Genomic DNA, 57,671 nt, shown 5'->3' on the forward strand with positions numbered 1-57,671 from the left:
GATAGGTGTAGAAACCACTATCGCCATTTACACGTTGCAGGCCACCTTGCAGATTAAACTGGGGCAGTAAGCTTGCCCTTGCTGCATCATAGCTTGCTTGTGCTTCGTCTATACGCTTTCGCGAAAGCGATAACTCGGGATGTTCATCCAATGTATCATCAGTCTCTAACACCGAAATTTCGGTAGCTTCAAATTCATCAGCTACGGTGTACATCGTATCTGGTGTCAACCAAAGATTGAGTTTTTGTAATGCGATTAAATAATCTGTTTCTGCCTGCTGAAACCTGTTGGTTATCTGTAACGCTTGATTGCGCGCAGCAGCATATTCCAGTCTCGAAATGGCTTCGACTTCAAAATTGAGTTCTACAGATTGTGCAAATTGACCATAAATGCTGTCCAGTTCTCGATAAAGAACAAATTTCTTCTTTGCCTGAAAAGCTTCTGACCAGGCTTTTTTGACTTCCAGTTCTATCTGGATTTCAGATAGGTCAAAAGCTGTTTCGGCTAACTGGATGCGTTGTTGTTGCAAGCGTTTTTTGGCACCTATTCCCAATAGATCAATATTTTGTTGCCCGATACCTATCAAGGTATAAATGCCCTGACCATCTGCCACTTCTTCGCCACCTGTAAATACTTTAGTATTACCGAAGTCATAGGCATTGCCCGTGAGTGCGCTCTGTCTTTCTATTTCGAGTTGGCTCGTCTTGAGTGCTGGATAATTCTCTTTGGCAATTTCTACAGCCCGAGATAAGGTAATGGGTGTAATGCTATCCTGAACAATGAGGTCTGGCACAGGTGCTTGTGTTTGTTGCGCTTTCGCCAAAGCGGTACCACCTAACATAAAACCAAGTATTAAAATCGTGGTCAATGCTTGCGGATTAAACGAACCAATCTTGTTCTGGTCTTTGCGCTCACGTCGCTTTTCTATAAAGATATAGAGTACAGGAAGTACTATCAACGTGAGTAGGGTGGCCGTAAGCATCCCACCAATAACTACCGTAGCGAGCGGTTGTTGCACCTCTGCACCGGCTGATGTGGAAAATGCCATAGGTAAAAACCCAAAAATATCTGTGGTAGCCGTGAGCATAATGGGGCGAATACGTTCTTTAGTCCCTTGAAATATTCTATCCTTTATGCTTGTAACACCTTCTTCCTTTAAAGAATTAAATCGGTTAATAAGTACCAGCCCGTTAAGAACTGCGACACCAAATAGCACAATAAATCCTACACCTGCCGAAATACTAAATGGCATATCTCGAAGCCATAAAGCAAACACACCACCAATGGCCGCCAAGGGAATCGCGATGTAAATCATTAGCGATTGTGAAAAGGATTTTAAGGCAAAGTATAACAGTACAAATATCAAGAACAGGGCGATGGGCACAACAATTGTTAAACGATCCTTAGCGCTTTGTAGGTTTTCAAACTCTCCACCATAGGTAATATAATATCCTGATGGCAAGTCCAGTTCTTCATCTAACTTTTGTTGTATATCTTTTACAACAGACTCCACATCTCTGCCTCGTGCATTTACACCTACATAGGTTCTTCTATACGTATTGTCACGTGAGATTTGCATAGGTCCAGGCACGTATTCAATCTCTGCTATTTCAATAATGGGTACCTGGCTTCCATCCTTAAGATCGATGTACATCGTGCGCAGGTCATCAATACTTTTTCTATGGCTTTCATCAAATCGTACCACCAGATCAAATCGTTTCTCGCCTTCAAAAATGACGCCAGCGGTACCACCTGCAAAAGCAGTACTTATGTAATCATTTACTTTTTGAATATCCAGTCCATATTGCGCCATTTTATCTCGTCTGAACTTTACGGTCATTTGTGGTAGTCCAGCTGTACGTTCTGCACTCACATCGCCCGCGCCAGGAACGGTCTTTATAATAGCTGCCATTTCCTGAACCTTGTCTGATAACACCTCTAAATCTTCGCCATATAGCTTTACTGCAATATCCTCTCTTACGCCTTCTAAAAGCTCATTAAATCTTAATTCGACCGGTTGGGTAAATGATAAATTAACCCCGACGAGTTCATCATCCAGTTTATCCCTTATGGCTTCAATCAAACCTTCTTTAGTAGAAGCAGTTGTCCACTCGTCCATATCCTTATTAAGGATGATATACATATCTGCAATATCCATAGGCATAGGATCTGTAGGTATATCTGCCACACCCATACGTGCTGTTACCGTTTTAATTTCAGGAAAATTTTCTAATAGGATAGTTTCTATTTTCTTTGAAACTTCAATGGATTCTGTGAGCGAGCTTCCTGGTCTTATAAACGCCTGCATTGCTATATCTCCTTCATCGAGCTGCGGCACAAATTCTCCACCCATATTAGAAAATATAAATCCAGCAATAATAAGCAGAACAGCAGCAGATGATAACACGATAAGCTTAAGCCGTAGTGCGCCTTTTAATAATGGCTTATAAGCATTATGTATAGCACCAATAATTTTATCACTTATCTTTTCAAGCCAACGCTCAAATTTGCCAAACCAGCTTTTGGTGTTTTGAACTGGTTTCATAAAAAGCGCAGACATCATTGGGACATACGTAAGACACAGAATAATTGCACCTATCATAGCAAAACCAAAGGTGTATGCCATCGGTTTGAACATTTTACCCTCTACACCTGTAAGGAAAAGTATAGGTGTAAAAACTATAAGTATAATGATCTGCCCGAAAAAAGCAGAACCCATCATCGTGGTTCCGGCATCATAGGCTACTTTATCCATTACGCCTTGATTGAATTTTAGCTTTCCAGACCTAATCCGTTTTTGGATCTCATACACCGTTCCTTCTATAATAATCACGGCACCATCTATAATAATCCCAAAGTCTATAGCTCCCAAGCTCATTAAGTTTGCCCATACATTAAATTGCTTCATTAAGATAAAGGCAAAAAGCAAGGACAACGGTATGGTCGTGGCCGTTATGATGCCACCTCTTAAACTACCCAACAATAAAACAAGGGCAAATATCACGATTAGGGCACCTTCCAGTAAATTGGTTTTAACGGTATCGGTCGTTCTGGCAATTAGCTCACTACGATCAATGATAGGGGCGATAGTGAGACCTTCTGGCAGGGATTTTTCAATTTCTGCCATACGATTCTTAACATTTTGAATAACCGCATTAGGGTTTGAACCTTTTAGCATCATTATTATTCCTCCCACGGCTTCCTTACCGTCTTGCGTAAAAGCACCATAACGTACCTGATTCCCAAAATGGACGCGTGTTGCAACATCTCCAATAGTTACGGGAATGTTGCCCTCGTTAATAATCGAAATATCTTTAATGTCTTCCAAAGAGCGAATAAGACCTTCACCTCTTATGAAATTTGACATTTTATTTTTTTCTATGTAAGCACCGCCTGTATTCACATTGTTCCGAGCGAGAGCCTCATACACTTGTGAAATACTAATACCCAAACTATTCAACTTATCTGGGTTGACAGCGACCTCATACTGTTTAATACTGCCTCCATAAGAGTTGACCTCTACCACGCCTTCCAGTAATGTGAGTTGTCGTTTGATAACCCAATCTTGCACGGTGCGCAGTTCCATAGGCGAATACTTGTTTTCAAAACCCTCCTCTGGCTTTATAGTGTATTCATAGATCTGACCTAAACCAGTAGAGATGGGACCCATAGATGGACTTCCAAATTTTTCAGGGATAGATTCGCCCAGTTCGTTTAGTTTTTCCTGTACCAGCTGTCGAGGAAGATAGGTTCCCATATCGTCTTCAAAAACGATAGTAACTACGGAAAGGCCAAAGCGTGAGATAGATCTTATTTCTGTAACGCCTGGTAAATTACCCATAGATAGTTCTACGGGATAGGTTACGAACTGTTCAATATCTTCCGTTCCCAAATTGGGCGATTGTGTGATGACTTGCACTTGATTATTGGTAATATCTGGCACAGACCCAAGATTTACCGTTGCCATTGACCAGATACCGACACCTATAAGAGTCAATGTAAACAGACCGATTATAAATTTGTTATTGATTGAAAAATCAATGATTTTGTTAATCATAGATAAGGATGTTAATTCAGTTGAAATTCTTGTTGAGCACATTGAATAAAAAGCAATGCACAATGTTGACGAATCCAATAGATGGACACGTCAAAACAGGATATAGCTATCCTATGAAAACTGGATTATGCCCGAGGTGGCTGTAAAAGGGAAAGTGAAATATCCTTGCCCAAACTATCGAAGTGGATAAAATTTTCTAGCGAAACGATAGGCTCGATGGGTTCAAAAATAGCCAAACGGAAATCGATGGTATGTGAATGACAGCATTGGCACTGGCAGAATGGGGAACACAGTTCACAGTCTTGTCCGTGTTCGCCATCGAAATCCATTACAGAAACGACCTGTGTGCCTTCATCAACACTGCTGGCATCGCTACAAGGCACGAAATTGAGTGCCAGAAAGTAGATGGATAATATAATCGCAAAAAATTTCACCTTGCAAAGGTAAAAGAATTATAGTGCAATTGGGTTGCAAAGAATGGCTTTGAGCGTAGTTTTTTAAAAGGAACGATTTTCAAGACAGTATTTTTCAAAAAAGCACTAGACTTTCTTAAAGTAGTATCAAAGTATCAGACTTCATTAAGACAATCCAAAGATTAAAACATGCTTTTTTAAAGTGCCTATTTTCTAACTCCCCTAGTCTTAATTGTTGATAACTCTGCTTTCTTCCATTAAACCACCTATTTGCCCAAAATAAGAACAGTTCCATTTGGTATCAAATGAAACCAAATAAAACTAAGGGTTTATCAATACCATTATATTTGAACTATTTTAACATAAAAAACTGTATATCAATTATTTGTGAATAAAATCAATCGGTCAATCTTACTTTCCCTCCTCCTTATTTTTATCTTTATCCAAAGAATTCTTCAAAAGAAAACAAAAGCGCTTTTGTTCATTTCTAATCTTTAAAAAGAAATAAAATGGACAATTTTTTAATACTGGAACGGCTCGACCGTTTGGAAAGGCTATTGATCGCCAATAAAGAAGTGCTGACCTTCGATGAGACCTGTGACTATACCGGCATATCAAGAAGCTATCTGTACAAGCTTACCGCTGCGGGGCATATCCCGCACTCCAAGCCCAATGGAAAACTGATTTTCTTCGAAAGGAAAAAGATAGTGCGTTGGCTGCTGCAGAACCAACAGAAGCCTTTACCGGAAAGCAAAACGATCGGGGATTCGATTCCCTAGTCGAATTCCTCTTTAAATTATTTGTGGACTCACGATAATTTCATAGAAACCCTAAGATTTCAAAAATTTCAAAATATGAAAATAGTACCTTATATAAGGGTGGGCACGTCTTTCTATAAAATTGTAAAGTATCCTACCATTTCGGGACATTTCAACGAGCAGCTGGTTCCGTGGAACGAGCATATCATCAAGCAGGACCATGGCAAGGACTATCTGGGCAAGGTGCCCAAATATGACGGGTTCGCCTGTATTCCTTGCCATGTGAATTTTAAAAAGGAACACCATGGTTTCTACAATACCTATTCCCCTTTGACGCATGAACCGAAAGAGGGATGTATAATAAGGACACGGGGCTTTTTGAAGCATATCTTCGGAAATCAACTGGAGCTGGGACTGGACTATCTGAAACTCCTGTACCAAAGACCGGTGCAGGTGCTCCCCATCCTCTGTCTGGTATCCACCGAAAGAAACACCGGGAAAAGCACCTTTCTCAAATGGCTCAAGGAAATCTTTGGCAACAACCTGACCTATCTGACCAACGACAGCTTTGCAAGCCAGTTCAATGCGGACTGGGCCAACAAGTTGCTGATATGCGTCGACGAGGTACTGTTCAACAAGGAGGAACTCACCGAGCGAATCAAGTACCTGAGCACCACCAACCGGAACAAGCTTGAGGCCAAGGGCAAGGACAAACGGGAAGTGGAATTCTTCGGAAAATTTATTCTCTGCAGCAACAACGAGGACAGTTTTATCAAGATCGATGCCCATGAGACACGGTTCTGGGTGAGGAAGATCCCATCCCTTAAAAGGGAGGACACCGATTTCTTGGACCAACTGGCCCGGGAGGTGCCCGCTTTTTTGGATTTCCTTTCAAAAAGGGAATACAGTACCAAGCAAAGAACACGAATGTGGTTCACTCCAAAACAGGTGCATACACCAGCGCTGAAGAAACTGGTAAACAATAACCGGAACAGGGTGGAGAAGGAACTGGCCAGTCTACTGCTCAGTGCCATGGAAAAGTTCGAGATGGACTCCGTGGACCTTTGTCCCATCGATGCCCTGCACATGCTCAACCGCACAAGGGTCAAGACCGACCTGACCCAATTGAGGCGGTTGCTGAAAAATGATTGGAAACTGGACAACCAGCCCAATTCCAACAAGTACCAAAAGATCACCATCTGGAACAACGGTGAGATCAACACCGAGGACGCAAAAGGGAGGTACTTTACCATAAAAAAGAATTTTTTGGTCCAAAATTTTGATGATTTGATGACAGATTGATATAAGCCCAGTATTTATAAGGGTTTAGGCTGTCATCACTTTGTCATCATTCTGTCATCAAAATAAAAAATGATGACAGGTACTATGAAGAAAAAAACAAAAACGATGAAACGATGACAAAATGATGACGGGGAAACTACCAGTATTTAAAGGGCCTCCCAGAGGTTTGTCATCAAATCATCAAAAATCGATTAAAAACAGAACCATGAAAGAAAAAAGAATGGACTGCGAAAAAGCCCGCAACATTGACATCGTTTCCACGCTGGCCAAGTTGGGGCACTTTCCAGTCCGGAAAACGGAAAAAGAAGCTTGGTTCCTCAGCCCGTTCCGGATCGAGACCCAAGCCTCTTTCAAGGTATCATTGAAACAGAACTATTGGATAGACTTCGGAACCTTTGAGGGGGGAAGTACCATAGACCTGGTCATGAAAATGGAGAACTGTTCCGTAAAGGAGGCATTGGAACGATTGTCCGGGAACATGGACCATTTTTCTTTTCACCGGCGGCCGAATCCAACCAAAGCGGAACATAGAGTCAACCCGATTGAAATCATCGAGGAAAAGGAAATCGAGCACAGGGCCCTGCAAAACTATCTAAGCTCCAGAAGTATCTCGATCAAAACCGCAAGAATACTTTGCAAGGAAATCCATTATCGAATAGGAGGACGGACATACTTTGGCATCGGACTCCAAAACAGGTCTGGAGGCTGGGAACTGCGGAACAGCTATTGGAAAGGCTCCACCTCGCCAAAGGATGTTTCGATGATGGGGAACAAATCAAAGAAATTGGCGATTACAGAAGGCATGTTCGATATGCTCACCCTAATTGAGCTGATGGCGGATATCGTAAACAGCCATGACCTTCTGGTATTGAACACAACTGCCTTTGTAAAACGGATGATAAAAGAAATAGAGGATTATGAAAATGTAAAACTGTTTCTTGATAGGGACAAAACGGGATTGGGGATGACGGAACTGTTACTGGAAAAGTGCCCGAACAGTAGGGATATATCCTTCCTCTATGAAGGTTTTAAAGATATAAACGAATGGAAGGTAAAAAGCGCGAAGGATGAAGTTCGGAAACGAATTCAAGATGTGTCATTGTCATGACAAATCTTGCTTTTGCTCCCGTAGGTCGCAAAAGATGATGTGAAAATGAAGAAAGAGTTCGTACAGTTCCGGTGCTCGGTCTACGAGAAGAAACTGCTGAGGATCAAGGCCCGGAAGAGCGGTCTTTCCATCAGTGAGTACTGCCGCCGTGCCGCATTCGATGATAGGATAGTTGAAAGGATGACGGACGAACAGATAGAGGCCTATAAGCTATTGGTCAAATACCAACGGAACTTCAAGCTGATCACCAACATGTTCCGCAAGCGTAACCCTAGATTGGCCGAGGAAACGGCCCAGTTGGCCAAAGAGATACGACAACACTTTTTAAATTTCAAGAAATGATAGGCATGGGCAAATCCATATCGCACACATCGGCCTCCATGAGCTACGGGATGAACCAGGAGAAGGGATCGGAGATTATCCACAGCCAATATCTGGCCGGGGAGACCCCGAGGGAGATCACCGAGGAGTTCAAGGTCATCCAAGAACAGAATGAACTCTGCCGGAAGAACACGCTCAGCTTTGTGCTGAGCCCCACCATCGAGGACGGCAGGAAACTGGAAAGCGAACGACTCAAGGAAATGACCGAACGGTTCCTCAAGGAAATGAACCTCAAGCAGCACCAGGCCATTGCCTTTGTCCATAGGGACAAAGAGCACGTGCACGTCCACCTGTATGCCAACCGGATAAACTTTCAGGGGAAGGCCTATAACGACAGCTTCATCGGCAAGCGGAGCCAACAAGTGGCGGAAAGGGTGGCCAAACAAATGGACCTGACCACGGTAAGGGAAGTTCAGCAGGAAAAACTGTACCGGATGCAATATGTCCGATCGGAAATACAGAAGATCCATGAAAAGGTCATGGCCAAGGAACGGCCAAGGGATTTTGACCAGTATATCAAATCGATGGAGCAGAACAATGTAAAAGTCATCCCGAGCATCAACAGGCAGAACCAGTTGCAGGGCTTCCGTTTTGAGCATAAGGGAACGAACCTAAAGGGAAGCGAGGTGCACCGGTCCATGTCCATGGGCAGGATCGCCCGTCAAATGAACTTTGAAAGGAACATGGCACAGCGGATTGCCAAGGACAAGAGCATGCAGCTTTTGGGGAGGACAGTGAATGTCCCAAAAAGTTTGACCCAGACCATCATAAAAAAGACCATCAAACTGGCCATCAAAGTGGTCAGGGACACTGGAATAGGAATCTAAACAAAACAATATGGCAAAACTGGACGAGATAGCGGAACTGTTGACTGAGGAGATCAACGGATTTGAAAAGAGTATCGGCCGATTGGAAAAGGTTCATGAGGATTTCAAAAACCTTCCATTAAGGCCAGATACCAGCGAATTAAATGCTCTTCTAAAAGAGTATGGCAACAAACAAAAAAACGACATTAAGGAACAACAAAGACTGATGGAAAGGATTCTTCATAAAGTAGAGCGGTCCGTTCTCTTGCCCAGTTGGGCCATAAAACTTACTTGGGGGTTGTTGGTCACGGTCCTTTTGGTCCTTGGTTTTTCAATCTACAAGGTGTCAAGGATATCCAAGAAAGAACAGGTTGCATATGTAGAAGGTCAAGATGATGCAATTGAACACTACAGGACATTCTTTGAAGAAAGCCCAGAGGCAAAGGAACTATATCAAAAATGGCTGGAGGATAATGGCCAAAAGTAGGACAGCGCCCTATCCTATTTTTGCTTTACGCTTATCTTCCCAAACACTGCAAAAATAGGCCAGGATCCATGCGCTGAAGTTGTGAGTAAGGATTTGGGACTAGGAAGGGTTAAGGTTACAGTTTAACCAATTTCTGATTATAATTGTCTAGTATATTATTCGGCAGGGACTTCAGATATATTTGAGTAGTTGATAGTCGATTATGGCCAAGCATGGAAGAAATAGCTTGTAAGGGAACGTCCTGCAGCATAGCTTGGGTTGCAAAACTATGACGAGATACATATGAGGTCAACCGCTGCTCTATCTTGCATTTTTTTGCAATTTCTTTAAGCCCTTTATTATATCTCTTCCGTGCCCATAAGACGTCTTTATATTGAAGTTCAAATGTGGCTCTTTTAATGATTGGAAATATAAATTCAGACCTCTCTTTATCCTTAAGATAAAACGAGAGGATTTCCTTTAACTGAGGCGTGATGTTAATATCATAAGGCTTTGACGTTTTTTTTCTTTGGAATTTAATTCGGTTGTCAATGATATTTTGAACCCTTAAAAAAGCCAAGTCCATAAAGGAAATACCATAAAGCATGTAAGAGGCAAGGAAGTAATTTCTATAGTGAAACAGACTATCCGTTTCTTCCAGTTTTAAAAGCATAATTGATTTGATGCTTTTAATGTCAAGCGCTCTTTTTTCTGTAGGAGTAGTTTTAATCTTATAATGTGTAAAAGGATAAGCATCTCTAGAAACAACATCAGACTTAATGGCCTTGTTAAAGACCGCTTTGATTGTTCTCATATACGTCGATAGACTGTTAACAGAATTACCTTTGGAAAAGTGCCAGTTCTCAAATCTTTTGAGAAAATCATAATTGATTTCGTTGAATTTGATATCATTTCCATCAGCGAATTTCTCCAATACCTTAATTACCGCGTAGTATGTGTTTGCATTACCATAACGTTCAGCTGCTTTTAACTCATCGACAATATCCTCGCTAAACTTAAAAAATGAATCCAATGATGCGGTTTTTACAATCTTCTTCTTCAGCTGCAAAATGGATAAAAAGTTAAGCTCGTCCTTTTCGTTCAGGTCATTAATTATGTCGACCGCTCTGGTCTTTTCTTTTAAGAGTTGATTATTGAGTTTACTAACTGATGAAGTTCCTTTGAATGCTCTTTTAACTTTCTCGTTTTTATTATCCCAAAATTCCTTTTTTATTGATTGCCCTAAGCTTATGGAAGTTGTTTTTCGAAAATGGGTTAACCGTAAAATAATAGGATAGGAGTCATCTTTTTTCTTCCTACGCGTATCTAAAGAAAGTTTTATATTGGTATTCATCCTAATCAAAGGTAAAAAAAATTTGCACGCAATTTGCACGCAAATGGGTGATTTTATTTGAAATTAAATGAATACGAAATTATTTAAAATACTGAAAAACAATTTATTATGTATTTATTTGTATTGGATTGATATGGTAATCCTCTTGCTGGCAGGCAAGAGGCCACCGGTTCGAATCCGGTATTCTCCACCAAAAATGTAAAAGCACCTCAAACAGGGTGCTTTTTTTTGTGCTATAACTTTTCCTTCCCAGCTTTTATCCAAAAGTAAACTGCAAAAACAGTTGTAACTATTGGAATCATAAAACCATATTCATCTATCCAAAACACAGTGTTTTCATTGGAAATGGTCAATGGTGTACAAATTTTCTGAATATAAATATTGTGAACTGAATGATAAATGGCGGCTGGCCATAGGCTTTTGGATTTAAACGTGAAATAGGCCAAAATCACAGATATGCCCATGATCATTATAGTGAAAGTACCTGTGTGCATTAGAAGGTTTTCTCCCCTTCCGTAAATCAGATTGATCACTGGGTAATGCCAAACAGCCCAAATAACGCCACTCACAATAGTTAGGGCTTTAAAAGACATTACTTTTCGCAATTCGAATATGAGAAAGCCGCGCCAACCTATTTCCTCTCCCAAGGTAGAGCCTAAGTTTTTAATTACTCCAACTGTCAACAGTAAAATTCCCATCACAGCTATTACGATGGATTTATTGGATTTTGCTATGCCCAGTTCGTTGCTCCATTCCGCAATGGTTTCTGGGCTCATAAAATTTGCAAAACCAAAAAGCCAGAGCAAAACATAGGCAACGGAAATATAAAGTAGAGGGGTTAGGTATGCGAATTTTACATATTTTGGATTCTTAAGACTCCAAGGTAAACTGGAAATAGGGCGTTTTTTGATTTTTAGGGTAAGAAAGGCTGCTAAAGCGGGAGAAATCATTAATAAACCTATATAGATACTCGTGGGATTTAATTTTAGAATTGCATAATATACAATGGAACTAAATGCAATTAGAAGTAGTAAGAAGATGCCTATGGTACTCCACGCTTCTTTTTTCTGTGTTGTTGATTTCGTCATTTTATTTTTTTGATTGATTGTAATTTATGACGAGCTGGGCCAGGTTTTGTTACGGTTTTGTTCGATGGTAACATCAAACCTTATATTCGTTTATCATGAAATATCATCCCAAACTTTTCAGGTAGCACATCTGTTATTTTGATGGTTTTTTTAGTAAACGGATGCTCAAACTCCAAAGTGTGTGCGTGCAGGTACAGGCCCTTCCCTTTTAAAACCAACCCCTCTATCGCGTAATCTTTGTCTCCCAGAATAGGATGCCCCAAACCGTGAAGATGTTTTCGCAATTGATGCCTTCTGCCCGTTTTGGGACGTAATTCTACTAAATTCAATGTACCGAAACGTTCCGAGGGCACGGATTTCATTACATTATAATCCGATCGGGAGGGTTTTCCATCTATCTCCGTGGTAACTGCTCCATTGGATCTCATCTTTCCAATGGTAACGGCATAATAGGTTTTGGATATGAGTTTGTCTTCGAACATTTTGTTCAAGACACGGATGCTAATGCTCGTTTTGCCCACCAAAACAATACCCGTGGTGGCATAATCCAAACGGTGGACAGGTTGGGGAGTTACAGCTTCTGATAGCGAACTGGGTTGTAGGTTCTGCGGCAAAGCATTGGCGATGGTCCTGAACTTGTTGCCGCTCACTTCAATGCCAGCAGGTTTGTGTATAGCGGCCAGATGGTCATCCTCAAACAATACTTTAAGGGGAAGTATAAGTTGCCTTTTGGGTATATTTTTTTGAGGAATGGATAAAACAATGTGTTCTCCACCAGAAATTATGGTCGCGGTGGTGGCATGTATTCCATTTACCGATATATATCTTTTCTTTAAAGCCTTTTTAAGTGCAGATTTGGTGGGCAAAGCTTTAAAAATTCCCACACCATACTCCTGTAGCCGTTGGGGCTCCGTAATATGAGGAACGGTATGGTTTTCAATTTGGTTAATGATGCTTCTACTCTTTAGTGATGCCCTTGATTTTTAAATGGGTCATATAGATTTTACTCAATCCATTATTGCTTTCGTACATGTATTCTTGAAATTCCGATACGGAGTTGAATAACTTGGGAGATAGTTCGTTGCGACGACTAGTAAAATAGAGCGTTTGGTCTCCTTCGTGATAGAACGGGCAATATTCCATGTATTTGGTATTGATCGGAGCTCCAACATTTCTCGCTTTTTCCCAGTTTCCCCGATCATCTTTTACGGAAATATAGATATCCCCACTACCTAGACCATCCTCTTCGTTATATCGGGAAAAAAGAATAAAGTCCTCTTCTTTGGAAATAAAGGCATTGAATTCATACCCAGAAGTATTAATGTTTTTATCCAATAGTTGTGGTGTTGAGTAAGAACCATTTTCCCAACGTGAGAAGTAAATATCATCTTTTCCAAGTCCGTTCGGCGACTCCAAGGTAAAGTATAGATTGTTGTTTTTACTTAATGATGGATAAAATTCATTTAGGCCCGAATTTATGGGAGCGCCAATGTTTTTGGGCATGGACCATTCTTGGTCAGAACCACCTCGTTCCACATACCAGATGTCAAAATCTTTTTTTTCTTTGCTCAAGTCGTCCAATGGTCTATTGGAAACAAAGAATAATCGTTCTCCATCGTGAGACAAAAACGGTTCCAAATCCATATAAGAACTCGAAAAAGACATCAGTTCGGGCTCTGTCCATTCGTTTCCCTTTTTTTGGATAAAGGCGATTTGGGAAATATCTTGCAATGGGCTCTGAATAGTAAAAAATGCTTCGCTACCATTTTCTGAAATACATAAATCACGAACATTTAGGAATTTGTTCAGTGCGCTGTTAAATTGCGTAATGTCGTTTTGATCTTGTGCGATTGCCTGGTTCAAACAAAGTACCAGTAAAATTATCAATCTACTTTTTGCCATGGCTTAATAAATCATTTCACTGACCGTAAATGTACCATATTTTATACCATGGTTTAGCGTGTCCTCCTTTCCTGCAACAAACTTTATCAACCTTTTAATATCTGTTTTTTGTATTTGGCCCATGCTTTTTTGAACTTTACTTCAAAACAAAATCAACATGAAATTAGAAGGAAAAGTAGCGTACATTACTGGAGGAACCAAGGGTATCGGATATGGGATTGCCGAAAGCCTGTTGGAGCAGGGCATGAAAGTAGCGATTAGTGGACGAAGTCAAGAAAGTGCCGATGAAGCTGTAAAAAGGCTGAATAAATCGGATAGGGTATTGGGCTTGGTATCCGATGTTTCCAAATTGGGCGATGAGAAAAAGGCCGTTGCCGCTGTTCTCGATACATGGGGGCAGTTGGATGTGGTTATGGCGAACGCAGGAGTGGGTCATTTTGCACCGATCGATGAATTGGAGGACGATAAATGGCATCAAATGATAAATACTAACCTGAACGGGGTGTACCACACCTTAAAAGCATCCGTAGAGGCTTTAAAAACATCGGAAGGGTATTATATGACCTTGGCAAGCTTGGCGGGAACCAACTTTTTTGCCACCGCAGCGGGATACAATGCTACAAAATTTGGCGTGGTAGGATTTACCCAGGCCGCAATGCTCGATTTAAGACAATACAATATAAAGGTCACCACGATTATGCCGGGATCGGTGTCCAGTAATTTTAACAACAACGACCCATCGGATAAAGATGCGTGGAAGATACAGCCAGAGGATATCGGGAAATTGGTCGTTGATTTGTTGACCATGCATCCACGTACCTTGCCCAGTAAAATAGAAGTACGCCCCACGCGTCCCGATTTAAAATAATTAGACCGCCTTTTCGATCAGGGGAATAGTAGGGTTGCATATTTCCTGTATAAGTAAGAACAAGTATTTTTCAAAGGTTGCAAGAGTATCCGAATGTATTCGGGTATTCTTCTCCTCTGAAAACGGAAACAGGCCTTTGCCCAAGTGCTTAAAGGATATAATGCCGGCCTGTACTTCGCCAATATTGTGTTTTTTGGAAAACAGATAAGCATAGCATAGCAATTGGAATGCTTTGCTCTTGTCGTAATCGGTGATCAGTACGTTCCAATCTGTGACTTTTACATTTTTTGGCTCTACTTTACCGGTTTTGTAGTCGATAATGCGCACGGTTCCATCAAACTGATCTACACGGTCCAATGTTCCCTTTAGGGTGATCGGGAAATCTACCCCGGGAACTGTAATTATTTCTTCGTAACGTTCCTCGAGCGCCAATATTTTGATTTCGTGCCGTTTAAGTTGACGTAGCTCATCGTCCAAGAAATTGTGCAGATACTTGAGGATAACATTGTACACCAATAGAAACTTTCCTTTGGAAATATCGACCCCAGAGAGGTTTTGGGTGAAATGATGTTGCACCACTTCAGGCACTTTCTCTATTAAGGATTTAATATGTTCTTCGGTCAAAAATTGATTAATGAGCGGTTTGTATAGCTGCTCTAGGCTATCGTGAATAATGGTTCCAAAAGTGTTGGCCGCAATATTTTCTTCCACTTCATCCAAATCATTGATCTTAAGAATGTTCCTGGTATAAAAATCGATGGGATTTCGAATGTAATTGGTAAGCGAAGTGGGTGAAAAGCCTTTTTCTGTAAATGCCATAAGATCATCCATGAAACGGCTGTCCTTTTCCATTTGGATCAGTGGCTTTGCCTCAATGGATATTTTAGGGGTGGCAATAGTATGGGCTATGTGCGGTATAAGATTTTTATCGGTCAATAATTGGGAAATCAATCGGCTTTTTTCTCCACCTTCCAACACATCGGGTTCTGTATTGTAGGTAATGTAAATATTCTTGGCGCGTTGTATCAAACGGTAAAAGTGATAAACATAAATGGCATCTTTTTCCTTGTAAGTGGGCAGGCCATAATCACGTTTTACATCAAAAGGTATAAAGGAATTGTTTGACTTTCCCGAGGGAAGAATCCCTTCGTTCACAGAGGTGATAATGACAGTGTCAAAATCCAAGTTTCTGCTTTCCAACATTCCCATAATCTGAAACCCGGTTAAAGGTTGACCGATAAAATCCAAGGATTCCATATTGGCCAATTGCTTGAAAAGATTTTTAATGGACCTGAGTTCTCCCACAAAATCCACTTGGTCCAAATATTGTCCCAATTGATTGAAAAGAGTATAGAATCTGTACAAGTATTCCAGTTCTAATGCATTTTTCTCGTTTTGATAAATGTTTTTTAACCGCTCAATGAGCCCTAGACAATTGTTTATCCAATCAATCGGCGATATTTTTCCTGAATGAAAAATAAGGGTCAATAAATCTTCTGCCTTGGGATATTTTAAAAGTGCTTCCTTGTTTATATAGAGTAGGTTACCTTCTTTAATATCTTTGGATAGTTTTTGAGCAAAGTTGCCTTGGTCTTCACCGGATAGGGTAAGTGTGTACGGATTGGAGAGCAATTCCAAGACACGTTTAAAAAACCATCCTTGGTCGGAAACATTTAGATGTAATTCCAAATAGCTTATAAAAAAGGAATACAAAACTGTTTTGTCCAAAGGCATCCCCATGGTGATGTTTACCTCTGGGATGCTACTGGGAACAGCATTGAGCATAGGGTTTAGTAAAGTTTCGTCCGCAAGTACCAATGCAGTTTTGGTAAGGTCTATTTCCTTTGTTTCCCCTAACTTTTTTAATAACTGGCCCACATATTTGGTCTGGGATATGTTTTTGGGAACCCCGGTTATGTTAATATTTTTAGGTTTGAGAAAATTATTCTGAGAATCTATTTTTTGACCGTGTTTGTAGTACGGCCAATTATTTTGATAGTTCCGGATGAACAATCCGGCGTCGTGTATATTGTCGTTTAAAAAGTAGGCGTCTATATCCCAATAAATATGGGCATTCTCTTGAGCTAGACAATGTTGAATGATAGTTGATTCGGCGGCATTTAAGGCATTAAAGCCAATAAATATAATCGGGTTGGACCTTATTTTTCGGTTGCTTTCGTTTTTTAGGGCTTTTACGGCTTCTCTTTGGATAAGGCCTTGGTAACCTTTTTTTTGTTCTAATAAGGCGGTGTAGAAAGTATTGTAAATGGTTTCGAGGTTTTTCCACAGCTGTAGATAGTTCTCGATAAGCTCGGATTTATCCTTACTTGTGGACCAATGGTTAATTTCTTTGATGGCGGATAGATAGTTGAGTATATCCGAAGCGGGAATTAGGTAACCATCAATTTCGTTAAAATCTTGTAAGAGGGTCTGTCCCCAGTTTATAAAGGCTGAAAAATCATCGGAATCTTCTATGTTCGAGGATTTGTATACTTCGAACAGCAACAGCAATAAGTCAATATTGGAAGTTTGTTTTAGATCGCATAGCCCTCCTATAAATTCTTGAATGGAGATTATTTCTGGGCTAAAAATGTTTTTTTCGAGACGGTTGGATATATGTTTTTTTAGGAAAGTGCCCGATCGTTTACTGGGCAATACAAAAGTACAGTTTATAAAATTCAACTGTTTGTTTTGGAGGTCGTCCAGTACGTATTCAAGGAATGTTTGTTGCATGGACTAAAAATAAAAAAGGCCCCGCATTTGCGGAGCCTTTTTCTAGAAAACTTTGTTTCTGATTATTTTACCAAGTTGATTTCAACTCGTCTGTTTTGTGCTCTACCAGCTCTTGTGTTGTTGGTAGCGATTGGCTTAGCTTCACCGTAACCGATGGCAGTCAATCTATCAGCAGCGATACCTTTGTCGATCAAGAAATCTCTAACAGAGTTAGCTCTTTCTTCAGAAAGTTTTTGGTTCAATTTTTCGCTACCTACACTATCAGTATGACCTTCTACAGTAAACTTAGCATTAGGATACTCGTTCAAGATTTGGATAATGTCAACCATTACAGAAGTAGATTCTGCTTTAATAGAAGATTTACCAGTATCGAACAAGATAGTTCTAGCGTAGTCGTTCAACTGCTTTTGTACTTCTTCAGTTACTTCTGGGCAACCGTTGTTAGCAACAGTACCGGCGATTTCTGGACACTGATCATCTTTGTCAAGAACTCCATCTCCATCAGTATCAGGCCAAGGGCATCCGTCGTTTGCAGCAGGACCAGCTTCGTTAGGACACTTATCGTCTTTGTCAGCGATACCGTCACCGTCAGCATCAGGACAACCAGCTAGTGCAGGAAGACCAGGAGTGCTTGGACAAGCATCATCTTTATCGGCAACACCATCACCGTCAGAGTCAGGACATCCGTTCATTTCTTTAGATCCAGCTTCGTTAGGACATGCATCTTTAGCATCCTCGATACCATCACCGTCAGAATCAGGACATCCGTTGAAGGCTTCTAGACCAGCAACTTCTGGGCAAGCATCGTCTTTGTCGTAGATACCGTCACCATCAGTGTCAGTACCACCAAATTTGATGCTAAGACCTGCCATGTGTTGGAAGTGTGTAATCAAATAATCTTCGAAAGCATGCTTGTATTGTGTTTGAAGCGTTAAACCAAGGTTGTCAGAGAACCACAAGTTAACACCAACACCACCGTTTACAGTACCGGCACCGATTTCATCGATCCAAGTATAACCACCACCTATTTCAACGAAAGGATCAATGGTAGTGTTTTTAAGGATGTTGTACTTGATAGTACCATCGATAGCATAGTGAGAAAGCTCATCTACTTCGAAGTCTCCGATTTTCTCGATTCTGTTCAAGGAACCTCTGGCTCCAACAGAAAATCCATCACCAACATATTTGGATACACCTACATAAGATACAGAAGGCAAAATATTCCAGTGATCGGATACGTTAAAGTACTCATCGAACAACGTAGTACTGGAAAATGGATTGTTACTATCGTTAGTAGGATAAGCGTCTATTGCATTCACCCCTATGCTTACTTGCCAGGGATTATTTTCGTCTTGCGCTTGTATGCTGTTGATCCCTACAAATACAAGAGCAACAACCAATAATTTGCTAAGATGTTTCATGCTCAAAATTTTAAGTTTAAGTGTTTATCAGCAGCAAATGTAAGTTGTTAAGACTTATTAACAAAATCTAAATTTCTTTTTTTTTGACTCATTTGCCAGAAGATTTATTGCATTTCGTCGAATTTAGATGACCTTTAACGATTTTCCCACCTTGGAAAATGCTTTTATGGCATGGTCCAAATGTTCTTTTTCGTGAGCAGCCGATAGTTGTACGCGTATTCTTGCCTTGCCTTTGGGAACTACGGGATAGAAGAATCCAATAACATATATGCCCTCATCCAACAGCATGTCTGCCATATTCTGTGAGAGCTTGGCGTCGTAGAGCATAACTGGCACTATGGCGGAATCCCCGTCGATAATGTCAAAGCCGGCTTCCTTCATGCCTTTTTTAAAATATTCTGTGTTGCTCTGAAGTTTATCGCGCAATGTGGTGTCCTTGTCTAACATGTCAAAAACCTTAATGGAGGCTCCAACGATGGCAGGTGCCAGGGAATTGGAGAACAGATAGGGTCTGGAACGCTGGCGCAGGAGTTCAATGATTTCTTTTTTACCTGTGGTATAACCGCCCATGGCACCACCTAGTGCTTTGCCCAAAGTACCTGTTATAATATCAATTCGGTCCATAACGCCTTTTTCTTCCAAGGTACCCCGACCTGTTTCACCAATGAACCCAGCGGCGTGGCATTCATCTATCATTACCATGGCATCATATTTATCGGCGAGGTCGCAAATTTTATCCAATGGGGCCACTAGACCGTCCATGGAGAAAACCCCATCGGTGACTATAATTTTAAAGCGGGCTCCATCTGCTTTGCTCTGTTTTAGTTGTACCTCTAGATCGGCCATATCATTATTGGCGTATCGATATCTTTTTGCCTTGCATAAACGAACACCGTCTATAATGGAGGCATGGTTCAAGGAATCGGAGATAATGGCATCCTCAGCCGTGAGCAGGGGTTCAAAAACACCTCCATTGGCATCAAAAGCGGCGGCATATAATATGGTATCCTCGGTACCGTAGAAATCGGCAATTTTCTGTTCCAATTCTTTGTGGATGTCCTGTGTTCCGCAAATAAATCGTACCGAGGACATTCCAAAGCCGTGGGTGTCCATCGCATCTTTGGCGGCTTGGATCACATCTGGGTGGGAGGATAGCCCCAAATAGTTGTTCGCACAAAAATTAATGACCTCTTCACCAGTGGAAATTTTTATGACAGCACCTTGAGGTGATGTTATGATGCGTTCTTTTTTAAAAAGGCCAGCTTCTTTGATTTCTTCCAGCTCTTTGGTCAAATGTTCTTTAATTTTTCCGTACATATCTTTATTTAGCTTTATACAAAAATAGGGTCTATTTCTTGGTCAATATAAACAATAACAGATTCTTTGATGTTATAGCCCATATCTCTCAACACATCTGCGTAGTTGGCAATCTGCTCTTTGTGTTTGGGAGTTGGTTTGCCGGTTTTGTAGTCGATTACGTAGGCATTATTGCCATCCAGTACAATTCTGTCCGGGCGTAATGATCGACCATCTGTGGTTAGAATTTCCTGTTCGTTTAAAATTTGATGGTTTTCCAGGAACAGCTCTTTTAACTTTGGGTGGTTGACCACCGCCATTATTTTTTGTTTGATGTCGACAGTTGCTCCTTTGGGAAAATGCCCCTCGATTTCCAGCTGTTCCAAAATCGGGTCAATATCTTTTGCTGTTTCGATTTTGCTTAGAACAAAGTGTATCACATTTCCCATTTCTATGGCTTCCAAACGCTCATCGTCCCACATGCGGCCAGATTTGGTGGAAATGGCAAAGCCGGTATCTTCTTTGGGCCGCGTAAGGTATGGGATATAGTTTTCGGTTGACTCTAAAGTCGAAGAAGATTCATTGTTTACAGGAAATGTACCAATGGCAAAAACACCTTTCTCGGATTCAGATAGGTTTTTTTGCTGAACATACCATTGAAAAAGATCTGGATAGGAGGATGCATCTTCGATAGTAACAATTTCTTTTTTGCCCGATTCTGTAATTACGAACAATCCTTTTACGGGGCGGGTAAGGGCCACATAAAGGACATTCATTGCATCCAACAAGGACTTTTGTTCTACTTCCAAATACTTTGCTTGTGTTACCGGGTTGTACTCCAGCATATCGCTTTTGGTGTTCAAAAGAAACTCATTCAGGCCTATCTTGTCTTCTTGAGGAGTGGCGGCAACCCACGACTTTTTGTCCCTTTTGATCAATGCCGCACTGGCAAATGGAAAAATCACAAAAGGAAATTCTAGTCCTTTGGCTTTGTGGATGGTCATTATTTTTACAGCATCCACTCCATCTGGAGCAGCTATGGACAGGGATTCTTTTTTTACTTCCCAATAATTAAGGAAGGCATACACGCTGGGTCCTTCCCTTTTTTCAAGATCGAGCACTTCGTCCATTAAAAAAGAAATGTGCGCAACGGAACCTTGGTAAAGCTCAAAATGTACAATTGCGGTTTCCAATATGGTGAGTACGGGTTGTCCTTTTAAATCAACAAGGTTAAAACTATATTGGGATGCCAAGAATACCGCTATATTTTCCAAATGTCCGGAAATAAACTCGTGGGCACTATATTGATCAGGGGATAGATACCTTAATATATGGTATGCTGCTTCTCGGTCTTTTAGGTTTTCAAAAATTCGAAGAACGGATATCAAAAACCTCACTTTTTCATTATTGGCCAATAATAGAGCATCCGAAGAAATAATAGGGATTTTGTGTTGCGCCAAATGATCCGCTAACAACATGCCCTTTTTGTTATCGCGGACCAGCACACAGATGTCGGAATAAGCATATTCTTCCGAAATAATGTGTTGAATATATTTTAAGGTCTCATTACAATAAACGTGATCTTTGTCCTTCTCGTCCTTGTCCAAAAAGCTTATTTGAACGTAGCCACCGAGCTTGTTGTTCGTTTTTTGATGAGAGTCGTTCAAAAAGAGGTTTCGATAATCTTCATTGGCAAGCACAGGAGCCATTTCTGTAAAAAAGCTATTGTTAAAGTTGACGATCTCGTCAAAACTGCGCCAATTCGTATCCAACGAACGCACACTTGGTTCCACAACAAATGGGTGCGATTTTCCATTGATCAGGTTCAGGAACTGTTCCGCCCTGCCGCCTCGCCAGCGATAAATGGCCTGTTTTACATCGCCCACCAAAAAAAGGGATCCCCGTTCTTGTTTTTCATCCTCACTTTCCAGGGCATTGCCAATTAACGGCACCAAATTTTCCCATTGCATTTTGGAGGTATCCTGGAACTCATCTATAAAATAATGGCGGTATTTTTCGCCCATCCGCTCATAAATAAAAGGTACAGGTTGGTTTTTGATTTCTTTGGAGAGAATTGCGTTCAAAGACGAAATTGGCACAATGTCACGATCTAGTTCTATGTTCTTGATTTCCTTGGCGATTTCGTTCAGGACCGTCATGGGCACTATGTTGCCATAAATGTTTTGGAGAAAACTGCGCCGATAGATGAGTTGTTTTAGTTCCAAATAATGTTGTAAAACAATAATGGCCAAATTGGTGACATCCCTTTTGTCGTTTGCTTTGAGTAATTTTCCTTCAACCAGATTGGGCTCCAAGCTTTTACTGGTATATATTTTACCGGGATTAAATTCACCCTGGGTTATTCTTTTAAAATGATTGGGCAAGGTTTGTCTGGGAAAATCAGAAGGATCAAACCCTTGATTATCGATCTCGTGCAGCACATTTTGAGCGAGCTGTTTTACTTTTTCCTCGATGGCCTTGCTCTCAGTTGCTATCCGTTTTTGGATTTCCTTAAAATCATTGATCGATTTTTCACGCAATGGTTCCACATGTTCGGCATGGTTTTCTTGAAACAGCAGCTTTCCAATTTCTATTAAATCGTAGGTAATGTCCCAACTTTTATCATCATCAATTTTTTCGAGCGAAAAGGAAATCAAGACCTCTGTAAGGTTCTCGTCGTTCCCGGCGCGCTCTAATAATCTGCCAACAGCTTCTTCCAATAGGACGTCCGTGTTGAGTTCCACTTCAAAATTTTGTGATAGATGAAGGTCTCTTGCAAAGGTCTTTATGATCTTATGGTTAAACTTATCTATCGTGGAAATCTCAAAAAAAGAGTAGTTGTGGAGAATACGCTTTAAAATGAGTTGCGACCTTTGCCGTAATTGTTGTTCGGACAGTGAAAGTTCGTTGCAAATGGCCCAGAACAGACCGTTCTGTTTTTCTGGTACAACATCTTGTCCGAAAGCAAAAAGGTTGTCCAAAATCCTGGATTTCATTTCGTCAACTGCCTTATTGGTAAAGGTAATGGCCAAGATTTGACGGAATTTTATGGCGGAATCGTTGGAAAGCAATAATTTTAGGTAGGTTTTGGCAAGGGCATATGTTTTGCCCGAACCTGCAGATGCACTGTATATTTTAAAATTGGAGCCGTCCAAGTGTATTTTTCTTGCAAAATAAGGATTCCCAGCTTGATGTTAACATGGTTTTAGCGGAATATAAATGTTAAAACTTGTATTTTTACCTAAATAAAGTAATAACCTAAAAAAACAGAATATTATGGCTTTTGAACTACCTAAGTTACCGTATGCATACGATGCATTGGAACCCCATATAGATGCAAGGACCATGGAAATCCACCATACCAAGCACCACAATGGCTACACCACTAAGTTGAATGCTGCCATCGAAGGAACAGATATGGACGGAAAAGGAATCGAGGACATTTTGTCCAATTTGGACATGTCCAATGCCGCGGTCAGAAACAATGGTGGCGGATTTTTTAACCACAGTCTTTTTTGGGAAGTAATGTCCCCAAACGGTGGAGGAGCTCCATCTGGAGAATTGGCTTCTGCCATAGATGATGCTTTTGGTTCTTTCGATGCTTTTAAAGAAAAATTCTCGGCCGCTGCCGCTACCCAATTTGGGTCGGGCTGGGCTTGGTTGTGTGTGCACAAAGGTGGCAAGTTGGAAGTTTGCTCAACTCCAAACCAAGATAATCCGCTAATGCCCGGAGTAACTTGCGAAGCACAACCAATTTTAGGATTGGACGTTTGGGAGCATGCATATTATTTGAACTATCAGAACAAGCGACCAGAATACATCGATGCATTTTTTAATGTAATCAATTGGGATAAGGTTGCAGAAAATTACGCTGCCAACAAGTAAGAGCATAATTTTATTATTGAAAAAGCCGTTCCATTGGAGCGGCTTTTTTTATTATAACTTAATGGTAAGCCATTCCTTTCTTTGCTCAAGCATTTTTTTTGATGGTTGTTGCTCTTTATCCTCCATCAAACTAAATATATAATCCGGACTTGGGGTCAAAACCATTTCTGTAGTTTTTTCCTCTCCGTACCTCGCGAATGTTACCAGTAAAGGCTCTCCTATACTGAAATGGTCGAGGTAATCCTCAAAAGATTGGTCTTCGGTAAAGGGTTTATCATTTATACTAAGAACTACATCCCCATTGTCTAGACCGGCTTGGTAGGCAGGACTGCCAATTTTTGTGTTTCTGAGAATCTTATAGCCGGATCTATCGGGCAACATGGAAACATATGCACCAAAATAGGGATAGGTTTCGGGTTGCTCCAATACAACGCCAACGTACTCCATAAGTTTTTTATAGTCGGGCATTTCACTTTTATAGATGTAATTATTGAAGAAATCGTCACCAAAAGTATTTCCTGCGTATTTTTTTAAGGCATCATGTAGGTTTTGAATGGTATATGGAATTTCGGGTTTGCCATATTTTTTCCAGATCGACTTCATATAATCATCCAAGTTCAATCCTTTTTCGCGTAGAGATAGATCTAATGCCAAACCCAAAACACTACCGTAGGAGTAGTAAGAAATAAACATGTTTTCGCGGTTTACCGGATCTACGGAGGTGGCTGCGTCCACAAAAGGGGCTTGGAAGCTCATTTCAATGGGGTTGAAAAATTGCCGTGCGGGAGAGTTCCAAACATAATTGAACGTTCCGGCCAAACCTTCCACATATACTGCGGGCGTTATTAAACCGGCTCTACAAAGAATCAAGTTGGTATAATAACTGGTAAACCCTTCAGCAAACCAAAGTGCACCGCTCATATTGGCTTCTTCAAAGTTAAAAGGTTCCAAAGCTTTAGGACGTATACGCTCCACGTTCCAAGCGTGAAAAAATTCGTGGGATACTGTTCCAATGTTGTGCTCCATTCCACCGTTCGCCAAACTGCGCGTGCTTGTTAAAATGGTAGAGTTCCTATGCTCCATGCCATCACCAGAGGCATTTGGGATATAGCAGGCCAAAAAGGTATAGCTTCCATAATCAAAATCGGGCAATTCGTCATAAACTTCTTTCTCCGCCAAGACTATTTTCTTTATCTTTTCAAAATACTCATCGGCTTCTTCTTCCGTGCCATTGTGATGCAATGCAAGACTGATGGTCTTTCCATCCAATTTAAACGAGCGAAGCATATAATTGCTGATTTCCGCAGGGCTGTCCATAAAATAATAAAGGTCTGGTGCCGAGTAGGTAGTTCCCGAAACCAATGGAAGTTGCGTAGCGACCTTCCAACCTAAGTCTTCTCGGACATTAAAAGTTACCTCGATGCGTCGGTCCTCCAATGTTGGGGCAAACATAAAAGTCGCAGGGATATTCAGGTGCGCATGTGTTTCGTCCACTTGGGAGTAAGTGCCGCCCCCTCTATTGGCAAACAAAACGTATTTTATGTTGATGGTTCCGTCGTGTCCGCTAACTTTCCAAGCATAGGGGTTAGGTCTGGTAACCGTCAAAGCGTTTCCTTTACCGTCCGTGGCTTTAAAGCCATATACGTTTTTGGCAAATTCATGTAGGGCATACCTCCCGGGAGAAGTCCTGCTCATCCGGAACTCAACGGTGTCCGAAGTTAGATCGGGAAAAGAGGCTTCAATAATTGCTTCATGATGTTCGGCGTTCTCGAAAGAAATTTGATAGGTATTGGTCTGTGCGTTTAGTAATAGAACCGAGAATAGCAATAAAAAAGAAAGTGTAATTTTCATTTTTGGTAAAGGTTTAAGATTGACTAAGATACAGTTTAATCAACGTAAGTACTACATTTGTGGAGTGGCTAATTTTTCCCAATAATTTTATATGGATCATCATATCAAAAGAAGACCAGCATTACAATTATTCAGTAAATCGACAGAAGCATGAAAACAGAATTTTACACATTGGGAACCTTTGAATTTCCTGCCGATGCCATAGTAATTAAAGGAAAGTTGGAAGCAGAGGGGATTCCTGTTTTTTTGAGGGACGAAGCTACCATTAATTCTGACCCTCTGATAAGTGCCGCTCTGGGCGGGGTTAAGCTTCAGGTATATTCGAGCGATAGGGAACGGGCCAAGGAAATTTTTGATGATATCCGGAGTTACGCTACCGATAGGTTGGGAAACCCAGTGGTCTGTCCCAATTGTAAAGCTGCCAAATCAGAAATTTATTACTCTAGAAGCAATGTTTTCTATAAGCTGTTTCCATTTTTTGAACCCAGAAAGTACCAATGCATGCAGTGCAACTTTATTACGAGGCCTTCTCGCTGAGCATTGGTGAATGGAATTATTCTAAGCGTTTATAAATTAGGCCTCTGCCAACAGTAGCTTCCAAATTGTAATGATCTTCTAGATAAGCATCTATGTAGGTGTTGTATTCGACCAATTTCTTGTCGAATATCTTTTTTCCTTTTCTGGCAACCAAAGTTTTAGGCCGGACAACCTCCATAATATATCGGAGTTCTTGCATTCCTGTGTTTCTGGGATTTTCCATAAACGGAAACATTTCTTCGCGGGTTATATTACTTGGGTGGGTCGCTGCTTTTGTGGGGGGTTCCGTATTCAACAGCCAATACCCTATGTGATATTCCGTAAAAAAAATGTTCTCGGCATCCAATTTATGATCATTTATGTATTGGGGTACTTCTATACCTTCACCATTAAAAAATGTGCCCTTTTCTATTTTGTTGGAAATAATATTCCCATACTCCAAATACGATTCCATTGGGATTAAGATCAGCAAGATGGCAATTAGGGGCCTATATTTTTTTTGAATGGTTGGAAGTTTGGAGAAGGCAATGCCTAAAAGGATCAAAATAAAGGGATATAATTGGATCAAATAATGCCCGTTCACTTTTCCAGCCTGAACAAAGGACAATAAAATGGACAGGGTAATTACCATTAAAAGTTGGAGTTTTGTATCCTTCCAATCTATTATTTTAAGAACTGAAAGGGTTATTAAAATTCCCAAAACCACCAATACAAACGGCAATGTTTTTAAGGTAGAATGTAGTTTTCCTCCAGAATAGGCCAATGGTGCCTCAATTATAGATTGCCAGCACACATGAATTTCGTTCTGGAAATAATAGGGCAATATTGTAAGAATACCGATAAGCACCGCCCCAATCACCATACATGATAATTGCCGGATCCGTAGGGACAATTGTTTTGTTTTTTGTCCCTCCCATATTAAAAACAATCCCAAAAATAAGGCAGGATACACCATGTTCAACTTGGATAGTACGGAAAGGGAAATTAGGCTCCCGATGGCCAGATAGGAAACCCAACTCTCTTTGCGAAAAAGAAGATAAACACCCATTACAAAGAACAGAATACTGATATGTTCGGACATTACACCTTGAAGACTACCGAACAAGCTTTGAAAAAAAACACAGAAAACCGCTGTCCAAAAAGCAACTTTTCTAGAAGTAATGTTTGTCGCTATACCGTAGGTGAACAAGGCTGTAAGGGCAACAAGTAAGGAACCAAACAAGCGTATTGCGATAAAGCTCTTGCCAAAAAGCTTTATGATCAGGGCAAAGTATAAAAATGTAATGGGAGGTTTAAGGTCCCAAAGACGGGTGTACGGCAAATGACCATCGACCCACGATTGGCCCATTAAGATAAAAGTACTCTCGTCGCGATCTATATAATCCCTAAAAAAGAAGGGGAACCGAATACATATGGCCAATAGCGCCAAAATAAATAAGACAGTTTTCCAGTCTAAGCTATGATACCTTAAAGAAGCATTTTTTTGAAACACGATGGAGTTGAGCAGTTGGGCCATTGGTTATCTTCTGTGCAATATATATAAATTTGGATGGTTTGATAGTTTCTTTGCATTTGAAAAATTATTGAAAAGTAATTTGTAACATAATTTGATTTGTAACTACATATAATTGGAAAGTAGAACAGATCATGTTTTTGGAGCTACAGGCCCTCTTGGCCCCGAAATATTTGTTTTTTATTCTTGAACACCTTGGGCCTGTCCGATTGCGTTCGAAACTTACGAAGCATTTCCCAAAAAGAATGAAACGTTATGGTAAACGCTGCGAGATCTCGTAAAAATGCAGAGTCCATATTACCTTCCGCTGGATAACTTTGATCCTACCAAAATATCGATTCAAAGTAGTATCTTAACACCTATAACCAACTTTAAATTTTAATACCATGGAAAATTGGTTTGCAGCTTTGACTGTGTTTGAGAAAGTCTATTGGATTGTTGCCATTGCTGGTTCGGCAATCCTTTTGGTCCTTGTAATAATAACCTTGATCGGAGGCGATGTAGATGATCTGGGGGATGTGGATACAGACATTGAGGCGGATACTGGAATTGATTTTCAATTTCTATCCTTTAAAAACTTAATGGGCTTCTTTACCATTTTCGGTTGGTCTGGAATTGCCTGTATTGATAATGGGGTGTCCACCGGACTCACAGTCTTCATTTCTGTGGTGTGCGGATTATTAATGATGCTTGCCATGGCTTCCCTATTCTACTATTTGGCAAAATTGCAGAGCAGTGGCACGCTAAAACTCTCCAATGCGGTAAATCAAATAGGAGAAGTGTACCTAACCATTGGAGCTAATCGAACTCGAATCGGCAAAGTTTCCGTAAATGTTCAGGGGACACTGCGCGAACTACAAGCTTTGACCGATGAAGACCAAGACCTGGTACAGGGCAATGTGGTAAAAGTACATGAGGTAACAGACACTGGGATTTTGATCGTTAATCTTTTAAATAAATAAAACTACTATGCTAACACTACCATTACAAATGGGCGGAGGGGCTACCTTACTGGCCATAGGCTTCGCCATCCTCTTTTTCTTTATTATTATAATCTCTTTTATAAGGCGTTATAAAAGATGTCCATCTGACCGTATTCTTGTAGTCTACGGAAAAGTAGGTACAGGTAATTCTGCAAAATGTATTCATGGTGGGGCCGCATTTGTATGGCCGGTAATCCAAGACTATGAATTCTTGGATTTAACACCAATTTCTATCGAAGTTGATCTTACCAATGCACTAAGTCGACAAAATATCCGGGTTAATGTACCTTCTCGGTTTACTATTGGTATTTCTACAGAGCCGGGAATTATGCAAAATGCTGCTGAACGGCTTTTAGGACTTGGTATGCAAGAAGTTCAGGAATTGGCCAAGGAAATCATATTTGGTCAATTGCGATTGGTCGTTGCTTCCATGGATATTGAAGAAATCAATGCCGACAGGGATAAATTTCTGACCAATATTTCTCAAAGTGTTGAATCGGAACTGAAGAAGGTTGGGTTAAAACTGATCAACGTTAATATCACCGATATTGTAGACGAATCTGGCTACATTGAAGCGTTGGGTAAAGAAGCCGCCGCACATGCCATAAATGCGGCAAGGAAATCCGTAGCAGAAAAGAACAGGGATGGTTCTATTGGTGAGGCCAATGCCAAACAAGATGAGCGTACCCAGGTAGCTGCTGCCAATGCCAAAGCGGTAGAAGGGGAAAACGTTGCTAAAATTGATGTTGCCAATTCAGATTCCTTACGAAGACAGCGCGAAGCAGAAGCGGAACGCACAGCGATCGCAGCAGAAAAGGTACAGGCGGCAAAAGCATTGGAAGAGTCTTATGCGGCAGAGAAAGATGCGGAAATGGCTAGGGCAGAGCGCGAAAGAAGCTCCCAAATGGCAGATATTGTCGTACCAGCACAAATAGACAAACAAAAGGTAGAAATTGAAGCGGAAGCTGAGGCCGAAATGATTCGTAGAAGAGCAAAAGGAGAGGCAGATGCAATACTTTTTAAAGCCCAGGCAGAGGCCAAGGGTATATTTGAGGTACTTACCAAACAAGCAGAAGGTCTGGACAAAATCGTTCAGGCAGCAGGAGACAACCCAAAGGATGCAGTACTTTTATTAATTGCGGACAAACTTCCGGAACTTGTTGAAAAACAAGCCGAGGCCATTAAAAATATCAAGATAGATAAGGTCACTGTTTGGGATTCTGGCAATAGTGAAGACGGTAAGAATTCTACGGCAAACTTTATTTCAGGCATGTACAAATCTGTACCGCCTTTACAAGAAATGTTCAACATGGCAGGGATGGAATTGCCAGAATATTTAAAAGGAAAAGATAAGGTTGCCGGGAAAAACTCTAAAGAGGACTTGGACAAGCCGGAATCTTCAGAAAGTGCATAAAACAGACAAACCATTTAAAGAGACCATTTTTATATGGTCTCTTTTTGTTTTATGCAGCTACTACCTGCAGATAAGCTTGTTTTAATTTTTCCATTACGATTTTGAGTTCTTCCTCGTTTAGATGTCCATACCCAAAACGAATGGCACAGGTAGCCTTATTTTGATAGAGGATGGTTTTTGGTACAAATAAATCCAGTTTTTCAGCTTCTTCGGCAAGCTTAATTAAGGATATCGGAGTTTTAAAGCGCAACCACACAGCTAATCCTCCAGAAGGTGTTCGCCAGTCAAGGATATTGGCAAAGTGCTGCTTTAATAAAGCGCTTAAAGTATCTCTACGTTGCTTGTAAGTGACTATATTTTTTTTCTTGAGCCGGTATATTTCGCCTTCGGATATCAATTCGGAAAGCATTTGTTCCTGTATTAAATCTCCTTGGGCATCCAATAATTGAAGGTAGTTTTTGGCTTCGGTTATCACCTGTTCTGGCGCAACAACAAACCCAGTATGAAAACTCGGAAATAAAGACTGACCTAGTTTGCCCAAATAAATAACGTTTCCATCCGCATCTGAACTTGCCATCGGCAACATGGAACTTCCTTCAAATTGAAAATCATGATCATAATCGTCCTCAATTACAGCAAAACCATGAATTTTGGCCAATTCTAACAATTGCAACCTTCTTTTGGTGCTTAAGGTTATTGTTGTGGGATAGTCCCTGTTGGAGCAAACATAGATGCAACGAATGTTCTCATGTAAATAATGTTCCATTATATGACCAATATCCAAGCCTTCATCATCTACGGGCACTGTTTTTATTTTTGCCCCTGCTTGCTGAAATATCATGTTGGCCACATAATTGCTCAGTTGACCTACCAGTACCAAATCGCCCGGATTAATTAGCACCTGCGAAACAATATATAAGCTCATTTCCGTGCTTCGTGTATTTAATAAATGGGTTGGCTCAATATGAAATCCTCGAGTGGCATTTAAGTAATTACACAGTTGCGTGCTAAAAATGGAAGGGGCAAAAGCACTTGTTCTGTTCCATTTGTTGATCAACGGTTTTCGTTTCATTGCCGCACTGTACCACCTGGAAAATTGATGCACCGGATGCAGTCTTAAATCGGGCTTACCATCGCTTAAAGCATATTTAGCGGTAGTCTCTTCTTTTGTTGAAGAAAGATTAAAGGATTGTTGGAACGGGAACCCGGGGGCTTTTGGATATTCGTATGCCCGATTGATGTGCTGTGTGCTTGCCTTGATTTTTACCTTGGAATTTTCCGGGACCACGACAAAGGTTCCTCTATTGGGTATAATGTTTACCCATCCCTGCGAAGCTAATTCATCGTAAATGGCCACAGCCGTATTCCGATGAACGCCCAATAACTCACTTAACCCTCGTGTCCCAGGTAACTTGCTGCCTTTTTCTAAATAGCCTCTTTGTATCGCGTTCATAATTTGTTGGGCCACTTGCACATATACAGGCTGAACCAAGGATTTATCTATCGATACCAGCTGATTCAATAATTCAAAAACCGGACTATTCATTGTTTTAAAACTGGACTAGTTTAATCGTCCGGAAAGTTAGGACTTTTGCAGCATTAATTGAACAACTTTCAACCGGTTATAAATTCCAATTATGAAGAAATCAATTTTATTTTCTGCGATTTTACTTACGGGTGTTTCTCAGGTAAAAGCACAGCAAGATGATGCTGTTGTAAAAGTAGATTCGTTGAGCGAAGTTGTAGTGACCGCAAATCGTATCGATCTTCCTTTTAAAGAAAATTCAAGAACCATAAACATAGTTACCTCTAGTGATATAAAGAACAGTGCTGCAGTTAATGTTGCGGATTTATTACAACAAGTCGCGGGCGTAGATATTAGGAGGCGCGGTACCGGGGGTAGCCAAGCCGACTTGTACATAAGAGGAGGCGGCTTTGACCAGACCTTATTATTGATTGATGGTGTAAAAATGGACGATGCACAAACCGGTCACCATACCATGAATGCTGCATTACCATTGGAGGTAATAGAAAGAATTGAAATTATAAAAGGACCTGCGGCACGCGTTTTTGGTCAAAATGCATTTGCAGGCGCAATAAATATCATTACCAAAAAGAATTTGAACAATTCGGTGTCCTTAAATGTAGAGGCAGGTTCTTTTGGACAATTGAATGGTAGCGTAACGGCTGGCGTGGAAAAGGAAAACTCATCCCATATTATACATGTGGGCAGGATAACGTCCGAAGGTTATAGAAATAACTCGGATTATGATAATGGCAATTACTATTTAAAAAGTATTTTCAATAAAAATGCCCAACCTATAGAAATGACGGCTACATTTATGGAGCGTAATTTTGGGGCCGAGAATTTTTACACCACCAATCCTACCTTTAATGAGTATGAAGAAACTCAAAACAGCCTATTGGCGTTTTCTACCACTTTTAACAATAACAAGCTTAAAATACAACCAAGAATTTACTGGAAACGTAATCAAGATTTATTTTTATTGAGAAGAAACGAACCGAGTTTTTATAGGAACATGCATATTTCCAATAAAATTGGAGTGGAAACCAATGCATCCTACCTCTCTAAACTGGGAATTACAGGTTTTGGGGTAGAGTTTTCCAAAATTTATTTAAGAAGTAACAACCTTGGTAATAGAGATCGTTTTATGTCCAATGTGTTTTTAGAGCACCGCTTTAGTGTTGCGGACAATAAGCTGGATATTACACCAGGTGTGGCACTCACCTACTTTTCAGATTTTAAGTTTAAAGGATTTCCCGGATTGGATATAGGGTATAGCCTAACAAACAATTTTAAAGTATATGGTAACATAGGTTATACTTACCGCGTTCCTACCTATACCGATTTGTTCTATAACGACCCTGTTACTAGTGGAAACGCAGATTTGGAACCAGAGGAAGCTTTTGCACAAGAATTAGGCTTAAAGTATACCACAATCAAGTTTAACGCTAGTGTCGCTGTTTTTAACAGAGATGCGGATAATCTTATAGATTATATCAGAAACGATATTTCTGAAGACGTATTTACAGCTACTAATATTACAGAGGTAAATACCAAAGGTCTGGAGTTGGATGCCGCCTATAATTTTATGTTCAAAGATTTTGTTCAGACACTGAATGTAGGCTACGCTTTTTTGGATGATAATATTCTGGATCAGAATGAAGCATTATCGCGATATTCTTTGAACACTTTAAAACATCAATACACCACACGCCTAAGTACGCAATTGTTCAAGAATGTACGTCAGAATATAGTTTATAAGTACGCAGAACGTACTACGGGACAAACCTATAATGTTTGGGATGCCTCTTTGGCCGTTAAAGTAAATCAGGCTGAGCTTACCATAACGGCTAGCAATATTTTCGATGCAGATTACATAGAGTCGGGTTTTGTGCCCATGCCGCCGATCAACGTGCTTTTCGGTCTGCGTTATAGTTTTAGATAGGCACTCCAATTTGTGTTGTAATATCGCACATGAGTAGGATGGAATGTAGTAGGAACAAAGGTCGCCCCCGAAAGCGTGGTCAAGTATTGAAGCTAAAGCGAGGCATGGGAAAAACAATTTCAAAAAGTTGGATTGGAGGCCATTCAAATCCTTTTCTTAATTTAGTGGTTTCAAATTCATTGAAATCTTGAAGCTGAATCTTGAACAGATACCTCGGGAAAAAACCCTTTCCAAGAAAGAGTTTGTCCAAAAATATTTCAAGCCCCAGAAGCCAGTAGTCATTGAGCGCTTTATTGAGGATTGGCCTGCATATTCCAAATGGAGCTTGGACTATGTAAAAGAGGTGGCAGGGGACAAGGAAGTGCCATTGTACGATGATCGCCCAGTAAAACACGACGAAGGATTCAATGAGCCGCACGCTAAAATGAAGATGTCCGATTATGTAGATTTACTAAAAAGTGGTCCAACAAAATACCGAATTTTTCTTTGGAACGTGCTCAAAGAAGTTCCGGTACTTCAAAAAGACTTTTACTACCCGGATTTTGGATTGCGTTTAATGAAAGGGTTGCCCATGCTATTTTTTGGCGGGGAGGATTCACATACCTTTATGCATTATGACATAGATCTTGCCAATATCTTTCACTTTCATTTTGAAGGGAAAAAGCAGTGCATTCTTTTTTCGCAATCCGAGACCAAATACCTCTATAAAATCCCGCATTCCTTGATTACCAGGGAGGATATTGATTTTGCCGATCCGGATTTAGAAAAATGGCCCGCCCTGCAACATGCAAAAGGGCACACAACAGAGTTGGAACATGGTAATGTCCTTTACATCCCGGAAGGATATTGGCATCATATGAAATATATAACGCCCGGATTTTCAATGAGCTTGAGGGCGGTTGCCAGAAAACCCAGGAATTTTGGCCAAGCGGTCTACAATATTTTTGTAATGAGGCATTTTGATAACCTTATGCGAAAATTCAAAGGACAAAAATGGATAGACTGGAAGAACGAGAAGGCCGTGGAGCGAACACAAAAGCTATTGCTCCAAAAATAATAGCTACTTGATCAGCTCGTTGGTTTTTTCGTAGACCAAATGGCTCTCCCATCCACGGTAGAGTAAATAATCTGCCAATTTCTTCTTTTTTTTAAAGCTATTGGTTTCCTTGATTTGGTCTAATCTTTTTCTGGCCAGCTCATCCAAGGTCCTTAAATAATCTTCATCGGAGATTTCGGCCAGGGCGCTCTTTATGTTGTAGGCAGAAATGTCCCTATACTTTAACTCATTTTTTATGCGGTTTGCCCCCCACTTTTTAATATTGAACTTTCCACGTGCAAATGCCTTTGCAAAACGTTCCTCGTTCAAAAAGTTTTCCTGTATCAAATGCCCAATAATTTGATCTATGGCCTCAGGGATCATGTTCATATTTTTTAGTTTTTCCGTTACCTCTTTGTGGCATCGTTCCTGGTAGACACAGTAGCGTTCCATTTTTTGGGTTGCTTCTTGGATGGAGTAAAACTTCTGTCCGGAAAATTGTGATCTCATAGATTGCCTATTTGGAAACAACAATGTCCTTATCCGAAAAAGTAAGGATGGTTTTTCCATTTGTTGTGGTCCTTTCTGGATTGCCCTCGGTTGCCATATAATCTGCCTCGGGCAATACGAGCTTTATTTTCCAATCGCCACGAGTCTGTTGAATCTTGATTTTGCTGCCAGAGTACCAAATCGAAACAGTATTGTCCCCTACTTTTACATTTTCCAAAGATGCTTCGCCCCATTCCGTTGGCATCTGTGGTTCAATAACAATAGTTTTTTTATGCGCCATAGGTTGAATTCCAAAAAATTGATTTACAATGGGAACAGCAAAGGCATAAATATTCCAAGCTTGGGTCATCATTCCGTAATCCGGGGAAACTTCGTAGATACTTCCCGGTAGCGCATAGCTAAAAGTGCGGGACATTCTCTGTAAATAGTCCAAAGCTCGATCTGGACGGCCATAATTGTTCTCGGCAATGGCCTGTACCCCTGTTGGGAGTGTCATTACCGCACCGGTATAGGAAAATACCTTGCTGCCTTCAAAGGAACCATCGTCCTCGCCTGCGCTTTCATCACGATCGATTCCTGTTACAAAAACTCCAAATGGATTAGTAAATTTTGTGGCATTGTCCAAGGCCAAAATCGCTTTGGTGGAATCTGCAATTCCCATTTCCATGGGAGTGTTCACCACCCAGTTATGATAAAGCACAAAAGGCCTGGGTGTATCGGAAGGGTTGCTCAAAATTTGTTGTTTGGTGGCCTCCAGCTCTTCAATGGCCCAAGGTTTGTTCAAAGTGTCCGCCCTTACCAAGGCATCTTCTATTAAATGAAGGGCTTGGTCATCGGTTCCAATAAAATCCGCATAAGAATTAAACGTCTCCGACCAAAACTGTTCGTTGATCTTTGTCTTTAGCTCATCTTCCAAATTTTGATATTTTTTGGCCAATTCCGAATTGCCCAATTCTTCGGCTATCAGGGCAGCATCGGCAAAAGCTCGTTGGGTGTAAGAGGCAACATCGATCATTTCACTGTCAAGTCCATGGATTTCCATCATTCCAAAGCCATCGGGAAAAAGGTTGTTGTTGTCGTCGTTTTCTTCCAATAGCCAATTCAACCCCTTTTTTATGGTCGGAAAATACCTGGTCAAAAATTCTTTGTCGCCGTTCCATTTGTATATTTCCCATATCAACGATGTGAACTGGGGAGTTTCATTAATATTGCCTTTATTAAAAACTACTCCGTTGGTGGACATTTCATGAAGAATCCTACCGTTGGTGTTAACGGCCATGGAAACACTGTCCAAAAGTTCTATGGTCTGTTCAACTACTTTATCCTGTCCAATGGCCATGTAGCCTTTTAGGGCATATTCGCTATCGACCCCAAAATACCAGGGGTAATCCGGTATACCGGCCCCAATCCCTGTTCCTATTTCTGGAATTGTGCGCACCAACCAATCACAATTGTACTTTAACCACTTAAAGGTTTCTTGTAAGTGTTTGTCAGGAATAGTCAGCTTGGACTGATTTGCAAGCGCTTCGTAGCGGGATTTCTTTTCTTGAAACAAGTCTTTGCGTTGGCTCAGTATGGTTTTGTATTGATCTAGTGCAATTTCTTCGGAAGTATAAGAGCCAGCTACGGCAAAGTTGATAACCTGCTCGGATTTAGAAGGTACTTGAACGGTATAGGTTAAAGAATGGGAAGTACCGTTGGGTTGTTTTGCACTTTTGATTTCCTGTGTTGCAATTGGGGCTTGGTCCGACCCAAAAACATTGTGCCATGGATTTAAACTGTCTTTTACCAACCAGTGATTTTCTTTTAAAACCCCATAGTCTTTGGTGTCCAACATTTTGGATTGTTCCCCTAGCCATGTGGGTCTTAAATTGGTATGCCCAGTGAATTTTAATTGTCCTTCTATATTTTTGGAACTATTGTTTTTTATGATGAACTGTATCGAAATGCCTTGAATGTTATCGGGCACAAACTGAACTCGCTCAATTACTAGGGTATCGTCTTCAAGTTCAAAAATGTGTTTGTTGGCAAAGGGGTAGTTCACAAATTCCGAAGCCTTGTTGAGTAAATATGTGTTTGCGTTCACAGTTAGTTCTGCATCAAAGCCATCCATAAGTTTAATGGGGTGGTTCCATATTCCACCCATTTCGCCCTTTATGTGCCAACCCAAAGGCGGGAAGGTGCCATCTTGATGTCCGACCATGTAAACTCTGTTCCCGGCCGTAACAAAAGGAGAGGACAAATATTCGCTGTTCCCCGAAATACTGGGGGTCTCTTTCAATATGTCGGAAAGTAACGGTTCAGATTTTGGGGTACAGGCCAAAATCAATAAGGAGCAAAGCAAGGGGATTCTAATTTTCATAATAATTGTGCTTGTCTTTCAAAAATAAAGCTTTGAACGGAAATGTATAAAAGCAAAAAAGCGACCCCAAAAATATGGAGTCGCTTTGTATTATGCTCGTATTGTTTTACCGTCTTTATCCTTAAAACGATATTCGAGATACGTGTAAGCATCCCTTGGTTGGATCTTTATCCATTTTTTATAGGTTTTGAACCATTTGGAACGGATAGATGGGAACCCTTTGGTAAGGTAAGCTGCAATAAACGGATGGATATTAAGAACAATTCCATTGTTTTTTTGCTTTTGTTTTAGAATTCTTTCCAAGTCCGCTTGGATCTTATCGATCAACACAATGGGAGCTTCTACTTCGGCTCCCGCCAGGTTCGGGTTTTCCTCGCTGGTTTTTATATTCATTTCCGGACGCACTCTTTGTCGTGTAATTTGAACAAGTCCAAATTTACTCGGGGGCAAAATTTTGTGTTTGGCCCTATCGTCCTTCATTTCTTCCCTAAGGTGATCGTACAGTTTTCTGCGGTGATCGCCTTTGGTCATATCAATAAAATCCACAACGATGATTCCACCCATGTCCCGCAATCGTAATTGTCTTGCAATTTCGGTAGCGGCCAATAGGTTTACCTCTAATGCTGTATCCTCTTGGTTTTTTGCCTTGTTGGAGCGGTTACCACTGTTTACGTCTATAACGTGCAGCGCTTCGGTATGCTCAATTACAAGATAAGCCCCTCGGCTCATGGATGCAGTTCGGCCAAACGAGGTTTTTATTTGGCGTTCAATACCAAATTTTTCAAAAATGGGTGCCGAACCGGTATATTGCTTTACAATGGATTCTTTTTCTGGTGCGATTTCGTGCACATAATCCTTGATTTGGTTGTAAAGCGTTTCATCATCAACATGGATTCCGGTAAAGGAATCGTTGAATACATCCCTAAGGATGGAGGAGGCCCTGTTCAATTCCACCAATACTTTGGATGGATGGGGCGCTCTTTGCAATTTCTTGCACATTGCTACCCATTTGGATAACAAGTTCTGGAGATCTTTGTCCAGTTCTGCAACCTTTTTGCCTTCTGCTACGGTACGGATAATTACACCAAATCCTTTGGGTTTTATACTTTTTACAAGTCTAATAAGTCGGTCCTTTTCTTCTTTGCTCGCTATCTTTTGGGATACCGAAACTCTATCTGAAAAAGGCACCATTACCAAGTATCGCCCAGCGATAGAAAGCTCGGAGCTTATTCTTGGTCCCTTGGTGGAGATGGGTTCTTTTACAATTTGTACGAGTAGCGACTGATTGGCTTTTAATACATCGTTGATGCTGCCATTCTTGTCAATATCTTTTTCAAATGGAAAATCTTTTAGGGTGTAGTCCTTTAACTTCCCTGTTTTAGCTTTTTTGATAAATTTCAACATGGAAGACAGTTGCGGTCCGAGGTCATGGTAGTGCAGGAACGCATCTTTTTCATAACCTACGTTAACGAAAGCCGCATTAAGGCCCGTTACGGGTTTTCTAATCTTGGCTAGGAAGATATCCCCTACGGAAAAGTTGTTGTTGTCTTCTTCTTTGTGTAATTCTACTAATTTTCCATCCTTTAATAAGGCAAAATCGACTGCTTCCGGCGTAGATCTTACTATTAATTCTCTATTCACCTGAATCGATTTTAATTTATCCCACATGAATTTTGGGACAAATGATTAAACAATATATGGAATCGGTTATTTTTCGAACCGATTGAAATTCGTTTTTGGAATCTCTATGTCAAAGAACGTAATTGGGTAAAACGAAAAAGTAGTTGAAACAACTACTTTTTCTTGTGTCGGTTAGCTCTTCTGCGCTTCTTGCGCTTGTGCGTGGCTACCTTATGTCTTTTTCTTTTTTTTCCACTCGGCATATGGCTCTTGCTTTTGAGTTGTTAATTATATTATTTTACTTGTACATTGGTCTTTACGCCCTCCACAAATACTTTGGCCGGCTTAAAAGCAGGAATATTGTGTGCAGGAATTTTTATGGTAGTGTTCTTGGAAATGTTCCTACCTGTTTTTTCCGCTCTGGTCTTGATGATAAAGCTACCAAAACCTCTTAAATAAACATTGTCTCCATTCTCTAAAGATGATTTAACCTCCTCCATAAAGGATTCAACTGTCGCTTGCACGTCTCCTTTTTCAATACCTAGTTTTTCTGAGATCCTAGTTACAATATCTGCTTTCGTCATTTCGTCTTATTAATTTTCTAATTTTTTTCGGCTTGCAAATATAAACATTATAATTAATCTTTCCCTTTAACCCTTTAATTTTAAGTATATAAACTGATACATTTGACCTTTATTACTTTCTTTGATGAGTTTTGCCCAAAAAATCCTGAATTGGTACCATGAAAATCAGAGAGATCTGCCATGGAGAAGAACACGTGACCCATATAAGGTTTGGTTATCGGAAATTATACTCCAACAGACTCGCGTTGTGCAAGGTATGCCCTATTATTTGCGATTTGTTGATGCTTTCCCAACGGTTCAAGATCTTGCCAAAGCACCAGAAGAACAAGTGTTGAAACTATGGCAGGGGCTAGGATACTATTCCCGAGCGCGAAACCTGCATGCCACAGCAAAAATAGTAGCGAACAATTTTGATGGCCAATTTCCCAATACATATAAAGAGTTAAAAACGTTAAAAGGGGTTGGCGATTACACCGCAAGTGCCATTGCATCTTTTTGTTTTGATGCTCCGGAACCGGTTGTGGACGGAAATGTATATCGTGTATTGTCCCGATATTTTGGAGTAGATATACCTATTAATAGTACCAAGGGCATCAGATATTTTAAGGAATTGGCCCGAGAGGTAATGGATTCAGGGAACATTAGGGATTACAATCAAGGTATAATGGAATTTGGAGCCGTACAATGCGCCCCCAAAAAACCCTACTGTTTATTGTGCCCCTTGCAGGAAAGTTGTGTAGCTGTCAAAGATGGAAAAGTGAGTGAGCTACCTCTAAAACTGAACAAGACCAAGGTAAAGAACCGCTATTTTAATTATGTAATTCCCATCGATCCGGAAAATAATACCATCTTGGAGCAAAGAACAGGAAAGGGTATTTGGCAAAATCTGTATCAGTTTCCCCTTGTAGAGTCCGATAAGAACCTTAAGGCGGAGGAACTAAAACTTTTGATCCGAGGTAATGGCCAATTGCCGGAATATGAGTCCTTATCCTTATATAATAATGAAACCATTGTGCACAAATTGTCCCATCAACATTTGTACACAAAATTTTGGATCCTAAAAACTTCCTATATCTTAGAGGAGGGAACGCCCTGGAAAAAGATAGGCGGGTTTCCTGTGCCAGTTTTAATAGCTGATTTCATCAAGACATTTAAAATTTAGTACTTTTGATTAATTAAAGAAATATGAGCGGAACATTAAACAAAGTAATGCTGATCGGGCATTTGGGGGACGAAGTCAAAGTACACTACTTTGAAGGAGGCAATTGTATCGGCAGATTTCCCTTGGCCACCAACGAGACCTATACCAACAGGCAAACGGGCGAAAGGGTTACCAATACGGATTGGCACAACATTGTGGTACGGAACAAGGCTGCTGAAATTTGTGAAAAATACCTGAGCAAAGGCGATAAAGTATATGTAGAGGGCCGTTTAAAAAACAGACAATGGCAGGGTGAGGACGGAAATACCCGATACACTACCGAAGTACACGTACAGGATTTTACCTTTTTAACGACCAAAAAGGAAAGCCTGTCCGCCGGACAAGGAGGAACGGTGAATGCACAGACATCCCCGTCGTCTTCGAACTACCAAGAACCATCCAAGCAGGAAAGACCTTCGGCGCCTATTCAAAATTCAGAAGAAGAGGATGACGACCTACCATTCTAAGAACTAAAGATTAAAAAAGCAATATTAAATTGGATCCCGAGCCCCATAGTTTGGCAATTTATCTTACCACTTTTAGTGGAATCTTCACCTTAAAAATTGTTGTGCTGGTACTGCTATTGGCATGCTCCGCATTAATTTCGGCCGCAGAAGTGGCACTTTTTGGTCTCTCGCAGACCAATTTGAACGAAATGCAGGAAAACGATTCCCAACGAGGCAAACTTGTTGTACAATTGTTGGACAAGCCCAAAAAGTTGCTGGCCACCATACTGATCACCAACAATGCCATCAATATTGGAATTGTTCTACTATTTAGTTCCATTGGCGATACCATTTTTGAAGAAATCGAAGGAACCTTGCGCTTTTTATTGGAAGTGGTAGTGGCCACTTTCTTAATATTAATGTTCGGTGAGATCCTGCCCAAAATCTACGCGAACCGCAATCGTGTTCAGTTTTCCCATTTTATGGCCATTCCACTAAAAGGACTCAATTATATATTTACCCCTTTAAGTTCCCCAATGCGGTCGATTACATTATACATGGAAGATAAGTTGGGAAAGAAAAAATCCAATTTAAGCATTAATCACCTATCGCAAGCGCTCGAACTGGCCTCCGAGGGGGATACCACCAAAGAAGAACAGAAAATATTGGAAGGCATCGTAACGTTTGGCAATACCGACACCAAGCAGGTAATGCGACCGCGGATAGATATTTTTGCCGTCAACGAGAAAATGAAATTCCCGGAGGTAATCGAGGAGATAAAGAAAAACGGCTATTCTAGAATTCCGGTATTTTCGGAAAATATGGACAATGTTTTGGGTGTACTTTACGTGAAAGACCTTTTGCCTTATATCGATAGAAAAACCTTTAACTGGATGTCCTTGATACGAGAGCCTTACTTTGTCCCGGAAAACAAAAAATTGGACGATTTGTTGCTAGAGTTTCAGGAAAAAAAGAACCATTTGGCCGTGGTCGTGGACGAATATGGCGGCACCTCTGGAATTGTTACCTTGGAAGATATAATAGAGGAGATCGTTGGGGATATTAGTGATGAGTTCGACGACGAAGATCTGGTATTCTCCAAATTGGACGATCATAATTATGTTTTCGATGGCAAAACGGCCTTAAAGGATTTCTATCGGGTCGTAAAAATTGAAGAAGAAGAGGAGTTCGAGAGCAAGAAAGGAGAATCCGAGACCATAGCGGGATTTGTGTTGGAAATATCGGGCAGTTTTCCCAAGATCGGAGAAAAAGTTATGTTCAAGGACTACCGCTTTATTGTGGAGAGCATGGACAAGAAAAGATTAAAACGAATAAAAGTTACATTGCCACATGAAACATAAAATTTTAATTTTAGTTATGGTAACCTCCCTATTTTTAAGTTGTAAGGATGATGTGTTGCCAAAGCCCAAGGCCATGTTGCATTTGGATTATCCAACCGCCCAATACACAATTACCGATGCCGACTGTGTATACACCTTTAATAAGAACACACTTTCCAATATAAAAGAAAACAAGGATTGTTCTTTGGTTCTGGACTATCCTATTATGAACGGGTCTATATATTTAACGTACAAGCCTGTGCGGGGTAACCTGGATACCTTATTGGTAGATGCACAAAAATTGTCGTACGAACATGTGGTCAAGGCCGACAATATTGTTGAGCAACCTTTTATCAATGCCGAGAAAAAGGTCTATGGGATGTTTTACGAAGTAAGCGGTAATGCCGCATCGCAATCCCAGTTTTATGTAACGGACAGTATTAACCACTTTGTAACCGGATCCCTGTATTTTTACGCAAAACCCAATTACGATTCCATTTTACCGGCCGCTATATATCTGCAGAACGATATCAGGAAAATTATGGAAAGTCTGGAATGGAAAAACTGATTATTGCACAGTATCCTTGGCAAGCAGTGCCTGCGCGCGCTCAATGCTGCCATTGATCTTGTCCTTCACCACTTTTACCTTTTCCTCTTCTTCGTCCAGCCACTGTTGCTTTTCTTCGGAAAGCTCTTTTCCTTCCAATATTTCTTCGTGGTCAAACCTGTCTCCAAAATCCTTCATCCAGTCCATCATGGCCCTATTGGCTTCTTGTAGATCCTTCATGGCTACTTCGTAATTCTGTCCCATTTCGGTGGAATCCACTTTTGGCTTTATTTCGCCAACAAGCTTTCCTATGGTGCTCATCTTAGGCATTACCTCGTCATGGATGGCCATTACCTTTTTCATTTGGGAGGACTCTTCCGTCGATTTTTTTTCCTCTTTACAGGAAAAACTCAAGAATAGGACAGAGCAAATTAAAATGGCTTGGAATTTTTTCATTGTGTACAAATTTTGCACAAAAATAACCATACCACAAACACTATCATACAATTCGCAATCATTAAATCCGGCAAGATGATTTTTGTCATAAAAAACAATAGGGACTACGAATATATTTGCTTTCAAATTCATGTTTTTGCGAAGAATTGTTTCCATATTCAATTTTAGAACAGTTTATACGGGCTTGTTCATCAGCTTAATACTGATGAGCAATCTTCGTTTTTCGTCCATGTATGTGTATTACAGTTTGGATAGGGAAGGTTTTGTAGAACAACTTTGCGAAAACAAGGATGTGCCCGAATTGAACTGTGATGGAAAATGTGTTTTGGCACAAATGCTCAACGCACAAACCGAAGACGACGAGCCCTTTCCACAAATTGGTTGGGAGGAGGTTTTGGTGTTTTATATGGAATTGCCTAAAGTTTTTCTTTTCCGTAGTGATGAAAACGGTCTAAACGTATTTTTTCACAAGGATCACTACACATATAGTTTTACCGATACCCCATTAGAACCACCAAGGGTTTAAGGTTTTTTTCTGAAAATGGTCTGTAGCCTGGACCATGCATGTTAAATCTTAAACAATAATCAAAATGAATAAAAGTATACTGGCAAAACTATGTGTTTTGCTTATGGGTACCGGTGTGCTGTACGCGCAACAGTCTACCGAACAAGATACCTTGACCAAAGAGCCGGTGCAATTGGACGAAGTACTGGTAGAAGGAAAGAGAAAGACAGACCCTGTTTTTTCTACCTTTAAAAGTGAGCCGGCGCGAAAAATTGTGCAATCCAAAAATGTAGCCGATCTATTCAAGGACATTAATGGCTTTGGGTTGATCAAACGGGGGAATTATGCAATAGACCCATCGTTTCGTGCTTCCCAATACGAGCAATTGAATGTCCAGTTCAATGGCGGTACCAAAGTTATGCATGCCTGCCCCAACCGAATGGATCCCATAACCACCCATGTAATTCCCGAGGAGATTGAACGCGTAGAAGTTGTAAAAGGGCCGTATACCTTTAGGTATGGTCCAACTTTTGGTGGAATTGTAAACTTGGTGACCCAAGAGGTGGAAAAGCAAGCAAAAGGTTACCATGGTACCGTTAATTTTGGTGGCGAGAACAATGGAAACGCCCTTACAAGTTTCGCTAATTTAAAATATGTTGGAGAGCAGTTCGATGTAAACCTGAACTTTGGGTATCGTGATTTTGGAAATTACGAAGATGGGGATGGCAACGAAATACCATCATCATTCAGAAGTACGGATTATGGAGTGCAAGTAGGCTTTAATCCAACGGAAAACCAAAGATTGCAAGTTGGTTTTAGACAATCCTTCGGAAGGGATGTGCTGCATGCCGGTCTGCCCATGGATACCGAAATAGACGATAGCAACGTACTTTCGGTAGATTATAAATTGGACAATATTTCCGATGGATTAAAAACCTTGAACGCTAAGGTGTACCGTTCCAAGGTAGATCATGTAATGACCAACGAACTGAGACCTAGCTTTATGATGACAGAGGCAGTTTCGGAAGTGGATGCGACTACAATTGGTGGCAGGGTCGAATTGGAATGGCGCCCCGGTTCAGATATAAAGCTCTACACGGGATTGGATGCATTCTCCGTAGGAAGAACGGGTGAAAGAACCCGTTTGGTGAAAAGGAACATGATGACGGGAGATCCACTGCCCGCTCCCATGGAGTTTGTGGATGGTGTTTGGCAAGATTCCCAAATAGATGATTACGGATTGTTCGTAGAGGCAAAATATCCGTTATCCACCAAGCTTTTGCTCAACGTCGGGGCAAGGTACGATATGGTTTGTTCCAAATCCGATGACCCTTCCGATGATTTTATCGCAGAATATCCCGATTTGGATACTCGAACCGAGCACAATATAAGTACAACAGCCTCCTTCAAATATATGGTGTCTTCGGATGTCTTGTTAGAGTTGGCATTTGGTAGAGGTATGCGATCGGCGAACATGATCGAGAGGTATATCAACCACTTTACTGTGGGGCAGGACCCATTCGAATATGTGGGAAATCCCAATCTGGATGCCGAGGTAAATAATCAATTTGAGCTGGGGATCAAAGCAAAAACAGACTTTGAGAATTACTTTTTTAACCGTTTGGACTATGGAGCATCGGTTTATTATTCCATTTACGACAACTATATTGTTCCGGTAATTGACCCAACTTTGGACAAAAAATATATGCCAATGGCAGAACCGACCGAAGTTAAACGGTTCGTGAATTTGGACGATGCATACAAAACAGGATTCGAAGTTTATGGAGAGTTGGCATTTTTGGAGGACTTTAGCTTTAAAACAGAGTTGTCCTATGTTTATGCAAAAAACAAGGATTTGAATGAATCCCTGCCGTTGACCCCACCTCTAGTGACACGTTTTAACTTTAATTTTGAAAAAGAGAGAATATGGGCCAAGGCCACTTATACCCTTACTTCGGAACAGTCGGACATTGCACTGTCTTTTGGAGAGCAGGTTACAGATGGTTATGGTGTTGTGGATTTGAGCTTTGGTGCAAGACCATTCAAACATTTTACAGTGGGTGTAGCTGCATCCAACATTTTTGATGCGACCTACAATAACCACTTGAACTTTTCTTTTGTGAATCAAGCTGATTTTGGTCGAGTGCCCATTAACGACCCAGGAAGAAATCTATCCGCATTTGTTCAATATAAATTTTAAGAGCAAAAGTGCTATCGATTAAAAAAGGCGTCCTGATGAGGGGCGCTTTTTTTATTGTATTCCTAGAAATAAGAACTCATAATTGCAAAGTTTTGATTACGTAATTTTCGAAAGTCTTTGTAATTACTCCATCTTTTCTAAAAGATAATCTTCTTTCTCAATTGATTACCGACTATCCGTAAAAGACAAAAATTCTTATTCATGTTTATAAAATAGAAAAGGGCGAGGAAGTCCTCACCCTTTTCGTCCCAAATCTTACCATAAACTTAACCTACTTATGCTATGGCACGACTAAAATACTGGTATTGTGTAAAATAACAAAGGGTTTTAAAAAATATTTTGCTTTTGGAAGTAAAAATAAAATGTGCAGTTCATCGATAAAATTGTTAAAACCTTGGTAGTCAAACATAAAGAAGCCGGAGCATGCTCCGGCTTCTTTCCCCAAATCTTACCATGAACTTAACCTACTTATGCTATGGTCCTCCAAATGTAAGTCAAGAGTTGATTTTGAACCCAAGCTTTTAGATGAAACCCTCTTTAATTGGTTGAAATGTTCAACAGAGCTCGATTATTGATAAATGTCAAGAAAACAAAGGAGAGAGTGAAATATGGGCAAAGTTGCAGAAAATAAAAAAGGTGGATAAACTCCACCTTTTTTGTTTCATTTATAAAGTATTTCATTTGAAAACATTGAGAGCCCATTCCATTGAAGAGGTTGAAGTTTTTTGAACTCCCAAAATGTAAAGAACAACCACAAATACTATGGTTGTGATGATAAAATAAATCATCTAGCGTGTTTAAAAGAAACCCAAATCTCTTTTTCTTGGAAATTGTTGGTGGGATTTGTCCTGTTTTTGATCAAAAGGTCGGTTAAAACACAATTGTTTTTCTTGTTAATATCGTACCACGCCAAACTTTGAATTTCATGGAAGTTCTTTACCTCTGGTTTTGGCATTTCTTCGTAATATTTATCCAAAGAATCCTTTCGCACCTCAATAGGTAATTTAAATCCATGCTTTTCCAGATAAAATTTAGATAAGCTGGATGTATTGGGCATACCATATTTGCCTACAACTTTTTGATAAAATTGTTCCATATCCCATACCTTAAGGATTAGAAGAATTTCTTTGAACTTTTTATCCTCTCCCAGTTTTACCTTGGCGGCTATCTTTTCTACAGAAAATCCCAGAAAATGATATTGGCCTGCCATCCCATTAACTGTGCAATAGTCATAGGGTGTCAGACCAGAATCTATAGAATTGTGCATATTTAATTCTATGTAAGTAGAATCTTTAAACACATCTGAGAACGATTTACATAAAACACTTTCATCGATAACCATTGTCTGAGCGATTAAGCACGATAAAACTAAATACCACGAAATTGAATTCATATATAAATTTAATAACAATCATCAGTACCCGACCAATCTTCTTTATATTGTCTCGGTGTTCCTAACCAACCCAAAGGGGCATTTCTTGTTGCCTGCCCTCCAATTTCTTGGAAATTTTCTTTTATAAACTGATCCATTTTCAATGCAAGTACACCCGTATTAATTTGACTGCAAGGTTGCTTCTGAAACCATTTCTACAAATCGAAAATGCAGCTGCATAATTTGGGTTCCAGTAAGCGGGTAAATGAAAATAGTATGTTTGATATGATGCTGCAACACCAATACCAGGGCATTTGCCCCATTTGGTGACTACATCCCAAACACCATTTACACCGGGCACCTGAACACCTGTATTGCCAACTTTATAATAATCAAAACTTTCGCAACTGGGGTCTTCAGTTTCATCCTCCTCATTAATGGGCAGCAAGGTGTTTTCCTCGGGGCAGTCGTCGTTCTTGCCAGTTGGGATGGCCTTTTAATATTAATGAATAGTTGTTCCAACTCTATTTATTTGATTGTATCCTTTGTAAAAGGAATATCCCCTATCGTCAATTCTGTTTTGTTGCTTTCCCTGATAACAGATAGCATCAGCTTCAATTTGCGATTATCCCATACAATAAACAGAGGATTGTTCTCAATGCCACACTTTTTTAAAGTACTTTTAGTCTCGGTGATAGTTATTCCATCAATTTTCGAAACCTTTCTTTGGGTTTCAATTTCGTTTTTAAGCATTAAATCGGCCTTTCCAAGTTCAAGTACCAAAAACCGATAGAATTCTTCATCCACAATACCTTGAAAATCGGTCAATAACTGTTTTATAACTCCCTCCTCATCGGTCTTTACCAAAATATGTTTCAATGGTTTGGTATAAAACTCCTGCTTGGCACCAGTAATCAAATAGGTAATGGAACCAGAATTACCCACCGAATCAAGCACTTTGTATTCGAAAGGAACATTCAATATGTTCTTACCTATCAAGCTTTCAATTTTCATATTTTTATTATTAAAAAACATTGAAACAAGTGCATTGGCTTATAGGAACATAATACAAGTTAAACTAAGTCGTCTTTTTAATTTGACTTTGGCAAATGATAAACACTCATTTAGTCTTATTCCAATTCTATAACTATTCCCGTTTCATATACTGACCAAAATCTCTTGTCTTCCGTTTTTTGAATGAAAAATACTTTATGTTTATTTGTCCTATGTATTATTTTGGAAACTGTTTGGGATTCCATTAACCAATTGTAGTCTATTAATTTACCAATTTGATCTTTCCTTTTATATGTGTGTGAGTGCCCACCATTGAATAAAGCAGTAGTATTAATAGGGTCGTATACAATTTTAAACCAGTCCAAATCTTTCCTAGCTATGAACATTGAAATTTTAATGGGATGGCCACTCTTATTATATTTTATATCAAAGTTTGGGTTTGAAGCGTCTATTAAAATATAATACTCAGTTATATCAGTTGAATCCTTAGTTGTGGATTGACAATACAATGAAGAAAGATTAGTCAATAGACAGGCAATTGAAAAGCATAGGGTCATTAATTCCTTTTTCATGATGTTACTAATTACAATCTATCGTTTTGGTTGAGTTGACTTTTGCTGCTTCATAATAAATACTTATTTGGTCTCCATTTTGCTCATAATATTGATTGCCCTTTGTTGTGTTTTTTAGTCCAGTCCATGCTAGTTTAGTGTAAAAATCATTCCAATTCCATTCATCATAATAATTTTTAAATGTGTCATCGTTCAATTCAGAATGAAAATCCTCAATAATTTCAGCCATTAAGCTGATATAATTTTCGGCCATCATTTCATGCTGCCACCCCTTTTTCTCGCGATACTGCTCATATAATGACTCAAATTTCACATCCTTGGGAACTATACCACCATTTAACTTTTTCACTGCCAAGAACAAGTTTGCATGCACCGCCTCGTGAACAATGGTTTTACCAATAATCAACATAGAATGACTATTGGCCAAATCTTCATCTATTGATATTACAACATTCTTACTGTTGTAGTCATAGTTTGCAGAGGTACAGCCGTTTGGATTATTAGAATCACCGCATTCTAAATTAGAAACCAATTGAAAAGTCAAATCAAACTCTGCATCGTTACCAAAGAAGTCCACCAATAATTCTTGCATATTATTTGTAGCACTTAACTTATCATAAACACATTTTGCCTTACCCGTAAGGTTGTTTATAATTTTATCCTCGTCTTCCTCCTCATTAATCGGCAGCAGGGTGTTTTCCTCGGGGCAGTCGGCGCTCTTTCCCGTTGGGGAGGCCTTGAGAATACCGTTGTCCCCAAATTTGCCGAATTTTCCTTGACCCACCTCCACAAAGGGTTCGGTACCGGCGCCAACGCCACCTCCATAGTCCGGGGCATAAAAGTTCCAATAATCATAGTAGCTGCGCGGATCGTGGGTTCTACGAAATTATCCAACCTATATTTTTATTTTGTACAAAATATAGAGAGCGGCACTATATAGCAAAACCGAAACAATCAGAATCTTCGGATCCATTTTAAAGGATTTCCATTCCATAGCAGATGTGGAGGTTTTCTCCACTCCCAATATGTACATCACGACCAAGAATAGAATGGTCACAATAATAAAATATATCGTTTTCATTTATACATTATTTCGTTTTAATTACAATTTCATAACTGCCCATTGTGCCCTTGTAAGCTACCCCCATTGTTTTGCATGAAATAAAAATTAAAGGAATCAACAGAATTAGATTGAGACTGTTTTTAAAACAAACCTTTTTAATTACATCCATCACCTTTTGCATTGACTGAATTTGTAGCTTCATTTTGTATAGTTTCCTGAATTTCATTTTTATTTAATTGAACCTGATAGACTGATGAACTTTCCAACTGCGCCAAACAAAGTTTCTTATAGTATTCCATACTCTGTTGTTTGTTGTCCCAGACAGATAGTAAATGTTTAATGGCTTGAATGGTTGATCTGCCTGAGTGTCGTAGAGGCCAACACCTTGATTTGGCCTTCAATCACTGAATTGAACACAACTTAACTGATCCAAAGGTGAAAATAAAAAATATCTTTCCAAACACCTTTCTCCAATCTGAACATTGTTATTCCACCAGTTGCATTTTCAGGGCCCTCAGTGACTTCTACATACATCAATGCGTATTTAGTGCCATTATTGGTGAAAATATATGGAAAAGAAATACTGTTTTTTGCTTTCTGTTTAAGTTCTATATTTCCATTGAGTTTCTTCTTATCCAACTTAACGGTGCCCTGTCCAACAAACTTCTTGATGACACCCGAAAATTCATCACTATTAAACATGAATGGAAAATCTATCCTTGGTCTGTCCATGTTGCCTAGGTCGTTATTTGCGTCTTGCCAAGCAGATATGTCATCAAGCCCTTTACTATACGAACTTATATCTATTGTTCTTTTTGCCAATGATTTTTGACCATTAGAACCGTAATATGAATTTATTACTTCATAAGCCTCGTTTGAGGGATTGATTTTCATGGTATTGCATGACATTGTCATAAAAAAGACAAGGACGATTATAAAAAGGTATTTTGCTTTAGTGATCATTTTATGGACATTTTTCTCCTTTTGCATTATTGTTGGCAGTTTGTTCGTTGTTTATTGCATTTTGAATTTCTGTTTTATTAGGCTGTGCCTGATATGCAGATGAAGTTTCCAGTCCTGCCCACGCCAATTTTTCATAATAATTTTGGGATTGTCTCCCATTGTCCCAAACTGAAAGGGATTTTGCCATCCCTTGAACGTATTGCCCTATAAACTCATGTTCTGTGAGATTGATTTTCACCCCTGAACTTAAAGTTTGTTGCGCTCCTAAGTTATTATAGTACTCCCTAATCTTGGTACTAAGATCCGAATTCGGATTAACATTCAATGTATACCCCAAAAACGCATGTACACTCTCATGTATAACAGTTCTAGCAATTGCCAATTGGGTCGCATTCCGGACATAGTCATCATCTAAGTTGATAGTCCATTCAGATTTTCCGATTGTTTTTTGTGTAAAAGCATTTCTCGGTTGTCCGTTGCTATAACCTGCCTCGTCAACCTTAAAAACCAAATCATAATTGCCAGAAGAATCAAACAAATCCAAGATGCCCTGCGATAGATGTCCCGTTCCTGCAAGTTGTCCAATGTCGGGAACGGTCAGGTTTTGCATGTCCTTGGTTTTTAATTTGTTAATAATACCTTCTACGCAAGGGTCAACGGATACATCTATATCAATTTTTTCATCCTCCTCATTAATGGGAATCAGCGTTTCCTCCGCCGCCATTTCCGTTGGAGCCGTTGCCGTCGGATTCCAAGGGTTTGTAACAGGGGTCCTATATCCCGTTCATCATATAATTAGCTCTTTAAGCTAGTGCATGCCAGAGAATAAATTAATCAATCATAAAGCGTCAATCTTGGCTTAACTTGAATAATCACTCCACTACCATCCTTTTTTTGACTTACAAGGAAAAATTTATATTCATTGTCAGAATACATTTGATAAAGAGGGCCATCATACAAAAATTCCAAAAGGGAATCACTTGTGATGATTTTACTCTCTAAATCCATTTTTACAAGGATAGGGCGCGGATTTGAAACGGGATATAATTTAATGTGCTCATTTTCTGTCTTTTCCAATGTAACTGGAAAACCGGAGATCGGATTGAAGTCCAAGGGTGCCTCAACGTAGACCTTTTTGGCTTTTAAAAAACCAAAATTTAAAGTCAATCCAACTATTGTAATAATTGCGAGACCAATTACAATAAACACCTTTTTCTTTGAAATCATTATTCACAATTTAATTCATTTCTTGCTCTTACATATTGAACTGCAAATTCATAATCGCTTTGTTGCTGAGCGGACAGACTTTCTACTATACCTGATAATGCCAAACTCTCATATATAAAACTTTCTTCCCTATTCCCGTCATACAAAGCTAACGCATTGGCTAAGGGTAAAATATATTTGTCTCGCATAATCGAATGATGAAGGTCATTCAGTCCTGTGGTTTGTTCAATGTAATTTGAAAATATGTCCAAAAAAGAATCGCTTCCATCTCCAAATTGATGTTTTAATAATAATGCATGAATGGACTCATGAACAATTGTATTGGCAACTTCCAGAGTTGATCTGTTGGCCGTTTTATCTTCATCCAGGGTAATGGAGTAATAATTATTTGTGACAACTTGTGTTTGACCTGCAATATTACCGGGCAAGTCACCTTCCTCATAGGATAAATGAAAATCATTATAGGTTAAACCTGAATCAAAATTTATATATGTACTTTGAATAATTCCAGGTTCATTAAGGTTGGTGCTCTGTAATTTATCATAAACACATTTGGCTTTCCCTGTAAGGTTGTTTATGATTTTATCCTCGTCTTCCTCCTCATTAATGGGAATCAGCGTTTCCTCCTCGGGGCAGTCGGCGCTCTTTCCCGTTGGGGAGGCCTTGAGAATACCGTTGTCCCCAAATTTGCCGAATTTTCCCTCGCCCACCTCCACAAAGGGTTCGTTGTCACCTCTACTAAGTTTTCATTATTCAGAAAACAATCAATTGTTTACTGTTTTGAGAAAAACAGATATTATGATTTTCATTCAGACAAAGATGTATGGACATTGACCTTGAGAAACTCGTCGTCCACAAGAAAAAACACAACGAATTCATCAAAATACTTCATTACTTTATAGGCATCCAGTTTTCCAGTAGAAGCGTCTCTAAAGATTTTCTTCTTTTTTAGGAACTTTTGTAGACTATAAACTCTCTTTGGTTTTAAACTATATTTTTTTGGCGGAAAACCTGATTGAGTGAAGAAGAACAAATCTTCCTTTATAATAGGTCCAAACGCTGATGTAACCAGCTCTTCAGTCTTGAATCTGAAAGCATGAACACCTTCATGATTTTTTTCCGCCGAGATATAATTCGAATCAAAATTAAAATACAAGGTGTCTTTGGGTACTTTTTGTCCCCAACCACAGTTAAAAAACATCGATAAAATCAAGATTAAAAAATATCTCATAACTATTAATTAGGGCAGTTTTTGGTCGTACTATGGTAATATGTATTCAAACTATTTGTTAATTCGGTCTTCCTACTATCGGATAAATCTGTATAGGCTTTAACATTGTGCTGTTTTAATCCTTGCCATGCAAGAGCTTCGTAAAAACTATCTGGAAGTGGGTTTATGCCATTATTGGTCAAATAATTATAATCACCGTCCAAAACATTTTTGTGAAAATCCTTTAAAGCATTTTTCATAGAATTAACATATAATTCTGCCATGGTATTATGGTGTTTCTCTACTTCATATTTTTCATATGTTTTTTTGAAGTCTAATTCACCGTTTGTTGGATATTTAGTGTTTAATTTTCGGTAAATATCTGCATGTATATACTCATGTATCAAAGTTCGTGCCGCGGCCAATGCCGGCATAGTAGAAAGTTTATCAGTACTAATGTCAATGTAGATAATATCTTGCCCTATGGTATATCTTGTTTGGCCATTTACATACAGACCTCTTTGGTTCGAATAAACCGTATTAACAGATTTAATTTTTATGTCGAACTCAGATTCACCTTCAAAATTAGCCAGCAAATCTTCTAAATATCCTCCAAGAGTCAAATGACTGTTCAAGCATTTTGCCTTACCCGTGAGATCATCAATAATTTTATCCTCATCCTCCTCATTAATGGGAATCAGCGTTTCCTCCTCGGGGCAGTCGGCGCTCTTTCCCGTTGGGGAGGCCTTGAGAATACCGTTGTCCCCAAATTTGCCGAATTTTCCCTGGCCCACCTCCACAAAGGGCTCGGTGTCGTCGCCCGCACCTCCACCATAGTCCGGGGCATAAGAGTTCCAATAGTCGTAATAGTTGCCTGGGTCATGGTTCCCGCCACCGCCGGAACCTGAGCTTCCTTCATTTCCGCTGTTACTGCCGCCGCCACTATTACCACTGTCACCGTTGCCTCCTTCAGCATTTACACTCAAACAGGGCTCCGGTATGCCGCCCATTTTGCCGTTCTGGTCCATCTGCAGGCCAAAAGCCTCCAAGGTATATACCCCTATGGTTCCCTTGAACGGTTTTTCCTCTCTTGGACCCGCCACATATTCGGGCCAGTAGTCCTCGTCCACCTCATAACGCAGAACAAAGGGTTCGTTCTGCACCCCTTCGTGGGTCTGCTTGGCCACCACGTTGTAAAATACATTATGGGGCGTATCCGCAACGTACATCCGCAGGGAGTAGGTGGTATTGCCCACCGAGTCCGTTACGGCCAGTACACGGCTGCCGTCCAGCACCACGTCCGAGCCATCGTTTTTGGAGGCCCAGCCCACCTTGGAGGTCTGCTGCGCTATGGAACTTGAAAAATCGGGCAGCTCATCAATGGTCAATGCCCTTAGCCGTACATTGTCCTCCTCTTCTTGGATTGGCTCAGGGTAGTTGTTGGACTCTTCTTTTTGGCAGTTCCAGGCCAACAGGGCCAATAGCATTGTGAAGAGTAGGTTTTTCAGTTGTTTCATTTTGTCAAGTTTTAATAATTAATAAGATTGGGGAACCTTAAAAAATCACCGCAACACACGGCATACGAACGTTGTGTTCGAATACACTTTTGCTGCGCTCAACAAGTAATGGGGATTTGTGTTGGGACTAAACTAAGAACTTTAATTTAAACCGCATTGGACAAAAACCTTAAAAAAACTGGGGATTTTCCGTAGTTACATGTCGTGGTGGCACTGGAATTTGGAAAAATTGAACAGCTTTTGGAAGTAGGAAAAATAAAAAAGGTGGATAAACTCCACCTTTTTTGCCCCAAATCTTACCATGAACTTAACCTACTTATGCTATGGCAAGTACTAAAGTAGGGTTGTGGGTTTCTGTTCGTATAAAAACCCGCTATACTGCTAGTTTCATCGATAAAGCGCACAGATTGCGCTCTTTTTCTATGTGGTTGATTAATAAGCTCTTTCGTTTTTTCCTTCAAAAAAGTTGATAAACGCCTTGTTGACCACCTTATTACCGCCCGGGGTGGGATAATTTCCTGTAAAATACCAATCGCCCAAGTTTTTGGGACAGGCGCTATGCAAACCTTCAATGGTTTGATAAATAATCTCTACCTCTGCATTTATTCCTTCAGGACTTAGAATTTCCCCGATCTTCTTGGAAATTTGTTTTGCTGAGAATGGTGCATAAAATTCCTTCACGTAGTTTATCACATTTTTGTCTGAAGCTTCGGTCTGGGTAAGGCACTTCTCATAAATCTCTTTGATCAAGTGGGTAGTGCCATGTTCCTCGTGCAAAGCCAAAGCTGCCTTAAAGGCAACAAAATCTTCCAACTTTGCCATATCGATACCATAACAGTCCGGATAGCGGATCTGTGGTGCAGAGGACACAACCACTATTTTCTTGGGAGACAAACGGTCCAGTATTTTTAAAATACTACGTTTTAAGGTAGTGCCGCGAACAATGCTATCATCTATAATTACCAGATTATCGGTGGGTTTTACAGAGCCATAGGAGATATCGTAAACGTGGGCCACCAGATCATCCCTGCTGCTATCTTGGGTGATAAAGGTTCTTAACTTGGCATCTTTGATGGCCACTTTTTCTATTCGCGGACGAATGTTCAATATTTTATGAAGCTCCTCGCCTGTCATGTTCGGCCCCAAGGCCAGAATTTGTTCTTCTTTTTTCTTGTTGAGGTAGTTTTGAGCCTCCTTTACCATTCCAAAGAACGAAGTTTCCGCAGTATTCGGAATGTAAGAGAAGACGGTATTCTCCAAATCGTTGTCGATGGACTTCAAAATTTCTGGAAAAACCAGTTTCCCCAATTTTTTTCTTTCCTGGTAGATTTCTTTATCACTCCCTCTGGAGAAATAGATGCGTTCAAAAGAGCAGGCTTTTCGCTCGGTAGGTTCCAAAATACGTTTTAACGCCATGGAGCCATTTTTCTTAATGATTACCGCATGGCCCGGATCTAGCTCTTTTACATCATCAAAATTTACATTGAACACGGTCTGGATTACGGGGCGTTCGGATGCTACGACCACAACTTCATCATCCTGATAATAGTATGCCGGTCGGATTCCTGCCGGGTCGCGCATTACAAAAGCATCGCCATGCCCGATCAATCCGCTCATGGCGTAACCGCCGTCCCAGTTTTTGGAAGCCTTTCGTAGTATTTTGGCAACGTTCAAGCGTTCGGCAATAAGTGGAGAGGCCTCTCTTTTGGAGTACCCTTCTTTTTTGACCTCCTTGTACAATTTTGCCACGGCGTCATCCAAAAAATGGCCGATTTTTTCCATTACGGTAACGGTATCGGCTTTTTCTTTGGGGTGCTGACCCAAGGCCACCAAGTTGCCAAAAAGCTCGTCAACATTGGTCATGTTAAAGTTGCCGGCCACAATAAGGTTTCTGTGCATCCAGTTGTTCTGTCTCAGAAACGGGTGTACGCTCTCGATACTGTTTTTTCCAAAGGTGCCATACCTAACGTGTCCCATCAAAAGTTCCCCAATGTACGGGATGTTCTTTTTTTGCCACGCTACATCATCTTCAAACTCTGGGTTTTCGGTCAGTGCCGTATTGATACGGTTGTTGATCTGGGCAAAAATATCCTGGATGGGCTGCTGCTGTGCCGATCTTACCCGGCTCATATACCTTTCCCCAGGCTCCATATCCATTTTAATGCTTGCAAAACCGGCGCCATCCTGTCCGCGGTTATGCTGCTTTTCCATCATTAAGTACATCTTGTTTACACCATAAAAAGCTGTACCGTACTTTTCTTTATAGTACTCCAAGGGTTTAAGCAAACGGATCAACGATATTCCGCATTCGTGCTTAATA

General features: G+C 40.2%; 50 protein-coding genes (2 of these 50 only partly in view). 19 read left to right on the plus strand and 31 right to left on the minus strand.

The genetic code is table 11. The annotated features are described in order from the left end of the window. Together AB9K32_RS14445 and AB9K32_RS14450 are read right to left on the minus strand one after the other, a co-directional pair. Nucleotides 1–4,057: the 5' portion of a CusA/CzcA family heavy metal efflux RND transporter gene (locus AB9K32_RS14445; RefSeq protein ID WP_116216547.1), read on the minus strand. Its footprint begins 365 nt before the window's first position; only the first 4,057 of its 4,422 coding nucleotides appear in the window; it begins with the start codon at nt 4,055–4,057; its stop codon lies off the left edge, out of view. 125 nt (nt 4,058–4,182) lie between these two features. Beyond that, entirely contained in the window at nt 4,183–4,491 is a 309-nt protein-coding gene (locus tag AB9K32_RS14450) for a DUF6660 family protein (RefSeq protein ID WP_099189899.1), read from the minus strand. Between the two features lie 488 nt (nt 4,492–4,979). Here AB9K32_RS14450 and AB9K32_RS14455 point away from each other — a divergent pair, with 488 nt between their 5' ends. From AB9K32_RS14455 to AB9K32_RS14480, 6 genes are all read left to right on the plus strand, one after another. After that, on the plus strand, nt 4,980–5,249 hold the full coding sequence (locus tag AB9K32_RS14455) for a helix-turn-helix domain-containing protein (protein ID WP_090292211.1): 270 nt from the start codon (nt 4,980–4,982) through the stop codon (nt 5,247–5,249). Between the two features lie 75 nt (nt 5,250–5,324). Continuing rightward, a complete protein-coding gene (locus AB9K32_RS14460) occupies nt 5,325–6,530 on the plus strand; it encodes a primase-helicase family protein (RefSeq protein WP_116216546.1) in 1,206 nt (401 codons plus the stop codon). 205 nt (nt 6,531–6,735) lie between these two features. Next, the gene (locus tag AB9K32_RS14465; RefSeq protein ID WP_116216545.1) at nt 6,736–7,638 is read left to right on the plus strand and encodes a toprim domain-containing protein; all 903 of its coding nucleotides are present in this window, start codon (nt 6,736–6,738) and stop codon (nt 7,636–7,638) included. Nucleotides 7,639–7,683: 45 nt separating this feature from the next. Further along, nucleotides 7,684–7,980 (plus strand): mobilization protein MbpA, encoded by a 297-nt coding sequence (gene mbpA, locus AB9K32_RS14470; RefSeq protein WP_116216544.1) that lies wholly within the window; start codon nt 7,684–7,686, stop codon nt 7,978–7,980. Between the two features lie 5 nt (nt 7,981–7,985). After that, nucleotides 7,986–8,846: a relaxase/mobilization nuclease domain-containing protein gene (locus AB9K32_RS14475; RefSeq protein ID WP_235856357.1), complete on the plus strand. Its 861-nt coding sequence runs from the start codon at nt 7,986–7,988 to the stop codon at nt 8,844–8,846. Between the two features lie 10 nt (nt 8,847–8,856). Further along, nucleotides 8,857–9,312, plus strand: coding sequence for a DUF6730 family protein (locus AB9K32_RS14480; protein WP_116216542.1), 456 nt, complete (start codon nt 8,857–8,859; stop codon nt 9,310–9,312). Nucleotides 9,313–9,427: 115 nt separating this feature from the next. On the opposite strand, the gene AB9K32_RS14485 is transcribed toward AB9K32_RS14480, so the two are convergent. From AB9K32_RS14485 to AB9K32_RS14500, 4 genes are all read right to left on the minus strand, one after another. Beyond that, nucleotides 9,428–10,645: a site-specific integrase gene (locus AB9K32_RS14485; protein WP_090292201.1), complete on the minus strand. Its 1,218-nt coding sequence runs from the start codon at nt 10,643–10,645 to the stop codon at nt 9,428–9,430. Nucleotides 10,646–10,878: 233 nt separating this feature from the next. Next, nucleotides 10,879–11,733, minus strand: coding sequence for a CPBP family intramembrane glutamic endopeptidase (locus tag AB9K32_RS14490; RefSeq protein ID WP_369885570.1), 855 nt, complete (start codon nt 11,731–11,733; stop codon nt 10,879–10,881). A gap of 80 nt (nt 11,734–11,813) precedes the next feature. Next, a complete protein-coding gene (locus tag AB9K32_RS14495; RefSeq protein ID WP_369885571.1) occupies nt 11,814–12,617 on the minus strand; it encodes an RluA family pseudouridine synthase in 804 nt (267 codons plus the stop codon). Nucleotides 12,618–12,690: 73 nt separating this feature from the next. Then, the gene (locus AB9K32_RS14500; protein WP_369885572.1) at nt 12,691–13,635 is read right to left on the minus strand and encodes a TolB family protein; all 945 of its coding nucleotides are present in this window, start codon (nt 13,633–13,635) and stop codon (nt 12,691–12,693) included. A gap of 157 nt (nt 13,636–13,792) precedes the next feature. Between AB9K32_RS14500 and AB9K32_RS14505 the strand changes: the two genes are divergently transcribed. Then, the gene (locus tag AB9K32_RS14505) at nt 13,793–14,503 is read left to right on the plus strand and encodes an SDR family oxidoreductase (RefSeq protein WP_369885573.1); all 711 of its coding nucleotides are present in this window, start codon (nt 13,793–13,795) and stop codon (nt 14,501–14,503) included. Here the strand turns inward: AB9K32_RS14505 and AB9K32_RS14510 are convergent, their stop codons facing one another. From AB9K32_RS14510 to AB9K32_RS14525, 4 genes are all read right to left on the minus strand, one after another. After that, nucleotides 14,504–17,236 (minus strand): PD-(D/E)XK nuclease family protein, encoded by a 2,733-nt coding sequence (locus tag AB9K32_RS14510; RefSeq protein ID WP_369885574.1) that lies wholly within the window; start codon nt 17,234–17,236, stop codon nt 14,504–14,506. A 62-nt stretch (nt 17,237–17,298) separates the two neighbouring features. Beyond that, complete coding sequence (locus tag AB9K32_RS14515) at nt 17,299–18,657, minus strand: OmpA family protein (protein WP_224836067.1); 1,359 nt, start codon at nt 18,655–18,657, stop codon at nt 17,299–17,301. Nucleotides 18,658–18,780: 123 nt separating this feature from the next. Further along, nucleotides 18,781–19,974, minus strand: coding sequence for a glycine C-acetyltransferase (gene kbl / locus AB9K32_RS14520; RefSeq protein ID WP_224836068.1), 1,194 nt, complete (start codon nt 19,972–19,974; stop codon nt 18,781–18,783). Between the two features lie 14 nt (nt 19,975–19,988). Further along, nucleotides 19,989–23,108, minus strand: coding sequence for a UvrD-helicase domain-containing protein (locus AB9K32_RS14525; protein ID WP_369885575.1), 3,120 nt, complete (start codon nt 23,106–23,108; stop codon nt 19,989–19,991). A gap of 121 nt (nt 23,109–23,229) precedes the next feature. Here AB9K32_RS14525 and AB9K32_RS14530 point away from each other — a divergent pair, with 121 nt between their 5' ends. Then, on the plus strand, nt 23,230–23,838 hold the full coding sequence (locus AB9K32_RS14530; RefSeq protein WP_224836070.1) for a superoxide dismutase: 609 nt from the start codon (nt 23,230–23,232) through the stop codon (nt 23,836–23,838). A 51-nt stretch (nt 23,839–23,889) separates the two neighbouring features. Here AB9K32_RS14530 and AB9K32_RS14535 read toward each other — a convergent pair whose 3' ends face one another. Next, nucleotides 23,890–25,689, minus strand: a complete 1,800-nt coding sequence (locus AB9K32_RS14535) for a M61 family metallopeptidase (protein ID WP_369885576.1) — start codon at nt 25,687–25,689, stop codon at nt 23,890–23,892. A 150-nt stretch (nt 25,690–25,839) separates the two neighbouring features. Here AB9K32_RS14535 and AB9K32_RS14540 point away from each other — a divergent pair, with 150 nt between their 5' ends. Continuing rightward, nucleotides 25,840–26,226 carry a DUF2007 domain-containing protein gene (locus AB9K32_RS14540; protein WP_369885578.1) on the plus strand — a complete coding sequence of 129 codons (387 nt, stop codon included), beginning with the start codon at nt 25,840–25,842 and terminating at the stop codon, nt 26,224–26,226. A 16-nt stretch (nt 26,227–26,242) separates the two neighbouring features. On the opposite strand, the gene AB9K32_RS14545 is transcribed toward AB9K32_RS14540, so the two are convergent. Continuing rightward, nucleotides 26,243–27,742, minus strand: a complete 1,500-nt coding sequence (locus AB9K32_RS14545) for an ArnT family glycosyltransferase (protein ID WP_369885580.1) — start codon at nt 27,740–27,742, stop codon at nt 26,243–26,245. Between the two features lie 383 nt (nt 27,743–28,125). On the opposite strand from AB9K32_RS14545, the gene AB9K32_RS14550 reads away from it, so the two are divergent. Continuing rightward, complete coding sequence (locus AB9K32_RS14550) at nt 28,126–28,701, plus strand: hypothetical protein (RefSeq protein ID WP_369885581.1); 576 nt, start codon at nt 28,126–28,128, stop codon at nt 28,699–28,701. Nucleotides 28,702–28,708: 7 nt separating this feature from the next. Next, nucleotides 28,709–30,136, plus strand: coding sequence for a flotillin family protein (locus tag AB9K32_RS14555; protein ID WP_252080883.1), 1,428 nt, complete (start codon nt 28,709–28,711; stop codon nt 30,134–30,136). Nucleotides 30,137–30,185: 49 nt separating this feature from the next. Here the strand turns inward: AB9K32_RS14555 and AB9K32_RS14560 are convergent, their stop codons facing one another. After that, a complete protein-coding gene (locus tag AB9K32_RS14560; RefSeq protein ID WP_224836076.1) occupies nt 30,186–31,682 on the minus strand; it encodes a PLP-dependent aminotransferase family protein in 1,497 nt (498 codons plus the stop codon). A gap of 91 nt (nt 31,683–31,773) precedes the next feature. Here AB9K32_RS14560 and AB9K32_RS14565 point away from each other — a divergent pair, with 91 nt between their 5' ends. Both AB9K32_RS14565 and AB9K32_RS14570 read left to right on the plus strand, forming a co-directional pair. Next, nucleotides 31,774–33,606 (plus strand): TonB-dependent receptor plug domain-containing protein, encoded by a 1,833-nt coding sequence (locus tag AB9K32_RS14565; RefSeq protein ID WP_369885582.1) that lies wholly within the window; start codon nt 31,774–31,776, stop codon nt 33,604–33,606. Nucleotides 33,607–33,793: 187 nt separating this feature from the next. Beyond that, on the plus strand, nt 33,794–34,663 hold the full coding sequence (locus AB9K32_RS14570) for a cupin-like domain-containing protein (RefSeq protein ID WP_369885583.1): 870 nt from the start codon (nt 33,794–33,796) through the stop codon (nt 34,661–34,663). A gap of 3 nt (nt 34,664–34,666) precedes the next feature. On the opposite strand, the gene AB9K32_RS14575 is transcribed toward AB9K32_RS14570, so the two are convergent. From AB9K32_RS14575 to AB9K32_RS14590, 4 genes are all read right to left on the minus strand, one after another. Then, a complete protein-coding gene (locus tag AB9K32_RS14575) occupies nt 34,667–35,152 on the minus strand; it encodes a regulatory protein RecX (protein WP_369885584.1) in 486 nt (161 codons plus the stop codon). Nucleotides 35,153–35,159: 7 nt separating this feature from the next. After that, complete coding sequence (locus AB9K32_RS14580; RefSeq protein WP_369885585.1) at nt 35,160–37,514, minus strand: glycogen debranching protein; 2,355 nt, start codon at nt 37,512–37,514, stop codon at nt 35,160–35,162. A gap of 90 nt (nt 37,515–37,604) precedes the next feature. Continuing rightward, complete coding sequence (locus tag AB9K32_RS14585) at nt 37,605–39,155, minus strand: ribonuclease E/G (RefSeq protein ID WP_252080877.1); 1,551 nt, start codon at nt 39,153–39,155, stop codon at nt 37,605–37,607. 272 nt (nt 39,156–39,427) lie between these two features. Continuing rightward, complete coding sequence (locus AB9K32_RS14590) at nt 39,428–39,718, minus strand: HU family DNA-binding protein (RefSeq protein WP_014032385.1); 291 nt, start codon at nt 39,716–39,718, stop codon at nt 39,428–39,430. Nucleotides 39,719–39,842: 124 nt separating this feature from the next. On the opposite strand from AB9K32_RS14590, the gene mutY reads away from it, so the two are divergent. From mutY to gldD, 4 genes are read left to right on the plus strand one after another with little or no spacing between them, the layout of a single operon-like run. Further along, entirely contained in the window at nt 39,843–40,880 is a 1,038-nt protein-coding gene (gene mutY / locus AB9K32_RS14595) for an A/G-specific adenine glycosylase (RefSeq protein WP_369885586.1), read from the plus strand. 23 nt (nt 40,881–40,903) lie between these two features. Continuing rightward, entirely contained in the window at nt 40,904–41,386 is a 483-nt protein-coding gene (locus AB9K32_RS14600) for a single-stranded DNA-binding protein (protein ID WP_224836083.1), read from the plus strand. Nucleotides 41,387–41,415: 29 nt separating this feature from the next. Beyond that, complete coding sequence (locus AB9K32_RS14605; protein WP_369885587.1) at nt 41,416–42,726, plus strand: gliding motility-associated protein GldE; 1,311 nt, start codon at nt 41,416–41,418, stop codon at nt 42,724–42,726. Then, complete coding sequence (gene gldD / locus AB9K32_RS14610; RefSeq protein ID WP_224836085.1) at nt 42,716–43,273, plus strand: gliding motility lipoprotein GldD; 558 nt, start codon at nt 42,716–42,718, stop codon at nt 43,271–43,273. Before AB9K32_RS14605 ends, gldD begins: the two co-directional genes overlap by 11 nt. On the opposite strand, the gene AB9K32_RS14615 is transcribed toward gldD, so the two are convergent. Continuing rightward, the gene (locus AB9K32_RS14615) at nt 43,274–43,708 is read right to left on the minus strand and encodes a hypothetical protein (RefSeq protein ID WP_224836086.1); all 435 of its coding nucleotides are present in this window, start codon (nt 43,706–43,708) and stop codon (nt 43,274–43,276) included. Between the two features lie 136 nt (nt 43,709–43,844). Between AB9K32_RS14615 and AB9K32_RS14620 the strand changes: the two genes are divergently transcribed. Then, entirely contained in the window at nt 43,845–44,234 is a 390-nt protein-coding gene (locus tag AB9K32_RS14620; protein WP_369885588.1) for a hypothetical protein, read from the plus strand. 64 nt (nt 44,235–44,298) lie between these two features. Then, on the plus strand, nt 44,299–46,413 hold the full coding sequence (locus tag AB9K32_RS14625) for a TonB-dependent receptor domain-containing protein (protein WP_224836088.1): 2,115 nt from the start codon (nt 44,299–44,301) through the stop codon (nt 46,411–46,413). A 784-nt stretch (nt 46,414–47,197) separates the two neighbouring features. On the opposite strand, the gene AB9K32_RS14630 is transcribed toward AB9K32_RS14625, so the two are convergent. The 13 genes from AB9K32_RS14630 to AB9K32_RS14690 form a co-directional block, all read right to left on the minus strand. After that, nucleotides 47,198–47,680 (minus strand): hypothetical protein, encoded by a 483-nt coding sequence (locus tag AB9K32_RS14630; RefSeq protein ID WP_369885589.1) that lies wholly within the window; start codon nt 47,678–47,680, stop codon nt 47,198–47,200. Nucleotides 47,681–48,313: 633 nt separating this feature from the next. After that, the gene (locus AB9K32_RS14635) at nt 48,314–48,799 is read right to left on the minus strand and encodes a hypothetical protein (protein ID WP_369885590.1); all 486 of its coding nucleotides are present in this window, start codon (nt 48,797–48,799) and stop codon (nt 48,314–48,316) included. Nucleotides 48,800–48,915: 116 nt separating this feature from the next. Next, entirely contained in the window at nt 48,916–49,371 is a 456-nt protein-coding gene (locus AB9K32_RS14640) for a hypothetical protein (RefSeq protein ID WP_369885591.1), read from the minus strand. A gap of 7 nt (nt 49,372–49,378) precedes the next feature. Then, complete coding sequence (locus tag AB9K32_RS14645) at nt 49,379–50,155, minus strand: hypothetical protein (RefSeq protein ID WP_369885592.1); 777 nt, start codon at nt 50,153–50,155, stop codon at nt 49,379–49,381. 111 nt (nt 50,156–50,266) lie between these two features. Continuing rightward, a complete protein-coding gene (locus tag AB9K32_RS14650) occupies nt 50,267–50,452 on the minus strand; it encodes a hypothetical protein (RefSeq protein ID WP_166249572.1) in 186 nt (61 codons plus the stop codon). A 137-nt stretch (nt 50,453–50,589) separates the two neighbouring features. Continuing rightward, entirely contained in the window at nt 50,590–50,733 is a 144-nt protein-coding gene (locus tag AB9K32_RS14655; RefSeq protein ID WP_369885593.1) for a hypothetical protein, read from the minus strand. Nucleotides 50,734–50,854: 121 nt separating this feature from the next. After that, entirely contained in the window at nt 50,855–51,424 is a 570-nt protein-coding gene (locus AB9K32_RS14660; RefSeq protein WP_369885594.1) for a hypothetical protein, read from the minus strand. Then, a complete protein-coding gene (locus tag AB9K32_RS14665; RefSeq protein ID WP_369885595.1) occupies nt 51,399–52,121 on the minus strand; it encodes a hypothetical protein in 723 nt (240 codons plus the stop codon). The genes AB9K32_RS14660 and AB9K32_RS14665 overlap by 26 nt, the downstream gene beginning before the upstream one ends. Before the next feature lie 110 nt (nt 52,122–52,231). Further along, entirely contained in the window at nt 52,232–52,624 is a 393-nt protein-coding gene (locus AB9K32_RS14670) for a hypothetical protein (RefSeq protein ID WP_369885596.1), read from the minus strand. Further along, complete coding sequence (locus AB9K32_RS14675) at nt 52,624–53,334, minus strand: hypothetical protein (protein WP_369885597.1); 711 nt, start codon at nt 53,332–53,334, stop codon at nt 52,624–52,626. Before AB9K32_RS14675 ends, AB9K32_RS14670 begins: the two co-directional genes overlap by 1 nt. A gap of 95 nt (nt 53,335–53,429) precedes the next feature. Continuing rightward, nucleotides 53,430–53,855, minus strand: coding sequence for a hypothetical protein (locus AB9K32_RS14680; RefSeq protein ID WP_369885598.1), 426 nt, complete (start codon nt 53,853–53,855; stop codon nt 53,430–53,432). Nucleotides 53,856–53,860: 5 nt separating this feature from the next. Further along, on the minus strand, nt 53,861–55,351 hold the full coding sequence (locus tag AB9K32_RS14685) for a hypothetical protein (RefSeq protein WP_369885599.1): 1,491 nt from the start codon (nt 55,349–55,351) through the stop codon (nt 53,861–53,863). Nucleotides 55,352–55,783: 432 nt separating this feature from the next. Continuing rightward, nucleotides 55,784–57,671 carry the 3' portion of an amidophosphoribosyltransferase gene (locus tag AB9K32_RS14690; RefSeq protein WP_224836089.1) on the minus strand. The gene runs 11 nt beyond the window's last position, so the window shows 1,888 of its 1,899 coding nt (coding positions 12–1,899); the start codon falls outside the window, past its right edge; it ends in the stop codon at nt 55,784–55,786.

The organism is Allomuricauda sp. XS_ASV26, assembly GCF_041224615.1.
Lineage (GTDB): Bacteria > Bacteroidota > Bacteroidia > Flavobacteriales > Flavobacteriaceae > Flagellimonas > Flagellimonas alginolytica.

Bases quoted from the DNA above. Each gene is read 5' to 3' on its own strand.
- AB9K32_RS14455 (WP_090292211.1), top strand. From the start codon at position 4,980: ATGGACAATTTTTTAATACTGGAACGGCTCGACCGTTTGGAAAGGCTA.
- AB9K32_RS14460 (WP_116216546.1), top strand. From the start codon at position 5,325: ATGAAAATAGTACCTTATATAAGGGTGGGCACGTCTTTCTATAAAATT.
- AB9K32_RS14465 (WP_116216545.1), top strand. From the start codon at position 6,736: ATGAAAGAAAAAAGAATGGACTGCGAAAAAGCCCGCAACATTGACATC.
- mbpA (WP_116216544.1), top strand. From the start codon at position 7,684: ATGAAGAAAGAGTTCGTACAGTTCCGGTGCTCGGTCTACGAGAAGAAA.
- AB9K32_RS14475 (WP_235856357.1), top strand. From the start codon at position 7,986: ATGGGCAAATCCATATCGCACACATCGGCCTCCATGAGCTACGGGATG.
- AB9K32_RS14480 (WP_116216542.1), top strand. From the start codon at position 8,857: ATGGCAAAACTGGACGAGATAGCGGAACTGTTGACTGAGGAGATCAAC.
- AB9K32_RS14485 (WP_090292201.1), bottom strand. From the start codon at position 10,645: ATGAATACCAATATAAAACTTTCTTTAGATACGCGTAGGAAGAAAAAA.
- AB9K32_RS14490 (WP_369885570.1), bottom strand. From the start codon at position 11,733: ATGACGAAATCAACAACACAGAAAAAAGAAGCGTGGAGTACCATAGGC.
- AB9K32_RS14500 (WP_369885572.1), bottom strand. From the start codon at position 13,635: ATGGCAAAAAGTAGATTGATAATTTTACTGGTACTTTGTTTGAACCAG.
- AB9K32_RS14505 (WP_369885573.1), top strand. From the start codon at position 13,793: ATGAAATTAGAAGGAAAAGTAGCGTACATTACTGGAGGAACCAAGGGT.
- AB9K32_RS14510 (WP_369885574.1), bottom strand. From the start codon at position 17,236: ATGCAACAAACATTCCTTGAATACGTACTGGACGACCTCCAAAACAAA.
- AB9K32_RS14515 (WP_224836067.1), bottom strand. From the start codon at position 18,657: ATGAAACATCTTAGCAAATTATTGGTTGTTGCTCTTGTATTTGTAGGG.
- kbl (WP_224836068.1), bottom strand. From the start codon at position 19,974: ATGTACGGAAAAATTAAAGAACATTTGACCAAAGAGCTGGAAGAAATC.
- AB9K32_RS14530 (WP_224836070.1), top strand. From the start codon at position 23,230: ATGGCTTTTGAACTACCTAAGTTACCGTATGCATACGATGCATTGGAA.
- AB9K32_RS14535 (WP_369885576.1), bottom strand. From the start codon at position 25,689: ATGAAAATTACACTTTCTTTTTTATTGCTATTCTCGGTTCTATTACTA.
- AB9K32_RS14540 (WP_369885578.1), top strand. From the start codon at position 25,840: ATGAAAACAGAATTTTACACATTGGGAACCTTTGAATTTCCTGCCGAT.
- AB9K32_RS14545 (WP_369885580.1), bottom strand. From the start codon at position 27,742: ATGGCCCAACTGCTCAACTCCATCGTGTTTCAAAAAAATGCTTCTTTA.
- AB9K32_RS14550 (WP_369885581.1), top strand. From the start codon at position 28,126: ATGGAAAATTGGTTTGCAGCTTTGACTGTGTTTGAGAAAGTCTATTGG.
- AB9K32_RS14555 (WP_252080883.1), top strand. From the start codon at position 28,709: ATGCTAACACTACCATTACAAATGGGCGGAGGGGCTACCTTACTGGCC.
- AB9K32_RS14560 (WP_224836076.1), bottom strand. From the start codon at position 31,682: ATGAATAGTCCGGTTTTTGAATTATTGAATCAGCTGGTATCGATAGAT.
- AB9K32_RS14565 (WP_369885582.1), top strand. From the start codon at position 31,774: ATGAAGAAATCAATTTTATTTTCTGCGATTTTACTTACGGGTGTTTCT.
- AB9K32_RS14575 (WP_369885584.1), bottom strand. From the start codon at position 35,152: ATGAGATCACAATTTTCCGGACAGAAGTTTTACTCCATCCAAGAAGCA.
- AB9K32_RS14580 (WP_369885585.1), bottom strand. From the start codon at position 37,514: ATGAAAATTAGAATCCCCTTGCTTTGCTCCTTATTGATTTTGGCCTGT.
- AB9K32_RS14590 (WP_014032385.1), bottom strand. From the start codon at position 39,718: ATGACGAAAGCAGATATTGTAACTAGGATCTCAGAAAAACTAGGTATT.
- mutY (WP_369885586.1), top strand. From the start codon at position 39,843: ATGAGTTTTGCCCAAAAAATCCTGAATTGGTACCATGAAAATCAGAGA.
- AB9K32_RS14600 (WP_224836083.1), top strand. From the start codon at position 40,904: ATGAGCGGAACATTAAACAAAGTAATGCTGATCGGGCATTTGGGGGAC.
- gldD (WP_224836085.1), top strand. From the start codon at position 42,716: ATGAAACATAAAATTTTAATTTTAGTTATGGTAACCTCCCTATTTTTA.
- AB9K32_RS14615 (WP_224836086.1), bottom strand. From the start codon at position 43,708: ATGAAAAAATTCCAAGCCATTTTAATTTGCTCTGTCCTATTCTTGAGT.
- AB9K32_RS14625 (WP_224836088.1), top strand. From the start codon at position 44,299: ATGAATAAAAGTATACTGGCAAAACTATGTGTTTTGCTTATGGGTACC.
- AB9K32_RS14630 (WP_369885589.1), bottom strand. From the start codon at position 47,680: ATGCACAATTCTATAGATTCTGGTCTGACACCCTATGACTATTGCACA.
- AB9K32_RS14635 (WP_369885590.1), bottom strand. From the start codon at position 48,799: ATGAAAATTGAAAGCTTGATAGGTAAGAACATATTGAATGTTCCTTTC.
- AB9K32_RS14640 (WP_369885591.1), bottom strand. From the start codon at position 49,371: ATGAAAAAGGAATTAATGACCCTATGCTTTTCAATTGCCTGTCTATTG.
- AB9K32_RS14650 (WP_166249572.1), bottom strand. From the start codon at position 50,452: ATGAAAACGATATATTTTATTATTGTGACCATTCTATTCTTGGTCGTG.
- AB9K32_RS14655 (WP_369885593.1), bottom strand. From the start codon at position 50,733: ATGGAATACTATAAGAAACTTTGTTTGGCGCAGTTGGAAAGTTCATCA.
- AB9K32_RS14660 (WP_369885594.1), bottom strand. From the start codon at position 51,424: ATGCAAAAGGAGAAAAATGTCCATAAAATGATCACTAAAGCAAAATAC.
- AB9K32_RS14665 (WP_369885595.1), bottom strand. From the start codon at position 52,121: ATGGCGGCGGAGGAAACGCTGATTCCCATTAATGAGGAGGATGAAAAA.
- AB9K32_RS14670 (WP_369885596.1), bottom strand. From the start codon at position 52,624: ATGATTTCAAAGAAAAAGGTGTTTATTGTAATTGGTCTCGCAATTATT.
- AB9K32_RS14680 (WP_369885598.1), bottom strand. From the start codon at position 53,855: ATGAGATATTTTTTAATCTTGATTTTATCGATGTTTTTTAACTGTGGT.
- AB9K32_RS14685 (WP_369885599.1), bottom strand. From the start codon at position 55,351: ATGAAACAACTGAAAAACCTACTCTTCACAATGCTATTGGCCCTGTTG.